This window comes from Streptomyces sp. NPDC001231 (genome assembly GCF_042896885.1).
Taxonomy (GTDB): Bacteria; Actinomycetota; Actinomycetes; order Streptomycetales; family Streptomycetaceae; genus Streptomyces.
Window position 1 is genome coordinate 59,276 of the sequence record NZ_JBIAXS010000021.1, and the last position, 57,099, is coordinate 116,374.

A 57,099-nucleotide genomic window follows, 5' to 3' on the forward strand; every position below is an offset into this window, starting at 1 on the left:
GCGGCTGGAGAACCGCCACACCCGTGTCTGGCGCGCCGCCGAAGGCCGACCGCACCTGAAGCTGCGTGCGCCTGACCACCAGCCGCCGCGCGGGGAGCGCAGCCGACGGCCGGCGCACCCCTGCGAGGTGCGCCGCTCAGAACCCGCTGCACCTGTATTGGGTGCGCTGCCGGCCACCGGCCGCACGTGTGCAGGGGGTAAGCGCTGCGAGCAGCCGGCCCTGTGCGGGGCGCGCCGCCGACAACCAGCCGCACTGCTGCGAGGGCGCAGTCGACCATCAGCCGCACCTGTGTGAGCGGCGGTACGCGCAGAGCACCGGCCGCACCCGTGCGAGGCGCGCCGCCGGCCACCAGTCGCGGACCTGTGAGGTGTGCCGTCGGGTGTCAGCCGTCGCCGCTCGTTCGGGTGAGTAGCGGAAGCCGGGTGCGTGGCGTGCGGAGAGACTCGGGGTATGGATGTCTTCCCCCGTGCTCCGCGGCCGGTCGTTCTGCTGGCCGCCCTCGTCGGCTGCGTCGCGGTGCTGTCCGGGTGCCACGGTGTGGCCGACCCGCAGGCGACGGCCAGCGCGTCCAAGGACCCCGTCGGCGCCCGCCGACCCACCGCGGCCTCGGTGAACGACCTGCAGAACGACTACATGCGGGTGATCAAGGCGGTACTGCCGTCAGTCGTGCAGATCCAGTCCGGCAACCAGCTGGGGTCCGGGGTCGTGTTCGACGACAAGGGGCACATCGTCACCAACGCGCACGTCGTCGGAACCGGGAAGACGTTCCTCGTGACCACGGCGAACAGCGAGGCGTCGCTCACCGCCACCCTGGTCTCCTCGTACCCGGACGAGGACCTCGCCGTCGTCAAGCTGGACAAGGTGCCGCACGGGCTGAAGGCGGCCACCTTCGGCGAGTCGGGGAAGGTCGAGGTCGGCCAGATCGTCCTGGCCATGGGTTCGCCGCTGGGGCTGTCGTCGAGCGTGACCCAGGGGATCGTGTCGGCGACCGGGCGCACCGTCAGCGAGGGGAGCGACGGCGGCACGGGGGCCACGATCGCCGGCATGGTGCAGACCTCGGCCGCGATCAACCCGGGCAACAGCGGGGGCGCGCTGGTGAACCTGAACGGTCAGGTCATCGGCATCCCGACACTCGCCGCCGCCGACCCGCAACTCGGGGGCAGCGCGGCGCCCGGCATCGGCTTCGCGATCCCGGCGTCGACGGCGAAGACGATCGCCGGCCAGATCGTGCGGTACGGCAAGGTCGTCAACTCCGGCCGGGCCGCGCTCAACATCACCGGACGCACCGTCGTCGACACGAACTACGAGCCCGCCGGGGTCGCGGTGGTGGACGTGAAGGCCGGCGGGGCCGCGGATCGGGCGGGGATCCGGTCCGGGGACATCATCACCAAGGTCGGCAACCAGGACATCACCACCATCACCTCGCTGTCGGAGGCCCTCGCCACCGACCGGCCGCGCCAGCGGACCACGGTGACGTTCTCGCGCAACGGCAGCCAGAAGACGGTGGACGTGACGCTGGGCGAGCAGTGAGCGGGGGCGGCCGGCCACCGGCGGCCGCCCGGCCCGCCTACGCCGAGGCCTCGTCCGCGTGCAGGCTCATCGGGCCGTAGATCTCCTTGGCGTCCTCGAACAGCCACACCTGGTCGGCGCCGCCGTCGAGCAGGGCCTTCCAGTTCTCCCCGATCCAGGACTCGGCGTCGCCCTGCGTGGTGAACTCCTCGGGCTGCACCGCGGGCTGGACCTCCGTCCCGTCGGCCGTCTCGAACCGCCACGTCCATGCCGCCATGTACGCCTCCCTGGTGTGAGCACACTGCACAGCGCGGGCCGGACCCGGTCCGGCCCGCTGCCCGCAGCCTAGGGCCTCTCGTGAGCTTCCCGCCCGAGCGGTGGATCATGCCCGCCGTACACCGGCATCGGGCACGAGCGCCCGGGCCGACGGCGAGCGCCGCGCCCCCCGTCGGCCCGATCCGCCGTACAGGCCCCGGCCGGATGCGCGGGACCCGCGGCGGCAGGCGAAAATCGGGTCCGTGGACGTGACTCTGCTCGGCACCGGTGCCCCCGCGGGACTGCCCCGCCCCGACTGTCCCTGCGCGGCCTGCGCGACCGCGCTCGGCGCGGACGCGCGGGCGGCGACCGCGCTGCTCGTGGACGGGGCGCTGCTGCTGGACCTGACCCCCGGCGCGGCGTTCGCGGCGGCGCGGGCGGGGCATTCGCTGGGCGGCGTGGCGCAGGTGCTGCTCTCGCACCCGCACGACGGCCCGGCGGTCGAGGTGCCGGCCGGTCTGCCGCAGCCGGAGCGGGTGCCGGACGGGCGGGAGCTGACGCTGCTGACAGGGCATCGGGTGCGGGCGGTGGCGCTGGACGCCCCCGGCACCGGGTACGCGGTGACCGGCCCGGACGGGCGGCGGCTGCTGTACCTGCCGCCGGGCGGCGCGCCGGCCGGTCTGGAGGAGGGCTCCGCGGAGACGTACGACATGGTCCTGTCGGACGTGGTGGGGCGCCCCGACGCGCTGGCCAAGCTGCGGGCGGTCGGGGCGGTGGGGCCGACCACGGACGTCGTCGCGGTCCACCTGGACCACGACGTGCCGCCGGGTCCGGAGCTGCGCCGGCGGCTCGCGGCGGCGGGGGCGCGGGCCGTGCCGGACGGTACGACACTGACGGTCGGCGCATACGTGAAGGAACCAGACGTACCGGATGCACCCCGGCGCACGCTCGTGCTCGGCGGGGCGCGGTCGGGCAAGTCGGTGGAGGCCGAGCGGCGGCTGGAGACCTTTCCCGGCGTGCTGTACGTGGCCACCGGCGGCACCCGCGGCGGGGACACCGAGTGGGCGTCCCGGGTGGCCGCGCACCGGGAGCGGCGCCCTGGCTCGTGGCGCACGACCGAGACGTGCGACCTGGTGCCGCTGCTGGCGCAGGACGGCCCCCCGCTCCTCGTCGACTGCCTGTCGCTGTGGCTGACGGACGCGATGGACTCCGTCCGCGCCTGGGACGACGCCGAGTGGGCGGGCGGCGGCGAACGCGCCCTGCGCGAACGGGTGACCGCCCTGACCGGCGCCCTGCGCGCCACTCGGCGGACCGTGGTGGCGGTCTCCAACGAGGTCGGCTCGGGCATCGTCCCCGCCACCGCCTCCGGCCGCCGCTACCGCGACGAACTCGGCCGCCTGAACGCCGCGTTCGCCGCGGAGTGCGAACACGTCCTGCTGGTGGTGGCCGGTCAGGCGCTGGTGCTGCGCGGCTGACCCGGTTTCAGGCGGCGGGCCGGGGGGAGGGCCGGTCAGGGCAGGGGGCGGCGGGCGACGACGCGGTAGGTGTTGGAGAGGCCGGGGGCGCGGCGCAGGAGGGGCGAGAGGAGGAGGTCCAGGATCGCCACCGCGTCCACCAGGGGGCCGGCGAGGGCGGCCAGGGCGGTGCGCAGGGTGTGCTGGAGGCCGGTGGGCGGGTTGTCGCGCCAGGGGGCGTCGGCGGCGGGCAGCACGTGGGCGAGGAGCAGGGCGACGGCTGCCGACAGGTCGTTGGGTCTGTGCGGGGTGCGGCGGTCGGTGGCGAGGATGGTGCAGCCCTGGGACTCCAGTTCCGCGCGGAGGTTGTCCAGCGGCAGCAGGTGGAGATGGCGCGGCTGGCCGTGCGGCAGCCACCACCTGCCCAGCAGCCGGGCGGGCACGCAGTGCGGGTCGGGCAGTTCGATCAGCAGGTGCCCGCCGGGGCGCAGCGCGGTGAGGGCGCCCCGCAACTCCGCGCGGGGGTCCGGTACATGGGCCAGGTGGTGGAAGACGCTGACCACGTCGTAGCGCCCGCGCAGCCGCTCCGCGATGTGCGGGTCGGCCAGGTGCCCGACGTGGGCCTCCTCGACCCACCCCTGCTCGCGGGCCCGCTCCACGCGCTGGGTGGGGTCAAGGCCGTCGAAGGCGGTGTACGGGAACACCTCCCGCGCCGCCCCGGGGAAGTGGCCGTGGCCCGTGCCGACGTCCAGCCAGCTCTCCGGCTCCCCCACGGTGCTCATCAGGCGCGCGTCGGACCGGTGCCGCCGGCGGCCGCGGCGGGCCGCGAGCACCGGGGCCGCGAGTCCCTCCGGGCCCTCCTCGTCGAAGTCCCGGTGGTAGAAGGCCAGTCCGGCCGCCGTGAGCCGGGGGTTCTGGAAGGCGTGGCCGCACTCCCGGCACTCGTCGACGGTGAACGTGCCCGGCTTGTGCTGGAGCAGGTCCGGCGCGCGCAGCCGGGTGCGCAGCCGACCGGAGCCGCACCACGGGCAGTCCGCACGGGGCGGTTCCTGGAAACGGCCGGTGCCCTGGGCGAGTTCGGCGGCGTAGGCAAGGCGGCGCGGGTCGTAGAACCCCGGGGCGTACGGCAGGGGCGGCATGGGCGGCTCCCGGTGGGTCACTGCGGAACAAGTCACTGCAAAGGGAACGTATGGGATCCGGATCTTGGCCGGAAAGACGCCGTACGGGTGTGGTGGCGATGTGGCGCCGCCCGGTTGGATCAGGGCCGGTACTGTTCGGCGAATGAGCTCGCTGAATCTCGACGACTTCACCGATCTGATCGAGCGCCCGGACGGCGGCCTGCGCCGTGACGCCGAGGCGCGCCGGGAGCGTCAGATCGTGCCGCCCGGGGCGCTGGGCCGGCTGGACGACCTGGGTGAATGGCTGGCCTCGGCGCAGTCCGCCGTACCGGTGCGGCCGGTCGAACGGCCGAAGGCGGTGCTGTTCGCCGGCGACCACGGGGTCGCGGAACTGGGTGTGTCGGTGCGCCCCGCGGGCGGTGCCGAGCAGCTGGTACGGGCGGTACTGGAGGGCGGCCGGCCGGTGTCCGTGCTGGCCCGGCGGTTCGGCGTGCCGGTGCGGGTGGTCGACATGGCGCTGGACTGCGCGCCCGAGTCGCTGCCCGAGGACGTCGTACGGCACCGGGTGCGACGCGGCAGCGGGCGCGTCGACATCGAGGACGCGCTGACCCTCGAGGAGGCGGAGGCCGCCTTCCGGGCCGGTGTCGCGGTGGCCGACGAGGAGGCCGACTCCGGTACGGACCTGGTGGTACTGGGCGACATCAGCGTCGGCGGGACCACGCCGGCCGCCGTGCTGATCGCCGCGCTGTGCGGGACGGACGCCTCGGTGGTGACCGGCCGCGGCGGCGAGCCGATCGACGACCTGACGTGGATGCGCAAGTGCGCGGCGATCAGGGACGCGCTGCGGCGGGCCCGGCCCGTCCTCGGGGACCAGTTGCAGTTGCTGGCCTCGGTGGGCGGCGCCGACCTCGCCGCGATGACGGGTTTCCTGTTGCAGTGCGCGGTGCGGAAGCTGCCGGTGATCCTGGACGGCGTGGTGTCGGCGGCGTGCGCGCTGGTGGGGCAGCGGGTGGCGTTCCGGGCGCCTGACTGGTGGCTGGCCGGTCACGACAGCGGCGAGCCGGGCCAGGCCAAGGCGCTGGACCGGATGGCGCTGGAGCCGCTCGTGGACCACGGCGTACGGGTCGGCGAGGGGGCGGGGGCGCTGCTGGCGCTGCCCCTGGTGCAGAGCGCCGCCGCGCTGGCCGCGGAGCTGCCCGAGCGCGCGGAGGACACGGAGGACACGGACGCCAAGGCGACCGAGGACGAAGCGCCCGAGGAGAAGGCCGCCGAGGACGGGAAGGCCGAGGAGAAGACAGCCGAGGAGTAGCCGCACGACGGGCACCCCTCGACGGAACCCGCCCCGGCCGGACACCGGCCGCCACTCAGGCGGCACGGGCATGGCCCGGCGGAGCCGCGACCTCTACGCCACCGAACCACGCCCCCGCCGGCCGCGGCCGCAGCGAAGGGACGCCCACCTGGGGCGGCACCCACCGGCACCGTCCGGCCGGGCGTCCTCGCCGCCCGCGCGCCGCGGCGCAACGTCGCCCCCCGGATCCGTGCGGGAACACGGCGATCAGCCGTGAAGGACCGGACGGCCACCCCCGCGCGGCGGGCCCCGGCACCCACCGACGGCGGGCCGCGTCGCGCACGGACGGCGGGCGAAAAGGGACGTTCGTCGACGCGGCGCCCATATGATCGCTGTTCATGGGAGATGCCCGAATTGCCGTGCGTGAGGAGCAGGCCCCGGTTCGTGCGGCCGAGGCGGGACGGCCGGGCGGCGGGGCCTCGCGGCGGGCGGCCGCGTTCGCCGTCTGGTACCTGCGGGCGGTCGCGTTCGTCAACTTCCTCAGCGCGGCGTGGGTCTCCCTGGGGCAGGACGTGCGGCGGCACAACCAGGAGGACCTCTTCACGCCGTACCTGCTGACCGCCGGCTTCGCCTCCGGCGTGCTCGCCGCCTTCCTGGCCATCACCATGCGGCGGCGCAAGCGGGCCGCCTGGATCCTGAACCTGGCGCTGTCCGGGCCGTTCCTCGCGCTGTTCGCGTTCACCATGACGTTCCCGGAGATCCGCCGCTCGGCGCAGAACTGGATCTCCCTGGCCCTCACCGCCGCCTTCGTCGCCGCGTTGCTGCTCGGCCGCCGCGAGTTCTACGCCAAGGGCGACCGTGCCAACCCGCGGCTCGCCGCCGCCGTCGGCCTCGGCGGGCTGCTGGTCTCCTCGCTGCTCGCCGCGCTGCTGGTGACGGTCACCAACCACGCCCCGGACGCGGCCCGTTCGACGTACCTCCAGCGCTGGCACTACGGCACGCTGCGGCTGGTCTCGGTCGCCGCCTCCGAGGCCCGCTTCCCCGACATCCACACCCCGAACTGGGTGAACGTGTCGATCAACGTACTGTCCACGGCCCTCGTCCTCGCCGTCCTGTACGCCGCCTTCCGCTCCCGCCGGGCCGTCGACCCGCTCACCGCCGACGACGAGAGACGGCTGCGGGAACTGCTGGAGCGGCACGGCGAGCGCGACTCGCTCGGCTACTTCGCGCTGCGCCGGGACAAGAGCGTGATCTGGTCGCCGACCGGCAAGGCCGCCGTCGCCTACCGCGTCCTCGGCGGGGTGTCCCTGGCCTCCGGGGACCCGCTCGGCGACCCGGAGGCCTGGCCCGGCGCCATCGAGGAGTGGCTGGCCGAGGCACGGGTGCACGGCTGGAGCCCGGCCGTGATGGGCGCGAGCGAGGAGGCCGGCACGGTGTACGCGCGGCACGGTCTCGACGCCCTGGAACTGGGCGACGAGGCCGTGGTCGAGGTCGACGGCTTCACCCTGGACGGGCGGGCCATGCGGACCGTGCGGCAGGCCTACAACCGGGTCGCACGGGCGGGGTACTCGGTGCGCGTCCGGCGGCACCAGGACATCCCCGCGGACGAGATGGCGTACCTGATCGACCGGGCGGACGACTGGCGGGACGGGCCCACCGAACGCGGCTTCAGCATGGCGCTGGGCCGGCTCGGCGACCCGCGGGACGGGCAGTGCGTGATGCTGGAGTGCCATGACTCCGGCGGCGAGTTGAGGGCCCTGTTGTCCTTCGTGCCGTGGGGGCCGCACGGGCTGTCCCTGGACGTGATGCGGCGCGACCGGCACGCCGGCAACGGGCTCATGGAGTTCATGGTGCTCGACCTGCTGCGCCGCGCCCGGGAAATCGGGATCATCCAGGTCTCGCTCAACTTCGCCGTGTTCCGCTCGGTCTTCGAACGGGGGGCACGCCTCGGCGCCGGACCGGTGCTGAGGCTGTGGCGCTCGCTGCTCGGACTGTTCTCCCGCTGGTGGCAGATCGAGTCGCTGTACCGGGCGAACGCCAAGTACCGGCCCATCTGGGAGCCGCGGTTCCTGCTCTTCGAGAAGAGCGCGGACCTGCTGCGCATCGGCCTCGCCGCGGCGCGCGCCGAGGGGTTCCTGGAGCCGCCGGAACCGCCGAAGTGGCTGCACCGAGGGCACCTGGAGACGCACGGATGACCGCACTGGCCCGCTGGGCGCGCGCCGAATGGGGGCTGCTGTACGCCACCGTGCGCGAGTCGCTGCAGAAGCGGCGCCTGCGGGCCGTTCCGATGACCGCCGGAGCGGTGAGCCTGACGGCGGTGCTCCATCTGGTGCAGAACCAGTCCTGGGGCTACGGCCTGGTGCAGCACCTCGGGGCCGTACGGGCGGAGGAGCCGCTGTGGCTCGCGCTGCTGCGCACTCCCCTGTCGCTGTTCGTGCCCGCGCTGGACCTGCCGGTGTGGGGCGCGCTGGCGCAGGTCCTGTGCGTGTTCGGCATCGCCGAGATCTGCCTGGGCCGGCCTCGGACCCTCGTCGTCGCCTACTCAGCCACCCTCTCCGGAACCCTGTACGCGCGCCTGGGCATCGCCCTCGGCCCGCACCGCCCGTTCGGCCTGCCCAGCACGGACGCGCAGGTGGTGGACACCGGCCCGTCGGCGGCCGTGGTCGGCCTCGCGGTCTACGTCGGCTGGCGCTACGGGGCGTACGTCACGGCGGGCGCGGTGACCGCGGCCATGGCGCTGGAGGTCGGACTGAAGCAGAACCTGGCCGGCAAGGAGCATCTGGCGGCGATCGCGGGGGCGCTGCTGCTGTGCGCGCTGTCGGCGGCCCGGCACCGGGTGCCGCGCGCCCCGGCGTCATCTGCGCCCGGGCAGGCGGGCCGGCTGCTGGTCCGGTTTGCCGCCGATCCAGTCCTGAAACGCGCGGCGGGGGCCGGACCAGCGGCGGTCGTGCCGGTCGGCGCGCCGGCCGGCGCGGGCCAGGGCGCGCGGGCGGTTGCGGTAGAAGCGCCGGGCCCAGTAGGAGTCGGGGCGGGCCAGACGCATCGCGCCGAACAGCGCGACGAACGGAATGATCACGCCGAACAGGGCGATGCGGCCCTTGCCCTTGCTCAGGGCGACCAGGGAGAAGACGAAGTTCACGACCACGCTCGTGATGACCGCCCCGCGGTCCTGCAACTCGGCCTGGGACAGGTTGTTGACGCCGAACGGCGAGAACCCTGCGAGCACCAGGGCGACCAGCGCCGCGGTGAGCACCACGACCTCGACGCTCTTGCGGCCCGACTCGGTCCAGTAGACGTCGTCCAGGTGCAGGATCAGCGCGAACTCGTCCAGCACGAGGCCCGCGCCGACGCCGAAGACGACGGCGAAGACCGCCGTGGCGGCCTCGTGCCGGCCGCTGCTGGCGACCACTCCGAAACCGCCGAGGACGGTGAGGACGACGCCGGGCACGGCGTGGTGGATGTGCAGCCCGCCCGCCTTGACGTTGCCGAAGGGGCCCTTCCCGGCGCGGATCAGCCGGGTGATCACCCGGGTGACCACGAAGGTGAGGACGAAGGCGGCCAGCGCCAGAAGCAGGGGCAGCTTGCCGGGTTCGACGATGTTCCGCTCCAGCCAGTGCCCCATGTATGCAGTGTGCCGCCTTCCCCTGTCGCCCGCCCGCCCGCCGGGGGGCCGCCGCAGGTCCCGTAGTCTGCCCGCGTGTTCAGGATCCCCTCGCCGCACGGGCCGCGGTTCGCCTTCGGCACCCTCACCGTCCTTCCGGTCAGGGTGAGCCGCTGGGACCGCGAGGCGGCGCGCGGCGGGATGCTCTGCGCGCCGCTCGCCGGACTCGTCGTCGGGGTGGCGGCGGCGGCCGTGGGACTGCTGCTGCTCCTCGCCGGCGCCGACGCGCCGCTCGCCGCCGTCGCCACCGTCGCCGTGCCCGCCGCGCTGACCCGCGGACTGCATCTGGACGGGCTCGCCGACACCGCGGACGGGCTCGGCAGCGGCAAGCCCGCCGAGGACGCGCTGCGGATCATGAAGCAGTCGGACATCGGCCCCTTCGGGGTGATCACCCTCGTGTTCGTGCTGCTCGCCCAGGTGGCCGCGCTGACCCGGGCCTACGACGGATCCTGGGCCCGCGGCGCGCTCGCCGCCGTCGTCTCGGCGACGGTCGCCCGGCTGGCCCTGACGCTGGCCGCCCGCACCGGGGTGCCGGCCGCCCGGCCGGAGGGACTGGGCGCCACGGTCGCCGGGGTGGTCCCGGTGCCGGGCGCGTTCGGCGCGGCCCTCGTGGTCGCGGCGGCCGCCGCGGCGGCGGGTGCCTTCCTCGGCTCCCACGCCTGGGTGCTCACGGCGCTGGCGGTGGTCGCCGCCCTGGCCGCCGCCGAACTCCTCCTGCGCCACTGCACGCGCCGCTTCGGCGGCGTGACGGGCGACGTCTTCGGCGCGCTCGCCGAGACGGCCGCCACCACGGTGCTGGTCGTCCTGGCCCTGCGCTGAGCCGGGCGGTTCAGCAGGTCCGGCGCCACGCCCCCAGTTCGTACTTCTTCAGCAGCGAGCTGAGCCTCAGCCGCCGGGACTGCGCGCAGAAGCGGCTCGTCGGCAGCTCGTACTCGGCGTGGAACACCGCCTTGCCCGCCGCGACGAAGGGCTCCAGCTCGGCGCATTCGCCGTACTGGGCGCACTGTTCGTTGACCGCGAAGTCGAAGTCCGCCACCAGTCGCGGGATCTGGTCCAGATCGTTCTTCAGGCCCACCGCCATGCCCCTGTCGTGGGCCAGCTTCGCCACCAGGCGGTTGTAGCGGAGCTGGTCGGCGGCCGTCAGCGGAAAGCCTGTGCGGTTCCTGTAGCCGTCCATGTTGTCGGGCTCCACCGCGTCGAAGCCCTTCTCGCGGCACATGTCGAGGCGGGCCGCCATCAGGGGTTCGAGGACGTCGGTACGGCGGATGTCGAGCCAGCGCTCGCCCTCCCAGCCGTTGCCCCGGCCGAGGACGGAGGCCGGGAACCTCCCCGCGTCCGGGCGGAACTCCTCCCAGGCGCCGGTCGAGAGGTAGCAGATCACCCTGCGGCCCTCGCGGTGCAGCCGGGCGACCGTGGCCGCCGAGTGGTCGAAGCCGTCGATGTCGTAGACCTCGGCCGGTACGGAGGTGTCGAGACGGCCGCTGAGCTGCCACTGCCAGCTCGTTCCCGGACGCGGCTGCCAGCGCCCGGCGGCCGGGCGGGCGGCACCGTCGCCGCGGCCGTCGCCGCGACCGGCACCGTCCTGGTGGGCGGCGCAGCCCGCGAGCAGCAGGAGTGCCACAGTCGGCGCGAGAACGCGGGGGATCAGTGCTCTCAACGGGCGGGCTCCTGGGTGCCGTGACGGACGTACGTCCGACGATCATCGCCGATTCCATTGCCGTAGAGGGAAGTTGCCCGCCCGGTCGGCGGTCCGGGCCTCCCGCCACCGCCGTCGCCGCTGTCATGTTTCGGTTCCGGCCACCGGTGCCGGAACCGAAACATGACGGCGGCGCCTCTCCCGGGTGAACACCCGCGGGAGTATTCGGCGCCGTGACGCGCGTAGGCTCGTGACGGGTGTTTGCCTGCCCGGGTGAAGACCGCACCGTACGAAGGACTTATGGTCGGGCCCGGTCGACCCACCCGAATTCGGCCAACCACCTTTCACAGGGAAGCGAGATTTCACCACCGTGACTGCTCTCACTCTCAGCACCACCGCGGCGCCCGGCCTGCGGGCCGACGCGATCGTGGTCGGTGTCGCCAAGGACTCCGGATCGAAGTCTGGGGACCTGGTCGTAGCACCGGGCGCCGAGGCCGTCGACGAGGCGTACGACGGCAAGCTCGCCGGCGTCCTGGGGACCCTCGGCGCCTCCGGTGCCGAGGGCGAAGTGACCAAGCTGCCCGCGCCGTCCGGCTTCAAGGCCCCGCTCGTGCTCGCGGTGGGCCTCGGCCCGCGGCCCGAGAAGGACTCCGGCTACGACGCCGAGGCTCTGCGCCGGGCCGCCGGCGCGGCCGCCCGTGCCCTCGCCGGGTCGAAGAAGGCCGGCTTCGCGCTGCCCGTCGCGGACGCCGCCGACGCCGCCGCGGTCGGCGAGGGCGCGCTGCTCGGCGCGTACTCCTTCGACAGCTACAAGGAGAACGGCAAGGACGCCGAGTCCCGCAACGGCAAGGCGCCGCTCGGCGAGGCCGTGCTGCTCGGCGGCAAGGGCCGCGACAAGGCGTACAAGGCGGCCGTCGAGCGCGTCACCGCCGTGTCCGAGGAGCTCAACCGCGCCCGCGACCTGATCAACACCCCGCCGAACGACCTGAACCCGGCCGCCTTCGCCGCCGCCGCGCAGGAGGCGGCCAAGGAGCACGGCCTGAAGGTGCAGGTGCTCGACGAGAAGGCGCTCGCCAAGGGCGGCTACGGCGGCATCCTGGGCGTCGGCTCCGGCTCGGCGTCGGCGCCGCGGCTGGTCAAGCTGTCGTACACGAACCCCAAGGCGAAGAAGCACCTGGCCCTGGTCGGCAAGGGCATCACCTACGACTCGGGCGGCATCTCGCTCAAGCCGGCCGGCCACAACGAGACGATGAAGTGCGACATGAGCGGTGCCGCCGCCGTGTTCTCCGCCGTCGTCGCCGCCGCGCGGCTCGGCCTCGAGGTCAACGTGACCGGCTGGCTGGCGCTGGCCGAGAACATGCCCTCCGGCTCCGCCACCCGCCCCGGTGACGTGCTGCGCATGTACAGCGGCAAGACGGTGGAGGTGCTCAACACCGACGCCGAGGGCCGGCTCGTCCTCGCGGACGCGCTGTGGGCCGCCTCGCAGGAGAAGCCGGACGCGATCGTGGACGTGGCCACGCTGACCGGCGCGATGGTGCTGGCGCTGGGCAGCCGGACCTTCGGGATCATGGCGAACGACGACGCGTTCCGCTCCGCCATCCACGAGGCCGCGGAGGAGGTCGGCGAGGAGGCGTGGCCCATGCCCCTGCCGGAGCACCTGCGCAAGGGCATGGACTCCCCCACCGCCGACCTGGCCAACATGGGCGAGCGCATGGGCGGCGGGCTGGTCGCCGGCCTGTTCCTGCGCGAGTTCGTCGGCGAGGGCATCACGTGGGCGCACCTCGACATCGCGGGCCCGGCCTTCAACGAGGGCGGTCCGTTCGGCTACACGCCGAAGGGCGGCACCGGTTCGGCGGTCCGCACGCTCGTGCGTCTCGCCGAACTCGCCGCCGCCGGCGACCTCGGCTGATTCGGCCCACGGCCGTCGTCCGGTCCGCCGGACGACGGCCGTGCCGCGAGGGCGCCGGTGGCGCCCACGCGACGTGGGGTGTATCACACTCCAGCCCCGCGTCTCGTTCACTCCCGACAAGTGCGAAGATGGGCGTCGGCAGGACAGGGCCCCCACCGAAGGGCCGAAACTCAAGCGGCCGGACACCAGCCGCCTGCCGGTCACCGACGACCGGCGTACGGCGCACATGCATGGAGGACGTGACGTGGCGAACGACGCCAGCACCGTTTTCGACCTAGTGATCCTCGGCGGTGGCAGCGGTGGTTACGCCGCGGCCCTGCGCGGGGCGCAGCTGGGCCTGGACGTCGCCCTGATCGAGAAGGACAAGGTCGGCGGTACCTGCCTGCACCGGGGTTGCATCCCCACCAAGGCCCTGCTGCACGCGGGCGAGATCGCCGACCAGGCCCGCGAGAGCGAGCAGTTCGGTGTGAAGGCCAGCTTCGAGGGCATCGACGTGCCCGCCGTCCACAAGTACAAGGACGACGTCATCTCGGGCCTGTACAAGGGCCTTCAGGGACTCATCGCGTCCCGCAAGGTGACCTACATCGAGGGTGAGGGCCGGCTGTCCTCCCCCACCTCCGTCGACGTCAACGGGCAGCGGATCCAGGGCCGCCACGTCCTCCTGGCGACCGGTTCCGTGCCGAAGTCCCTGCCGGGCCTGCAGATCGACGGCAACCGCATCATCTCCTCCGACCACGCCCTCGTCCTCGACCGCGTGCCCAAGTCCGCGATCATCCTGGGCGGCGGTGTCATCGGCGTCGAGTTCGCGTCCGCGTGGAAGTCCTTCGGCACCGACGTCACGATCGTCGAGGGCCTGAAGCACCTCGTCCCGGTCGAGGACGAGAACTCCTCGAAGCTGCTGGAGCGCGCCTTCCGCAAGCGCGGGATCAAGTTCAACCTGGGCACCTTCTTCCAGAAGGCCGAGTACACCCAGGACGGGGTCAAGGTCACCCTGGCCGACGGCAAGGAGTTCGAGGCCGAGGTCCTGCTCGTCGCCATCGGCCGCGGCCCGGTCTCCCAGGGCCTGGGCTACGAGGAGGCCGGGGTCGCCATGGACCGCGGCTACGTCCTCGTCGACGAGTACATGCGCACCAACGTCCCGACCATCTCCGCCGTCGGTGACCTGGTCCCGACCCTCCAGCTGGCGCACGTCGGCTTCGCCGAGGGCATCCTGGTGGCGGAGCGTCTGGCCGGTCTGAAGGCCGTTCCGATCGACTACGACGGTGTTCCGCGGGTGACGTACTGCCACCCGGAGGTCGCCTCCGTCGGCATCACCGAGGCCAAGGCCAAGGAGATCTACGGCGCGGACAAGGTCGTCGCCCTGAAGTACAACCTGGCCGGCAACGGCAAGAGCAAGATCCTCAAGACCGCGGGCGAGATCAAGCTCGTCCAGGTCAAGGACGGTGCCGTCGTCGGCGTCCACATGGTCGGCGACCGCATGGGCGAGCAGGTCGGCGAGGCCCAGCTGATCTACAACTGGGAGGCGCTGCCGGCCGAGGTGGCCCAGCTCATCCACGCCCACCCGACCCAGAACGAGGCGCTCGGCGAGGCCCACCTGGCCCTGGCCGGCAAGCCGCTGCACTCCCACGACTGACGCTTCACGTCATCGGGCGCGACGACACAGACTTCCGTAATTCGTTAGGAGCAACCGAAACCATGGCGGTTTCCGTAACCCTTCCGGCGCTCGGCGAGAGCGTCACCGAGGGCACTGTCACCCGTTGGCTGAAGGCCGAGGGCGAGCGCGTCGAGGCCGACGAGCCGCTGCTCGAGGTCTCGACCGACAAGGTCGACACCGAGATCCCCTCGCCCGCCGCCGGTGTGCTGGCCTCCATCAAGGTCGCCGAGGACGAGACCGTCGAGGTCGGCGCCGAGCTGGCCGTCATCGACGACGGCTCCGGCGCCCCCGTCGCGGCCCCGGCCCCGGCCGCCGCCGAGGCTCCGGCCCCGGTCGCCGAGCCGGCCCCGGTCGCCGAGGCCCCGGCCGCCCCGGCTCCCGCTGCCGCCCCCGCGGCTCCGGCGGCCCCCGCCGGCGCCACCGGCACGGACGTGGTCCTGCCCGCGCTCGGCGAGTCCGTCACCGAGGGCACCGTCACCCGCTGGCTGAAGTCGGTCGGCGACTCCGTCGAGGCCGACGAGCCGCTGCTCGAGGTCTCCACGGACAAGGTCGACACCGAGATCCCGGCGCCCACCTCCGGTGTGCTGCTGGAGATCGTCGTCGGTGAGGACGAGACCGCCGAGGTCGGCGCCAAGCTCGCCGTCATCGGCGCCCCCGGTGCCGCTCCGGCCGCCGCCCCGGCCCCGGCCGCCCCGGCTCCGGCCGCCGCCCCGGCTCCGGCCCCGGCAGCCCCCGCGGCCCCGGCCGCTCCGGCTCCCGCGGCTCCCGCAGCTCCGGCTCCGGCTCCGGTCCAGCCCGCGGCCCCGGCTCCCGCGCCGGCCGCGCCCGCCCCGGTCACCCCGGCCCCGGCTGCGGCTCCGGCCGCCGCCCAGCCGACCGACGAGGGCGCGTACGTGACCCCGCTGGTGCGCAAGCTCGCCGCCGAGAACGGCGTCGACCTGTCCACCGTCAAGGGCACCGGCGTCGGCGGCCGTATCCGCAAGCAGGACGTGCTCGCCGCGGCCGAGGCCGCGAAGGCCGCCGCCCCGGCCGCGGCCGCTCCGGCCGCCCCGGCGAAGAAGGCCCCCGTCCTGGAGGCCTCCCCGCTGCGCGGCCAGACCGTGAAGATGCCGAGGATCCGCAAGGTCATCGGCGACAACATGGTCAAGGCGCTGCACGAGCAGGCCCAGCTGTCCTCGGTGGTCGAGGTCGACGTGACCCGCCTGATGCGCCTGCGCGCCCAGGCCAAGGACTCGTTCGCGGCGCGCGAGGGCGTCAAGCTCTCCCCCATGCCGTTCTTCGTCAAGGCCGCCGCCCAGGCGCTGAAGGCCCACCCGGTCATCAACGCCAAGATCAACGAGGCCGAGGGGACCATCACCTACTTCGACACCGAGAACGTCGGTATCGCGGTGGACTCCGAGAAGGGCCTGATGACCCCGGTCATCAAGAACGCCGGTGACCTCAACATCGCCGGTATCTCCAAGGCCACCGCCGACCTGGCGGGCAAGGTCCGGGCCAGCAAGATCACCCCGGACGAGCTGTCCGGCGCGACCTTCACCATCAGCAACACCGGTTCGCGCGGCGCGCTGTTCGACACGATCATCGTGCCGCCGGGTCAGGTCGCGATCCTCGGCATCGGCGCCACCGTCAAGCGCCCGGCCGTCATCGAGACCGAGGAGGGCACGGTCATCGGCGTCCGCGACATGACCTACCTGACCCTCTCCTACGACCACCGCCTGGTGGACGGCGCCGACGCGGCCCGTTACCTGACGGCGGTCAAGGCGATCCTGGAGGCGGGCGAGTTCGAGGTCGAGCTCGGCCTCTGATCCCGTCACCCGGGACCCAGCAGTACGGCGCCCCCGTCCGGAACCTTCCGGGCGGGGGCGCCGCGTTTGCCGTTTCTTGGCCATGACGGCGTGTAAGTCTCGTCTCACCTGCACGAAAGCGCCCGTATGCGCCCTTCCGCCGGGCGCTGACAGCCGTATTGTCTAAACGTCGAACGCCCCCCGGGGGCCCGTGGGTCCCCCCTTGAAGGAGCCCTCCATGACCGCGCCCGTCGTCCACTCGCTGCGCGAACAGATCCGCGAGCACATCGTGGAGGGGATCGTCAGCGGGCGCTGGAAGCCGGGCGAGCGGATCGTGGAGCGGCGGATCGCCACCGAGCTGGAGGTCAGCCAGACGCCCGTGCGGGAGGCGCTGCGCGAGCTGGAGTCGCTGCGGCTGATCGAGTCGGCGCCGAACAAGGGCGTGCGGGTGCGCAACCTGACCGCCGCCGACCTGGAGGAGAGCTACCCGGTCCGGGCCGGCCTGGAGGCCATCGCGGCGGAGCTGGCGGCCGAGCGGCTGGCGGACGACTGCTCGGCCCTGGAGCCGCATGTGGCGGCGCTGTACGAGGCCGACCGCAGGTCCGACGGCACCGGCCAGGTGCGGCACACGGTGGCCTTCCACCGCGAGCTGGTCCGCGCGGCCGGGAACTCGGTGCTGCTGCACACCTGGGAGGGCCTGGGCATCGAGGTGTTCACCGCGCTGTCGATCCGCTGGCTGGGGACGGTCCAGCAGTCCTACGCGGAGGAGCACGAGGAGCTGGTGCAGGCGTTCAAGCGGCGGGATCCGCGGATCGCCGAACTGGTCAAGTCGCACGTTCTCGGCTGCGCGCCGCGAGCCTGAGGCAGTCGAGCACCTGTACGCTCACCTGCGGAAACCCTTTGAGAAAGCGGCACCGCGTGCCCGTTTCCAAGGCACGGGGTGCCGACTTTCTCGAAATCGAAGGGTTTTACACTTGAACCCTTTGATCGATCATCGATCAGGGAGTTAGAGTCTCCGCTGGGCTTCCACCAGAGCCTCACGCCCTGTCCTGCCAAAGACCTAGGGCACCCCCTGAACCCTTGCCGATGAGGGAACCCCCTTCGACTGAGGAAGGCGGCGACATGACCGACTCCAACGCCATCCAGCCGAGCGAGCTCGACCAGCTCCCGGACCGCGACCCCGAGGAGACCGCCGAATGGCAGGCCTCCCTGGATGCCGTCGCCAAGGCGGCCGGGACGCACCGTGCCGCGTATCTGATGCGCCGTACGCTGGAGCGCGCCGAGGACGCCGGCGTTGTCCTGCCCAAGCTCCTCGAGACCGACTACGTCAACTCCATCCCGACCTCCGCCGAGCCGGCCACCCCCGGTGACGAGGCCATGGAGGCCCGCATCACCGCGTGGAACCGCTGGAACGCGGCGGCGATGGTGACCCGCGGCAGCAAGTACGGCGTCGGCGGCCACATCGCCACCTTCGCCTCCGCGGCGTGGCTGTACGAGACCGGCTTCAACCACTTCTTCCGCGGGAAGGAGGGCGACGGCTCCGGCGACCAGCTGTACATCCAGGGCCACGCCTCCCCGGGCATCTACGCCCGTGCCTTCCTCGACGGCCGGCTGTCCGAGCAGCACCTGGACAACTTCCGCCAGGAGGCCGGCGGCAACGGCCTGCCGTCCTACCCGCACCCGCGCCGCCTGCCCTGGCTGTGGGAGTTCCCGACGGTGTCGATGGGCCTCGGCCCGATCTCCGCCATCTACCAGGCCCGGTTCAACCGCTACCTGACCAGCCGCGGCATCAAGGACGTCTCCGACTCCCACGTCTGGGCGTTCCTCGGCGACGGCGAGATGGACGAGCCGGAGTCCACCACCGCGCTGACGCTCGCCTCCCGCGAGGGCCTGGACAACCTCACCTTCGTCATCAACTGCAACCTGCAGCGCCTGGACGGCCCGGTCCGTGCCAACTTCAAGATCGTGCAGGAGCTGGAGGCCCTCTTCCGCGGCGCCGGCTGGCACGTGATCAAGACGCTGTGGGGTTCCGCCTGGGACGAGCTGTTCGCCCTGGACACCACGGGCGCGCTGGTACGCCGGCTGCGCCAGGTACCGGACGCGCAGATCCAGACGTACCAGACCCGCGACGCCGCCTACATCCGCCAGGACTTCTTCGGCGCCGACCCGGCGCTGGCCGAGATGGCGAAGCTGCTGAGCGACGACAAGATCATCGAGTGCTTCCACTTCTCGCGCGGTGGTCACGAGGCGCGCAAGGTCTTCGCCGCCTACAAGGCCGCCCTGGAGCACAAGGGCGCCCCGACGGTGATCCTGGCCCAGACGGTCAAGGGCCACACCCTCGGTACGGGCTTCGCGTCGAAGAACGCCAACCACCAGATGAAGAAGCTGTCGACGGACGAGTTCAAGCAGATGCGCGATCTGCTGGACCTGCCCATCCCGGACAGCGCCTTCGCCGACGGCCAGGTCCCCTACGGCCACCCCGGCGCCGACTCCCCCGAGGTCCGCTACCTCCAGGAGCGCCGCGCGGCGCTCGGCGGCCCTGCCCCGGCCCGCCGCGTCCACCCGGTCGCGCCGCTGCCCGCCCCCGCCGACAAGGCGTTCGCCGCCTTCGACAAGGGCTCCGGCTCGCAGAGCGTGGCCACCACCATGGCGTTCGTCCGCCTGGTCAAGGACCTGGTCCGCGACAAGGAGACCGGCAAGCGCTGGGTGCCGATCGTCCCCGACGAGGCGCGCACCTTCGGCATGGAGTCGCTGTTCCCCTCGCTCGGCATCTACTCGCCCAAGGGCCAGACGTACGAGCCGGTCGACCGCGACCAGCTGATGTACTACAAGGAGGCCAAGAACGGCCAGATCCTCAACGAGGGGATCACCGAGGCCGGTTCGATGGCCGACTTCATCGCCGCTTCGTCGTCGTACTCGACGCACGGCGAGGCGATGATCCCCTTCTACATCTTCTACTCGATGTTCGGCTGGCAGCGCACGGCCGACCAGATGTGGCAGCTCGGCGACCAGCTCGGCCGCGGCTTCCTGGTCGGCGCCACCGCGGGCCGCACCACGCTGACGGGTGAGGGTCTGCAGCACGCCGACGGCCACTCGCCGGTCATCGCGGCGACCAACCCGGCCGCGCTGACCTACGACCCGGCGTTCGCCTACGAGGTCGCGGCCATCGTCAAGGACGGTCTGCGCCGCATGTACGGCCAGGCCGAGCCCGGCGAGGACCAGGACGTCTTCTACTACCTGACGGTCTACAACGAGCCGCTGCCGCAGCCCGCCAAGCCGTCCGCCCCCGGCGTCGACGAGGGCATCGTCAAGGGCCTGTACCGCTTCAACACGGCGGAGTCGGCGGGCCTGACGGTCCCGGCGAACGCGCCGCGGATCCAGCTGCTCGGCTCCGGCACGGCGATCCACTGGGCGCTGGACGCCCAGCGGATGCTCGCGGAGGAGTGGGGCGTGGCCGCCGACGTGTGGTCCGCGACCTCCTGGGGCGAGCTGCGCCGGGACGCCATGGAGGCCGACGCGGCGCTGCTGCGCGGCGAGGAGCGGGTGCCGTACGTCCGCCGGGCGCTCCAGGGCGCCGAGGGCCCGGTCCTCGCGGTCTCCGACTACATGCGCCAGGTCCCGGACCAGATCGCGCAGTGGATCGAGCAGGACTACACCTCGCTGGGCGCCGACGGCTTCGGTCTGTCGGACACCCGTGACGCCGCCCGCCGCCACTTCGGCGTCGACGCCCAGTCGATCGTCGCCGCCGCCCTGGCCCAGCTCGCCCGGCGCGGCGAGGTGAAGGCCTCGGCGGTCAAGGAGGCCCGGGAGAAGTACGGCCTGTGAGGCACACCGCATGACGACGAAGGGGTACGGCCGCGGCCGTGCCCCTTCGTCGTCGGTGGCCCCGGCATGATGGCCGTATGCGTGCCGCCCGTCTGATCAAAATGGTGCTGCTGCTCCAGTCGCGGCCCGCCATGACCGCCGCCGAGCTGGCCCGGGAACTGGAGGTGTCGGAGCGGACCGTCACACGGGACGCGCAGGCGCTGTCGGAGGCGGGCGTGCCGGTGTACGCGGACCGGGGGCGGGCCGGGGGCTACCGGCTGGTCGGCGGCTACCGCACCCGGCTGACCGGGCTCGACCGCGGTGAGGCGGAGGCGCTCTTCCTCAGCGGTGTTCCGGGGGCGCTGCGGGAGATGGGGCTTCAGGACGCCGCCTCGGCCGCCCGGCTGAAGGTGTCCGCGGCCCTGCTCCCCTCCTTGCGCGACGCCTCCCGTACGGCGGCGCAGCGCTTCCACCTGGACGCGCCGGACTGGTTCCGCGAGCCGAGGACGCCCGAGCTGCTGCCTGCGGTCGCGGAGGCGGTGTGGGACGACCGGCGGATCACCGCGCGCTACCGGCGCGGCGAGGAGGAGGTGGCGCGGGAACTGGAGCCGTACGGTCTCGTGCTCAAGGCGGGCGCGTGGTACCTGTGCGCCCGGGTCGTGGGGCCCGGCTCCTTCCGGGTCTACCGCGTGGACCGTTTCGCGGCCGTGGACGCCGACGCGGGGAAGCGCTTCGAACGGGACGGGGACTTCGACCTGCCCGCCTTCTGGGAGGAGCGGGCCGCGCAGTTCGCGCGGTCCGTCCTGCGGGCCGAGGTGGTGGTGCGGCTGTCCGAGGAGGGCCTGCGGCGGCTGCCGCACGCCGTGGGGCCGGTGCCGGCCCGGGCGGCGCTGGAGGCCGTCGCGGCCGCGGCCGGCCGCGACGGGAGCGGGTGGGTGACGGTGACCCTGCCGGTGGAGTCCGAAGAGGTCGCCCACACCCAGCTCACGGCGCTCGGGCCGGAGGTCGAGGTACTGGCCCCCGAGGCGCTGCGGGCGCGTTTCGCGCGCGACGCCGAACGGCTGGCCGCGCTGTACCGCCCCTGACGGCCCGCCGCATTCCGCGTGCGCCCCCCGGCGCGAGGGCCGATGCTTGAGCCGTGATGGACGAGACGGAGTTCTGGGAGCTGATCGACGGCAGCCGCGAGGCCGCCGAGGGGGATCCGGAGGAGCAGGCCGACCTGCTCGTCGCGCGGCTGCTGGGCTGCGATCCCGAGGTGGTCCTGGACTTCGCCCGTCACTTCGAGGCCCGGTACAACCGGGCCTACCACTGGGATCTGTGGGGCGCCGCCTGGGTGCTCCTGGACGGGGCCAGCGACGACGCCTTCGACTTCTTCCGGTGCTGGCTGATCGGCCAGGGCCGGGAGGTCTTCGAGGGCGCCCTGCACGATCCGGACTCGCTCGCCGACCTGCTGGACGACTTCGACGAGGAGGTCGACGGCGACGGCGAGGAACTCGGCTACGCGGCCGACGAGGCCTATGAGCAGCTCACCGGCACGGTCGCCCCCGACCTCGGCATCCCGCCCGCCCCGGCGGAACCGGAGGGCACCCCGGTCGACTTCGAGGACGACCGGGCGCTCGCCCAGCGCTATCCGAAGCTGTGGTACCGGTTCCGTGAGTAGCACCTCCGGACGACTCCCGGCACCCACGGACCCACTGTGACGGCCCCCGCGGGAACGTCGTGGGGGGTGGTGCGGGGAGTCCGGGAGGGACAGGAGGCCCCGGAGACCCCGGAGGGCGGGGAAGGTCTGGAGGGCTCAGGTTCGGCCCTGGAGGTGGGCTGCGGCTTCGCGGATCGCCGGGAGGCGTACGGTCGGCGCGGCGCCCGGGCAGTTGGTCCTGAAGCCGTCCCTGTGGCCGGCCGGGGCGGGGAGCAGGACGGTGGCGCCGGACGCGTAGCGGCTCTGGCTGTTGCTGGAGACGAGGCTGACGCTGCCGCGCGGGTCGACTCCGGCCAGGCCCGGTTTCCAGGCGGTCGGCGCGGCGACCGCGTCGGTCATGGCGCGCGGTACGGGCGTCCCGGCCGTGAAGGTGCCGATGGCGGCGATGCCCGCCGTGCGGTGGTTGAAGCCCTGGTTGTGGGCGCCGGTGACGGCGCGGTCGACTCCGCCGGCGCGGCCCTCGTAGATCGTGCCGCAGCGGTCGACGAGGAAGTTGTAGCCGATGTCGTCCCACGCGCGGGCGCCGGTCTGCCCGGCGTACAGGCGGCGGATGACGCTCGGGGTGTCGGCGCAGGCGTAGCCGTTGGGCGAGTCGGTGTGGTGCACGAAGACGGCGACGACCTTGTCGTCGTAGCGCGGGGGCGGCTGGGCCTGCCGCACGGTGACGTCCAGCCAGACCGAGCGGGGCACGATCCGCGGCCGGGGCGCGTCGTGCGCCGGGGCCGCCGGACGGGGCACGGCGGCGGGCACGGACACGGACGTCGACCGTCCGGAGCCGGACACGTACAGCAGCGGCGCGCAGGCGACGACGCCCGGCAGGCAGCACAGGAGCGCCACGAGAGCACGGCGCGGTCGCTCCGGACTCGGGCCGCGCGCCCGCCCCGCAACACGCATGAGCCCACTCTCGGGCGGTTCCGGTCCGTCCGCGATGTGCGCTCTGCCACCTGGTGGAACCAACGTCCTGGTCCAGGACGTTTACGGGGGTACACGTACACGTGGCCGGTCCCCGGATCCACGTGTACGTGGCTGATCACCGGACCCGTCCCGCGCGTATGTGTGGATCCGAGGAGAAAGGCGGCGTGAGTGAACCTGCTCGACCTGCTGTTGGTGCTGGTGATCCTCGTCTACGCCGCGTCCGGCTACCGGCGGGGACTGGTGGCCGGCTGTGTCTCGCTGGCCGGTTTCGTCGGCGGTGCCGTCGTCGGCGTGTGGATCCTGCCGTGGGTGATGGACTTCGTCACGCGCGGGACGACCACGGCGACGGTCACCGCCGTGCTCACGGTGCTGGTGCCGGCCGTGGTGGGGCACGAACTGGCGGGCCGTCTGGCGCTGCGGCTGCGCCGCGAGCTGGACCGCGGGCCGCTGCGGGTGGCCGACGGCATCGGCGGGGCCGCCGCCAACACGGTGGCGGTGCTGATCGTGGCCTGGGTGGCGGCGAGCGTCCTGGCCGCCTCGTCCTCCCCCGTGGTGACGTCGGCGATACGCGACTCCAGGCTTCTGGGCGCCGTGCAGAACACGATGCCGGACACCACCCCGGCCTGGTTCTCGCGCGCCACCTCCGCGCTGACCGAGGCGGGCTTCCCGCAGGTCTTCAACCCCTTCGAGAGCGAGCCTGCGGCGGGCGTCGCCCGGCCCTCCGGGGACAGCGTGACGGAGAACGCGACGAACGCCGCCAGGTTCAGCACGGTCAAGATCGAGGGCGCCGCGGGCAACCAGGGCCGCGAGGGCAGCGGGTTCGTGTACGCGCGGGAGCATGTGATGACCAACGCGCACGTGGTGGCGGGCATCGACGACCCGGCCGTACGAATCGGCGGCGTCGGGCGGTCGTACGAGGCACGGGTGGTGCTGTTCGACCCGCACCGGGACGTGGCCGTGCTCTACGTCCCCGGACTGGACGCCCCCGTGCTGCGGTTCGACGACACCGCCGTGCGCGGCGACTCGGCGGTGGTCGCGGGCTATCCGCAGGACGGCGACCTGAACCTCCAGGCGGCGACGGTCGCGAACCGGATCCGGGCGACGGGCCAGAACATCTACAACAACGGCACGGTCACCCGGGAGATCTACTCGATCCGCTCCACGGTCCTCCCCGGCAACTCCGGCGGTCCGCTGCTCACCACGGACGGCCGGGTCTTCGGCGTCGTCTTCGCCCGCTCCACCTCCGACAACGAGACGGGATACGTCCTGACGGCGGCCGAGGTCGCCCCGGACGCGCAGCGGGCGGCGCACGCGACCGTGCCGGTGGACACGGGCGGGCTGGTGACCTCGTGACTCAGGGCCCCGCGTCGGGCCCCGCGGCTCACAGGAAGCGGCCCATGAGGACGTCGTCGACGTAGGCGCCGTCCAGGTGGAACTCCTCCGGCTGGACGCCCTCCACCACGAACCCCTCGGACTCGTACAGCTTGCGGGCGGGGGTGTTGTGGCCCAGCACCCGCAGGGTGATCCGGCGGGCGCCCTGGCGGCGGGCCTCGTCGACGGCGGCGCGCAGCAGGGCGCGGCCCACGCCGCTGCCGCGGGCCTCCTCGGCCACGGCGAGTCCGCGGATCTGCCGGACGTGCGCGTTCGACGCCAGTTCGGTGGGGAAGCCGAGGCGGATGTATCCGACCAGCCGGCCGCCGAGCTCGGCGACCAGGTGGTCGCGCGGTCCCGACCGGTGCGTGAAGAAGGGCTCGTAGGGCTGCCGCGGGGGCGGGGCGACCGCGTGCACCGTGGACCAGGTCTCACGGTCGAGCCGGCCGAGACCGTCCTCGTCGTCGAATGTGGCGTGGCGTATGGAGGGAACCGGCATGACGGTCACTCTACGGGGCGGACCGGACCGGCCCACCGGGATTTCCGCGGCCCGGCGGGCAGGATGAGCGCATGGAACGTTCGCGAATCGCGGTGGCCGGCGCGTCCGGTCTGATCGGCAGTGCCCTGGTGCGGTCCCTGGTCGCGGACGGGCACGAGGTGGTGCGCCTGGTGCGCCGTTCGGCCCGCGGCGAGGACGAGGTCTGCTGGGATCCCGTCGGCCGGTACGTGGACGCGGCGGGGCTCGCCGGGTGCGACGCGGTGGTCAACCTGGCGGGCGCGGGTGTGGGCGACCACCGGTGGACGCGGGAGTACAAGAAGGCGATCCGGGACAGCCGGGTGCTCGGCACGACGGCGCTCGCCGAGGCCGTCGCCTCCCTGGACGCGCCTCCGCGGGTGTTCGTCAGCGGCAGCGCGATCGGCTACTACGGCGACACCGGCGAGCGCGCCGTCGACGAGGACGCGCCGCCCGGGGACGGTTTTCTGCCGGCGCTGTGCGTCGAGTGGGAGCAGGCCGCGGCTCCCGCGCGGGAGGCGGGCGTCCGGACGGTGTTCGCCCGCACCGGGCTGGTGGTGGCCCGTGAGGGCGGGGCGTGGGGACGGTTGTTCCCGCTGTTCAAGGCCGGGTTGGGCGGGCGGCTGGGAGACGGGCGGCAGTTCTGGTCGTTCATCGCGCTGCACGACGAGGTGGCCGCGCTGCGCCATCTGCTGGACACCGGGAGCCTGTCCGGGCCGGTCAACCTCACCGCGCCGCAGCCGCTGACGAACGGTGAGATCACCGCGGCCATGGGCCGGGTGCTGCAACGGCCGACCCTGTTCTCCGTGCCGGCGCCGGTCCTGCGCGCGGTGCTCGGGGAGATGGCGGGCGATGTGCTGGGCAGCGCGCGGGTGGTGCCGAAGCGGCTGCTGGAGTCGGGGTTCTCATTCGCCTTTCCGGGAATCGAGGACGCCGTCCGTGCGGCGCTGTGACGCCTGTGGCCGCTCACCGTGCCACCTTGCGATCGCGCGCGGAACTCCTTGCGACCGTGTGCGACCGCCGTGCGACCGTGCCCTGTTGATGCGCGACTGTCCCTGACCGGGCGCGGCCCTAATCTCGACGCGAACTCGGGTATTCCTGACGCCGGTCGCGGGCATCACCGTCCCACCGGCCGCGCAACCTCGAGGAGGGGCACGTGCTTGAGCCCGCGTATCAGGCGGACGTCGTCGTCGTGGGAGCCGGGGTCGCCGGGCTCGCGGCAGCGCATCGACTGGCCAGCGCAGGAGTGACGACCGCAGTCCTGGAGGCCGCCCCTTACGTGGGCGGCCGCATGTCGACGGAGAAGGTCGACGGGTTCCGGCTCGACCGGATCGGACAGCTGCTGAACACGTCGTATCCCCAACTGGCCCTGAGCCCGGGGCTCGACGCGCTCGTGCTGCGTCCCTTCGCGCCGGGGGTCCTGCTGCACAGCGACGGACGGCACCTCCGCGCGGGCGCTCCGGCGCACGGAGGGAGCGCGAGGAGCGCACTTCACGTAGTGCGCGCCCTGGCGAGCGCCCCCCGCCCGCCGGTCCCCCGGCCGTCGTCCCTGGCCCGTGCGTCCCTCTCGCGGCCGTCCGTTCCCCGGTCGTCCGCCGCGCCGTTCCTCGACGGTCCGCCGCCCGGACGCCGCGGGATCGGCGCGCCACTGCGGCTGCGCGCCGCACTAGGCCGGATCGCCGACACACCGGTCGAACGCCTGTTGTCACGCCCCGAGTTGACGGCCCAGCAGGCGCTGGCCGCCCGCGGCCTGCCCGCCCGCACGGTCGACGGCTTCCTGCGCCCGCTGCTCGCCGCCCTGTTGTGCGACCCGGACCTCACCACGTCCAGCCGCTGCGCGGACCTCGCCCTGCACTCCTTCGCCGGCGGCCGGCTGTGCCTGCCGGAGGGCGGCGCCGAGGTCCTGCCGGAGCTGCTCGCGCGCACGCTGCCGCCCGGCACCGTGCACACCGGCGTCCGGGCCACCTCGGTCTCCACCACCTCGGTGACCACCGCCGAGCACGGTGAGATCCGCTGCCGGGCCGTGCTGGTCGCCACCGACGCGCGTGCCGCCGCCGAGCTGCTGCCCGGGCTGCGCGTACCGGACTTCCACCCGGTGACGGTGGTCCACCACACGACCGACGAGCCCCCGGAGACGGGCGGGTACCTGCTGCTCGACGCGGAGCGCGGCGGCCCGGTGGCGCACACGGCGGTGGTCAGCCGCGTCGACCCCTCCCGCGCGCCCGCCGGCCGCGCTCTGGTGTCGTCGACGGTCCTGGGCGTGCCCCCGGCCGACGTCGACACGGCCGTACGCCGCCATCTGTCCCGCCTCTACGGCACCTCCACCGCCCGCTGGGAGACGCTCGCCGTGCACCACACCCCCGAGGCCGTCCCCGCGATGCGGCCCCCGCACGACCCGCGGCGCCCGGTGCGGCTGCTGGCGGGCCTGTACGTGTGCGGCGACCACCGGGACACCAGCACCGTCCAGGGGGCGCTGCACTCGGCCCACCGGGCCGCCGCGGCGATCCTGGGCGACCTGGGAGCCGACCGCCCGATGCACCGGGCGGACCCGACATCGACGGAACCGAAAGCCGCCGCCTGAGCCGCCTCGACCCCGTCCCGGGACTTGCCCCAGCACCGCCGCCTTCGCCCCGGGACTCGGCCCCGCCCCCAGGGCTCAACCCAAAGCCGCCACCTCGCCCTGGGGACCCGGCCCGGCACAGCCGCCCTTGCCCCGGGACTCAGCCCGGCACCGCCACCCCGCCCCAGGACTCAACCCAAAGCCGCCACCTTGTCCCAGGATCTCGGCCCGGCGCCGCCACCCTTGTCCCGAGGACTCGACCCGGCACGCACCCCGTCCCGGGACTCATCCCGACGCCGCCGCCCCGCCCCCAGGACTCAGCCCGGCGCCGCCACCGAGTCCCAAGGGCTCAACCCAGCGCCGCCACCTTGTCCCGGTAGCCGCGTACGGGTGTCGCGTCCTTGTACGGTTCCAGGCGGCGTTCGAAGTCCTTGACGTACTCCACCGCCCGGACCGAGCGCATGTCCGCGGCCTGGGCCGCCGCCTCGGCGGCCAGGCGGCAGGCCTGGTCCAGGTCGCCGAGGCCGAGGCGGGCGGTGGCCAGGACCACCCGGCAGAACAGCCGGCTGCGGGCGTGCGCCGGGGCGCGCAGCCGCAGGGCGCGTTCGGCGTGCTGCGCGGCGGCCCGGTACTGCTGGAGGTCCCGGTGGCAGTGCCCGGACTCGTCGGCAAGCTGCGCCTCGTCGAAGCGCGCCCAGGAGGGCACCTCGTCCCCGGGCCGGGCCGCCTCCAGGGAGCGCTCGGCACGCACCAGGGACGCGGTGCAGGCGCGCACGTCACCCAGCACGCCGTGCCCGCGCGCCTCGGCGGCGTGCAGCAGCGACTGCACGGCGGGCGGGGCGGAGCCGCCGAGCCCCTGCTGGGCCACCCGTGCGAGCTGCACGGCCTCCCGACCGTGTCCGAGGTAGACGGCCTGCCGGCTCATGGTGACCAGCACATAGGCGCCGTAGGGCCGGTCCCCGGCGGCCTGGGCGAGCCGCAGCGCCTGCACGAAGTAGCGCTGGGCGAGCCCGTGCGCGGCGATGTCGTACGACGTCCAGCCGGCGAGCCGGGTCAGGTCGGCGGCGGCTCCGAAGAGCCGGCGGCCGGTCTGCTCGCCGTAGGTGCCGCGCAGCATCGGCTCGCACTCGTGCTCCAGGTAGCGCACGAGGGCCTGGCGGGCATGGCCGCCGCCGTACAGGTCGTCGAGGGTGCGGAACAGCTCGCCGACCGAGCGCAGGGCGGCGATGTCGCCGGCGCTGACCTTCCGGCCCGCCTCCCGTCCGGCCGGACCCCGTTCGGCCCGGCCGCGCTGCCGGGGCACGCCGGGCACCGAGGGATCGGGCACGACGAGGGCGGGCCGGTCCGGGTGCCCCTGGACGGGGACCCGGGTGGCCGGTGCCTCCGCGCGGGCGACCCGGTCGTCGGCCCGGCCGATCAGCCAGTCCCGGCTGGGCACGACGAGGCCCGCCGGGGTGAAGGCGATCCTGCGCAGTTCGGTGTGGCTGCCGCAGTCCTTGCGCCACAGCCCGCCGACGATGTCGACGGCCTCCTCCGGGGTGGCGGCGAACTCCAGCCCCGCGTACACCGGGGCGCAGGCGTCCAGGCCGAGGTCCTGGGCGGTCAGACGGCGGCCCAGGCGCCGGGTGAAGACCTCCGCGATGAGGGCGGGCGTGGTGCCCCGCGGCTGCTGGCCGCGCAGCCAGCGGGTGACCGACGTCTTGTCGTATCTCAGGTCCAGCCCGTGTTCGAGACCGAGCTGGTCGACGCGACGGGCCAGACCCGCGTTGGAGAACCCCGCTTCTGCGATGAGCGCGGCGAGCTGGCGGTTGGGGGTGCGCTGCGCGGGTCGTTCCGTCATCTGCGGTGCGGTCTCCTGCCTCTCGGGCAGCCACGCGGCCGCGTGGTGCCCGGATTGCCTGTGAGCAGCCCTTACGGCCTCATGAACGGCGCGAATGTAGCGGAGAGTGAGCAACTGACCGCAGAGTTCGACCACCATTCATCCGATCGTGTGAGGATTGCCCGCGAGGCTGACGCGTGTCGGCCGGACGTACAGTGACGTGGGCACGTTTCGTGCCTTACGACCTTCCGGGGAGGCGTTTGCCGTGAGTGAGCTGCGGTTCGTCCGCATGGGATTCGGTGCCGAGGCCGTGGACTACGTCCAGGCCTGGGACGAGCAGCGCCGGGTGCACGCCGCCCGGTTCGTGGACGAGGTCCCCGACACCGTTCTGCTCCTGGAGCACCCCCCGGTCTACACGGCCGGCCGGCGGACCGAGGACAGCGAGCGCCCGCTCGACGGCACGCCCGTCATCGACGTGGACCGCGGCGGCAAGATCACCTGGCACGGCCCCGGCCAGTTGGTCGGCTACCCGATCCAGAAGCTGCCCCGCCCGGTGGACGTGGTGGCCCACGTGCGCCGCCTGGAGGAGGCGCTGATCCGCGCCTGCGCGGACTTCGGCCTGGAGACCACCCGTGTCGAGGGCCGCAGCGGAGTGTGGGTGCTCGGCGACCCGGTCGAGCAGCGGCCCGCCCTGGGCGGGCTGTCCCTGGACTTCGACCCGCGCCTGGCCGACGAGGAGTTCGACCCCCGGCTGAACGGCCCGGAGTACGCCCCCTCCAACGCCGGCCAGCGCCGCGAGGACCGCAAGATCGCGGCGATCGGGATACGCGTCGCCAAGGGCGTCACGATGCACGGCTTCGCACTCAACGTGAACCCGGACAACAAGTGGTTCGACAAGATCATCCCGTGCGGGATCCGGGACGCCGGCGTCGCCTCGCTGGCGGCCGAGCTCGGCCGGGACGTCACGATCGAGGAGGTGCTGCCGGTCGTCGAACGGCACCTGCGGGACGTCCTGGAGCACGCGGACCTGAAGCCGCGGGAGATCGAGAGGGCCACCGCCTGACCGGGACCCGCCCGGGGGAATGATCCCCCAGGCCCGCAGGTTGGCCTCACCGACGGGGCGCAACAAGCACGGGCGTACCCTGGTGTACGCCGAAGAATCGAAGCTACAGGGAGCCGGTCGTGTCCGCAGTCGCACCCGACGGACGCAAGATGCTGCGCCTGGAGGTCCGCAACAGCCAGACCCCCATCGAGCGCAAGCCCGAGTGGATCAAGACCCGGGCGAAAATGGGTCCCGAGTACACCAAGATGCAGAACCTCGTGAAGAGCGAGGGCCTGCACACGGTCTGCCAGGAAGCCGGCTGCCCGAACATCTACGAGTGCTGGGAGGACCGCGAGGCGACCTTCCTCATCGGCGGCGACCAGTGCACCCGGCGCTGCGACTTCTGCCAGATCGACACCGGCAAGCCCGAGGCCCTGGACCGCGACGAGCCGCGCCGCGTGGGCGAGTCCGTGGTCACCATGGACCTGAACTACGCCACCATCACCGGCGTCGCCCGCGACGACCTGGAGGACGGCGGCGCCTGGCTGTACGCCGAGACCGTGCGCCAGATCCACCAGCAGACGGCGGACCGCGAGGACGGCCGCACGAAGGTCGAACTGCTGGCCCCCGACTTCAACGCGGTCCCCGAGCAGCTGGCCGAGGTCTTCGCCTCGCGCCCCGAGGTCTTCGCGCACAACGTCGAGACGGTGCCGCGGATCTTCAAGCGGATCCGCCCCGGCTTCCGCTACGAGCGCTCCCTGAAGGTCATCACCGAGGCCCGCGACTTCGGCCTGGTGACCAAGTCCAACCTCATCCTCGGCATGGGCGAGACCCGCGAGGAGGTCGTCGAGGCGCTCAAGCAGCTGCACGACGCGGGCTGCGAGCTGGTCACCATCACCCAGTACCTGCGTCCCTCGGTGCGCCACCACCCGGTGGAGCGGTGGGTCAAGCCGCAGGAGTTCGTCGAGCTGAAGGAGGAAGCCGAGCAGATCGGCTTCTCGGGCGTGATGTCGGGTCCGCTGGTACGGTCCTCCTACCGCGCCGGGCGGCTGTACCGGATGGCCGTCGAGAAGCGGGGCACCTACATCGCCGCCCAGGCGGTCTGACGACGGCTGACCGTCCGTCACCATCCCTGTCCCGCAAGTGGGCGGACGAGTGTGTGAAATCGGGCACAAGAACCTACTGCCCGGTAGTGGCCGATACGACGCGGTCCCGACCGTCGCCGCAGATGAGCGGCCCGGTCAGGGCCGCGTCAGCCTTTCGGCCCGCGGCCGCGAGGCTTCATCGGTGTTTGACCGACCGGTCACGCCCTGGTAACACCAAGCAGTGACCCTGGACTCACAGCCCGTACACCAAGAGCCGTCATGAGGGGGACCTCCCATGCAGGCCGCGCACGTTCGCGCCACCGCGATTCCGTCCGTCACCGACGCACTGCGTGCGGTCGAGTCCCTGCTCATGAGCAGCGGCCAGCGCACCGCCCGCCGCAACGCCTGGAACTCCGTCCTCGAGGACCGGCGCCGGGCCAAGGACCGCGTCGAGGCACAGCGCGTCCTCGACCAGTTCCCCGCCGTCGGCCCCTGACCGCTGCTCTCCCACCCCTTCCCGCCCGCCGCCCCGGGCTCGTACGGGCACTGCCGTCGTGGGCCGCTCCGGGGGCCACGTAGACTTCGTGGCATGGCGAGGAAGGACAACGCAGCCGAGGCTGCCAACCCCGGGCGACTGAAGCAGATCGCCCTGACCTACAAGATGACCCGCAAGGCCGACAACAAGATCGGTCTGGTACTCGCGGGTGTCTTCATCATCACCTTCGGTGTCCTTCTCGGGATCGGCTTCGCGATCGGCCACCCGTACTACGCCGGCGTCCTGGGCCTGCTGCTCGCCTTCCTCGCGACGGCGATCATCTTCGGACGCCGGGCCGAGCGCGCCGCGTTCGGGCAGATGGAGGGCCAGCCGGGCGCCGCCGCGGCGGTCCTGGACAACGTGGGCCGCGGCTGGACCACCACCCCGGCGGTGGCCATGAACCGCAGCCAGGACGTGGTGCACCGCGCGGTCGGCAAGGCCGGCATCGTGCTGGTCGCCGAGGGCAACCCGAACCGGGTGAAGTCCCTGCTCGCCGCCGAGAAGAAGAAGATGAACCGGATCGTCGCGGACGTCCCGGTGCACGACGTGATCGTCGGCAACGGCGACGGCCAGGTCCCGCTGAAGAAGCTGCGCACGACCATGCTGAAGTTCCCGCGCGTGCTGACCGGCCCGCAGGTCACCACCACCAACGACCGGCTGCGCGCCCTCGGCGACCTGATGAGCAACATGCCGCTGCCGAAGGGTCCGATGCCGAAGGGCATGCGGATGCCGAAGGGCGGCCCTAAGGCCCGCTGATCCCGCGCAGACACCCTCTACGACGACGGGGGCGCCCGGAGACCACTCCGGGCGCCCCCGTCGTTTTGGGGACGTCTCGCGCGCGTACGAACACTGGAAGCGCGACCGGCTCACGCAGCCGAGATCCTGCGGCGTGCTTCCGCGACCGGATCCTGCGGCGGCCTCCGACGGCCGGCACCCGTCACCGGATCCCGCGTCACCGGATCCCGCGGCCGGATCCCGCGGTCAGATCCGCACCTCCACCGTGCCCGCCAGCCGGTCGTGCAGGCCGCGGCCGTCGCGGTCCCAGATCAGAGCGGGAACGGCCAGGCACAGCAGGACCGTGCGCAGCAGGGCGCGCAGCGGCTGCACCCGGCCGGTGGCGAGGGCGACGACACGCAGGCCGAACAGGCGCTTGCCGGGCGTGAAGCCGATCGTGCCGACGGTGAGGATGTCCAGCGCCAGGAAGATGAGCAGCGCCCAGTTGCTCGTGGCCTGGTAGTAGCCGTGCGTGATCAGGCCGTAGGCGATCCACAGGCACAGCGCCCAGTCGACGGCCAGAGCGCCGAGCCGCCGTCCCGGACCGGCGATCGAGCCGGGCCCCTCCTCCGGCAGCCCCAGCTGCTGGCCCCGGTAGCCGAAGTCCGCGCCGGCGTCCTCCAGGGCCGCGCGCGGCCCGGACAGCCATGATCCCATTGCTTGCCTGTTGTCCACCCGACCACCGTACTGCGACGCTGGAATCAGGGGGGTCGGCGGGGTGTCCGCGACCGTGACCGCCACCCCAGCCGGTTAACTTCTGCGAAACAAATGGGTCACGCCCGGGAAATCACCCGTCCCTAGGGTCGAGCCCAGCGTGTGCCACCGCACCGGCCGCACAACGATCTACCACCCCGGCGGGACGGTCGGGAGTAGGAGGAGCTGGATGTTCCAGAACGCCGACGAGGCCAAGAAGTACATCGCGGACGAGGACGTCAAGTTCATCGATGTCCGCTTCTGCGACCTGCCGGGCGTCATGCAGCACTTCACGTTGCCCGCCGAGGCGTTCGACCCCGACGAGGAGCAGGCGTTCGACGGGTCCTCGATCCGTGGCTTCCAGGCCATCCACGAGTCCGACATGTCCCTGCGGGCCGACCTGTCCACCGCGCGTGTGGACCCGTTCCGCCGGGACAAGACCGTCAACATCAACTTCTTCATCCACGACCCGATCACCGGCGAGCAGTACTCCCGTGACCCGCGCAACGTGGCGAGGAAGGCCGAGGCGTACCTCGCGTCCACCGGGATCGCCGACACCGCGTTCTTCGGTCCCGAGGCGGAGTTCTACGTCTTCGACAACGTCCGCTTCCGGACCGCCGAGAACGAGTCCTTCTACCACATCGACTCCGAGGCGGGCGCCTGGAACACCGGCGCGCTGGAGGACAACCGCGGCTACAAGGTCCGCTACAAGGGCGGCTACTTCCCGGTCCCGCCGGTCGACCACTTCGCCGACCTGCGCGCGGAGATCTCCCTGGAGCTGGCGAAGAACGGTCTGAAGGTGGAGCGCCAGCACCACGAGGTGGGCACCGCCGGCCAGGCCGAGATCAACTACAAGTTCAACACGCTGCTCGCCGCCGCCGACGACCTCCAGCTCTTCAAGTACATCGTGAAGAACGTCGCCTGGCGCAACGGCAAGACGGCCACCTTCATGCCGAAGCCGATCTTCGGTGACAACGGCTCCGGCATGCACGTGCACCAGTCGCTGTGGAGCAACGGCGAGCCGCTCTTCTACGACGAGGCCGGCTACGCGGGCCTGTCGGACACCGCCCGTTACTACATCGGCGGCATCCTCAGGCACGCCCCGGCGCTGCTCGCCTTCACCAACCCGACGGTGAACTCGTACCACCGTCTGGTGCCGGGCTTCGAGGCCCCGGTGAACCTGGTGTACTCGCAGCGCAACCGCTCCGCCGCGATGCGCATCCCGATCACCGGCTCCAACCCGAAGGCCAAGCGCGTGGAGTTCCGCGCGCCGGACTCCTCGGGCAACCCGTACCTGGCCTTCTCGGCGCTGCTGCTCGCGGGCCTGGACGGCATCAAGAACAAGATCGAGCCGGCCGAGCCGATCGACAAGGACCTGTACGAGCTGGCCCCCGAGGAGCACGCCAACGTCGCCCAGGTCCCGACCTCGCTGGAGGCCGTCCTTCAGGCCCTGGAGGACGACCACGAGTTCCTGCTCCAGGGCGACGTCTTCACGTCCGACCTGATCGAGACGTGGGTCGACTTCAAGCGCACGAACGAGATCGCCCCGCTCCAGCTGCGCCCGCACCCGCACGAGTTCGAGCTGTACTTCGACGTGTGATCGGCGTCTGCGGCGTCTGATCGGCAGGGCGTCATGGTGAGGGCCGCCCCCCGGGAACCGGGGGGCGGCCCTTGGCCGTGTTGCCCGTCAGCGGACCACGACCACCACCGTGCCGCCGCCGAAGCCGTACCCGTAGCCGCCGAAGCCGTAGCCGCCGTAGCCCCCGAAGCCGCCGTAGCCGGGGCCGAAGAAGCCGCCGCGGCCGTAACCGCCGCACCAGCGGGACCACCAGCCGCAACCGCCACCGTGGTTGACGCTGGTGGAGACGGTGGAGAGATGGGCCGGAGTCGTGGCCGGGGTCGCTGCCGAGGCCGTGCCCGCCGCGCCGAGGGCGGTGCCGGCCGCCATCAGAACGCCGACTGCGGACATTGTGAGGAGACGCCTTGCACGCTGTGCTTTCATGGAAATACCTTCCTTTCCACCCCCTCGTGCGTTTTCGGGCACGAGAAGAAGGGCCGCGGCCGCAGCCGGAAAGGGTTCGGCGGCGCGGTCGTAGGAGTTGGCGCGAGTACAGGCGGGGGGCTCGCGCGGTCGCGCTGTCAGCCCCGTGAGCAGGGTCTTCGGCCGACGCCGGGCCTGTTCCCGGACCGCCGCCCTCACCCATAGAGGCTAGCTTCCCGGCGAGCACACAGCATCTCGAGCGATCGCCTCACAGTGACGATCGCTTCACAGCACTCCCGCAGTCAGGGGATGATTCCTCGTCGGCATCAAGGACGGATAAGGACCAGAGAGGTAACGGGGATGACCGAGCACGACGACCTTGAGCGGGAGTTCGATCATCGGTGGGCGCGCGCCGCCGAGCACAAGGAGCCGTCCGCCCGTGCCCGTATGCTCGCCGCGCGGTGGAAGCACAGTCCGCCGGGGCCGGTCCCGTTCCGCGCCGACCCGGACCCGGTCGCACCGCGCCGCTCCTCGTGGATATCCACGGTCGTGGTCCTCGGCTGCGTCGCCGCGGTGATCGTGCTGCTCGGGTACGCGCAGACGCACGGCCGCCTCTGAGTCCTCCAAGGTCTTCTGAGGGGCCTCCGATTCTTCCGAGGCCGGGGAGGCCGCTCGCGCTCACCCCGCGCGCACGCGGACTCACAGGCGGCTTTTGCCCCTCCTGGAGCCGATCAAGACCGCTTCATGGGCATCCGCAGGTGCACACTGGATGGCGGGACGAGTGCCTTGACTGCGGGGTGATGCAAGATGCAGAGCCGCTTCCGGAGCGACCGACGGCTGACCGTGCGCATGGGGGTCACGCTGTTCCTGCTCGGGCTGCTGTACGTGGCGTTCGTGGCCGTACTGATCGTGCTGCTGAAGTCCTGGGTGCTGGTCGTGGTGATCGCGGCCGGCGCGCTCGCCGCCCAGTACTGGTTCTCCGACCGGATCGCCCTGTTCGCCATGCACGGCCGGGTGGTGGAGCGGGAGGAGTATCCCGAGCTGCACGCGGTGGTCGACCGGCTGTGCGCCATGGCGGACATGCCCAAGCCGACCGTCGCCGTGTCCACCATGGACATGCCGAACGCGTTCGCGACCGGGCGGAACCCGGACAACGCCGTGGTCTGCGTGACCACGGGGCTGCTGCGGCGGCTGGAACCGGCCGAGCTGGAGGGCGTGCTCGCGCACGAGCTGTCGCACGTGGCGCACAAGGACGTCGCAGTGATCACGGTGGCCTCGTTCCTCGGGGTGGTCGCGGGCCTGGTCGTACGCTTCGCCTTCTACTCGGAGCTGTTCGGCGGGCGCGGGCGCAAGGACCAGAACACCCTCGCCCTGTTCGCCATGGTGATGGGCGTCTCGGCGGCCGTGTACGCGATCAGCTTCCTGCTGATCCGGGCGCTGTCGCGGTACCGGGAGCTGGCCGCGGACCGCGCGGCGGCGCTGCTGACCGGACGGCCCTCGGCGCTGGCCGCCGCGCTCACCAAGGTGACCGGTGACATCGGGCGGATCCCGTCCGAGGACCTGCGCACCGCACAGGCCTTCAACGCCTTCTACTTCACGCCGGCGCTGGGCTCCGAGCCCGGCATCTCCCGGCTGTTCTCCACCCACCCGAGCCTGGAGCGGCGGCTGGAGCAGCTGGCGCAGATCTCCACCGAGCTGGGCGAGGCCGCGACACCGGGGAAGGCGGGCTGAGGATGGGGCTCCTGGACATTCTGCTCGGCCGTACCAAACCCGCCCTGCCCGACCTGGACCAGCTGTTCGCGCTGCCGTCGGCGGCCATCACCCTTCAGGCGGCGGCCGGCCTCACCCCGACCGGGCAGGGTGCGGTGTGCTTCGCCACGGTCGAGGGCGCCGCCTTCGAGCAGACGCACCGCGAGGTCCAGGCCCTGCTGGACGCCGACGCCGACCGCGGGGGGCCGCCCGTGGAGCTGTCCCAGGACTCCTACGGCTACTCCTGGCTGGTCTCCCGCCGCACCCCCGACCAGCTGCCGGAGCTGGTCAACGACCTGCACGCGGTGAACAGCGCGATGGAGGTCAACGGCTTCGGCCCGCAACTCCTGTGCTCCCTGGCCGGCTTCCACGACGACGCCGACCGGCGGCTGGCGCTGGTGTACCTGTACAAGCGGGGCACCTTCTACCCGTTCGCCCCACTGGCCGGCCAGGCGCAGCGGCGCGACAACCCGCTGGAACTCCGGGTGAAGGCGGCCCTGGCCGACGATCTGCGCATCGAGCCGGACCTGAGCCGCTGGTTCCCGGTGTGGGGCGCCCCCGGCCTGTGAGCGAGGTCTGTGAGCGACCCCGCGGGGCCCCTTGGGCCCCCGCGGACCTCCTCAGCACGGGGGCCCGGTGTCAGTGGTGTCGGGCAGGATGCCGTCAGGCACTACTACGGGCGGAGGTCTCATGGGCGGAGAGCCCCGGTACATCGACGTGGCGGAGCGGCGGGCCAGGCTGGCCCTGCGGCACCGGCTGGCCGCCGGGACGCGGGCGGGGACGCCGGAGGAGGTGGCTCGGGCGCTGGTGGCACTGCACGGAACGGACCCGGCGACGGTGTACCTGGGCGTGGGCGCCCGCCTGGCGGAACCCGCCGGGACGGTGCCGCAGACCGAGCGCGCGCTGTACGAGGACCGCACGCTGGTGCGGATGCACGGCATGCGGCACACCGTCTTCGTCTTCCCGGCGGAGCTGACCGCCGTCGTCCACGCCTCGACCGGCATCGCCGTCGCCGCCCGCGCCCGTGCCGCCCTGATCAAGGACATGGCGAAGGCGGGCGCGCCGGACGCGGCCTGGCTGAAGGAGGTCGAGGAGTCGGCCCTGGCCGCGCTGGCCCGCCGGGGGCAGGCCACGGCCACCGAGCTCGCCCAGGACGAGCCGCGGCTGCGGGAGCAGTTCGCGTACGCGGCCGGGAAGAGCTACGAGGGCGTGCACACGGTCTCCTCACGGCTGCTGCGCGTCCTGGGCGTGGAGGGCAAGGTGGTCCGGGGTCGGCCGCTCGGCTCCTGGACGTCCACGCAGTTCCGCTGGGCCCTCGCACCCGAGCATCCCGAGCTGGACGTCGCCGGCGCCCAGCGCGACCTGCTGCCCCGCTGGCTCGCGGCCTGCGGCCCGGCGACCGAGGCCGACCTGAAGTGGTGGACGGGATGGCGGGTGACGGACGTGCGGCGGGCGCTGGCCGCGGCGGGGGCACGCGAGGTGAGGGTGGACGAGGGCACGGCGTACGTCACCGAGGACGACGTCGCCCCGGTGGCCGGCCCGGCCGAACCGTGGGCGGCCCTGCTGCCGGGCCTCGACCCCACGGCGATGGGCTGGCAGCAGCGGGACTGGTACCTCGCGCCCGGCCTGCGGCCGGCCCTGTTCGACGGCAGCGGAAACGTCGGCCCGACGGTGTGGTGGAACGGCCGGGTCGTCGGAGCCTGGGCCCAGCGCCCCGACGGCGAGATCGTCTGGCGGATCCTGGACCGGGAAGGGGTGGGCGCGGACGCGGAGGCGGCGATCGCCCGGCAGGCGCGGGAGCTGGGGAGCCGGCTCGGCCCGACACGGGTCACACCGCGCTTCCGCACACCGCTGGAGAAGGAACTGGCGGCGTAGGCGGTGACGTGGGCGGGGCCGGGCACCCCGCGGGCGCGGGGTGCCCGGCGTCACGGGGTCAGCGCGAGTACCGCATCAGCGCCCGCACCATGTGACACGTCGTGTTCGACGGCGGGTGCACTCCGATGAGTTCGGCGATGGAGCGGATCGTCTCGTCGCGGGCCTGGTGCGGCATGTGGACGCCCGAGTCGAGCAGGGCGATGGCGAGCCGCATCGCCTTCAGACGGCGGTTGTGGATGACGTACCACTCACGCGGACGCCCCGGCGGCAACGGCCGCTTCGCCACGGGTTCGTAGGGAAGGTCGAGCAGGACGGGACGCTTCGCGGTGGACTGGGTCGGCAACGGCTTCGGCTTCAGTGCGGCAGCGGCCACAGGCATCCTCCTGTCGCGGTGGGAGCGCCGCGACGGAACCCCGGCGACGCTCTCGAACACTGCTTCAATTCTACTGCCCGGCACTGACAAAACCCCCTGGCCACAAGGGCTTTCGGGGCTGGAGTGACGCAGGCGGGAGACAGGTATCCACGGGTTTTCCGCGGCGGTTTCCCACGGTGGTTCCCGCATCCGTTTCCCGCGGGTCCCCGGGTCCTGGAGTCCATAGGGCCTTGGGCCCTTCGCGTACCGTGGCCGCATGGAGATCTGGATCAATCCGGCCTGCTCGAAGTGCCGCAGTGCCGTCGGGCTGCTCGATGCCGAGGGTGCCGAGTACACCGTGCGCCGCTATCTGGAGGACGTACCGACCGCGGAGGAGATCCGGGACGTGCTCGGGCGGCTGGGGCTCGAACCGTGGGACATCACGCGGACGCAGGAGGCCGTGGCGAAGGAGCTCGGGCTGAAGGACTGGCCGCGGGACGCCGGGGCGCGCGAGCGCTGGATCGCGGCGCTGGCCGAGCACCCGAAGCTGATCCAGCGTCCGATCATCACGGCCGACGACGGCACGGCGGTCGTGGCCCGGACCGAGGAAGCGGTGCGGGACGCGCTCGGACGCGGGTAGTGCCGCGTGGCCCCGCGCACGGCGCCGCCAACTCCCGCGTGACACAGGTCACTTCAACTGGCACCGCAACCGCTGAGTAACCTCGTTCGGCATCTCGTACCTAGCGGCGTACGCTCCCCCACCCCTTCAGGAGGCGCGCATGTCGCGTAGGCGCACTGTCAGCACGAAGAAGAAGGTCGCGCTGCTGGTCACGGCCGCGGCGGTGGCGGGCGGCGGGGCCTTCGCCCTGGCCGCCACGTCCAACGCCGCGCAGCCGGAGGCCCCGCGCACCCTGTCCGCCGCGGACTCGACGGTCTGTCAGGGGCTCGCCACCGCCCTCGGCAACAACCAGAAGTTCATCGACGGCCAGCGGGCCGCCCCGGACGCGCTGTCCGAGGCGCGGATCGCCAACCGCGAGGCGGTCATCGAGGAGATCAAGCGCAAGCAGGCCGCGTCCGGGTGCACGGTGGGGGAGTCGGCTCAGGACTCCCAGGCCGGGCAGCAGGGTCAGAACGGCCAGCAGGCGGGCCGGCAGAACGGCCAGGAAGCCGGTCAGCAGAACGGGCAGCAGGCCGGGCAGCAGGACGGTGCGGCCGGGAACGCCGGCGGCGACGTCTCGGCGTCCGGCCAGCAGGTGTGCCAGGGCTCCACCGTGACGCTCTCCGGCGAGGGCGGCGCACCGGCCGCGTCCAGCAACCAGTTCCCGGCGGGCACCACGTTGAAGGTCACCAACCTGGACAACAACAAGTCCACCACGGTGAAGGTCACGTCCGTCTCCGGCAGTTGCGTCCTGCTCAACGACGCGGCCTTCGAGGAGGTCCGGGAGCCGGGCAAGTTCCTGATCCGGCGCGCGGTGATCGAGAAGGTGGGCTGACACCCACCTCCACGGGTGAGGGCCTGCTCGCTCCCGGCCGGGAGCGAGCAGGCCCTCACCCGTACCGCGTGAACCGCGCCACAACGGCGCCGGGTAACACGGGGTTCACATTCGGGCAATGGCCGGGAAACCGCCCGTTGACAGGCTGCTGAACAGCCGCCGCGGCGCACCGTGCCGCGGCGCCGCGCCGCCCGTGGGCGCGCGCGAGTGAGACCCCGGAGGATAAGGCCCGTGACCTTCAAGGCTGAGTACATCTGGATCGACGGCACCGAGCCGACGGCCAAGCTGCGTTCCAAGACGAAGATCCTCGGCGACGACGTCAAGGGCGCCGAACTGCCGCTCTGGGGCTTCGACGGGTCCTCCACCAACCAGGCCGAGGGACGCACCTCCGACTGCGTCCTGAGGCCGGTCTTCTCCTGCCCGGACCCGATCCGCGGCGGCGACGACATCCTCGTGCTGTGCGAGGTCCTCGACATCACGCTCGCCCCGCACCCGTCCAACACGCGGACCGCGCTGGCCGAGGCCGCGGAGCGGTTCGCCGCGCAGGAGCCGGTCTTCGGCATCGAGCAGGAGTACACCTTCTTCGACGGCTCCCGCCCGCTCGGCTTCCCCGAGGGCGGCTTCCCGGCCCCGCAGGGCGGCTACTACTGCGGTGTCGGCGCCGACGAGATCTTCGGCCGGGAGATCGTCGAGGAGCACCTGGACAACTGCCTGACGGCGGGGCTCGGCATCTCGGGCATCAACGCCGAGGTCATGCCGGGCCAGTGGGAGTTCCAGGTCGGCCCGCTGTCCCCGCTCGAGGTCGCCGACCAGCTGTGGGTGGCCCGCTGGCTGCTCTACCGCACCGCCGAGGGCCACGGCATCTCCGCCACCCTCGACCCCAAGCCGGTCAAGGGCGACTGGAACGGCGCCGGCGCCCACACCAACTTCTCGACCAGGGCGATGCGCGAAGGTCCGGAGGGCTACGCCGCGATCATCACCGCGTGCGAGTCGCTCGGCGAGGGCTCCAGGCCGATGGACCACGTCAAGAACTACGGGGCCGGGATCGACGACCGCCTCACCGGCCTGCACGAGACCGCCCCGTGGGACGCGTACTCCTACGGCGTCGGCGACCGCGGTGCCTCGGTCCGCATCCCGTGGCAGGTCGAGCGGGACGGCAAGGGCTACATCGAGGACCGCCGGCCGAACGCCAACGTCGACCCGTACGTCGTCACGCGCCTGCTGATCGACACCTGCTGCACCGCCCTGGAGAAGGCCGGGCAGGTCTGATCCGAACGGGTGGCGCGGCCGCGGGGCGCCGGCTTCCCACCGGGGAGGTGTCCGCGCAGTGAGAAGGGGCGAGCAGAGGGTCCTGTCCGGACACGGTGTCTGCTTCAATGGGGGCATGGTCGGCTTCCGGAAGTGCGTCGCGACGAGTCGCGACGACCTGGAGCCGTTCTGGCCCTCCCGTCAGCACCACGACTTCGACCGGCTCTGTTGCCGCGCGCCGAGCGCGCGGGCCCGGTGAAGCCGTAACCCCGGCCTCCGGCCAGCGCGGAACGACGTACGTCCCCGACGCGCCCGACCACGAACTCGCGGCCGTCGGTCCCCCGACGAACCTCTCCCGCGAAAGAGCTGACCTGCCATGGCGACCACCCGTTCCCTGACCGACACCGCCCTTCCCACCCCCGTCCCCTCCCGCTCCCCCTCTTCCTCCCGCTCCCCCGCTTCCGTACGGCACCGGCTGCGGGCCGTGGACCGGGACGAGGTCGTGGAGATCGCCGATCTCCTGCCGCCCGGCGCCACCTGGCTGCCGGCTCCGCAGCACGCCCTGCCCAGGCTGCCGGGCCGGCCCCCGATGGTCGGCTACCTGGTGCTCGTACCCGCCGACCAGCAGCCGCCGTACCTGCCGGTGGCGGTGCCGGACCACCCGGAGGCCGGGACGGCCGGCGACACCGAGCCCGGTGCCGGCGACGCGTTCGTCCGCATCGACTCCGTACGGCGGATCGCGGAGGTGGACGGGCGCGAACTCGACCTCACCTACCTGGAGTTCGAGCTGCTCTCCCATCTCGTGGCCCACCCGCACCGGGTGCACACCCGCGACCAGTTGGTCACCACGGTGTGGGGCTACGGCCACGTGGGCGACGGCCGCACCGTCGACGTCCACATCGCCCGGCTGCGCCGCAAACTGGGCACCGAGCACCGCCGGACGATCCAGACCGTACGCCGCGTAGGCTACAAGTACGCTCCGCCGACCGGGCGTTGATCTCTGCCGAGGGCAGAATCCCGTTCCCTGCCACGGCCCTGACGGGCACAGTCACCGGTATGAGACTTCTGGTGCTGGGTGGTACGGAGTTCGCGGGGCGGGCCGTCGCCGAGGCGGCGGCCGGGCGCGGCTGGGATGTGACGGTCCTGAACCGGGGGCGGCACGCGCCCGTTCCCGGGGTGCGGTCGCTGCACGGCGACCGCACCGCGCCCGACGGGCTCGCGGCCCTGACGGACGGCGCGTGGGACGCGGTCGTCGACACCTGGTCGGCCGCGCCCCGCGCGGTCCGGGACGCGGCGCGGCTGCTGCGGGACCGCGCCGGCCGGTACGTGTACGTGTCGACCTGCTCGGTGTACGCCTGGGCCCCGCCCGCCGGCTACACCGAGGCGGCGCCGCTGGTCGAGGGCGCCGAGGCCGGCGCCGAGCAGACGGACTACCCGCACGACAAGCGGGGCGCCGAACTGGCCGCGGTGGAGGCCTTCGGAGCCGACCGCTCGGTGCTCGTACGGGCCGGGCTGATCCTCGGGCCGCACGAGAACATCGGGCGGCTGCCGTGGTGGCTGAACCGGATCGCGCGGGGCGGCCCCGTGCTGGCGCCCGGTCCGCGGGACCTGCCCCTTCAGTACATCGACGTCCGCGATCTCGCCGCGTGGATCCTCGGCGCGGTGGAGCGGGAGCTGAGCGGGCCGTACAACATGATCAGCCCGCGGGGGCACGCGACGATGGGCGAGCTGCTGGAGGCCTGCGTGCGGGCCACCGGCGCCGACGCCGAGCTGCGCTGGACCGATCCGGAGACGATTCTCGCCGCGGGCATCGAACCCTGGACGCAGCTGCCGGTGTGGACGCCACCGGGCAGCGAGGGCCACGACGCGCTGCACGGCGCCGATGTCGGCCGGGCCCTCGCGACCGGTCTGCGCTGCCGTCCCGTGGACGAGACGGTCGCGGACACCTGGACCTGGCTCCAGGGCCTGGGCGGTACGGCGCCCCGGCGGCCGGACCGACCTCCGGTCGGTGTGGACCCGGCCCTGGAGGCGAAGGTGCTCGGACTGTAGGCGGTCCACGGGCCGAAGAGGCCCGGGTCTCAGCCGGTGTTGTCGCAACTGCCGGTGGAAAAGCGGCAGTTGCGACCCGATCGACCCACGGATCGCGAATGAATTCGTGGGTCGGCTGAACACCTCCGGGACCGTGTCCGTATCCATGGGAGCCGCTTCACTCCTGTCGGGCGCCTCGATGCTGCCCCGCAAGGAAGTCAGAGGAGTTCCATGGGACGCAACACACGCAAACGCCGAATGCCGCTGGCCACCAAGGCCATAGCCGGGGCGGCGGCCCTAGCGCTCGGTGGGGGCGGGCTTGTCTGGGCGAACTACTACGCATCCGCGCACGAGTCGAAGAACGACGCGTGGGGAGGCAACCGGACGAAGGCCGTCAACGCGCAGGTCGTGACGATCAAGTGCCCTGACGTCGGCCAGCAGCTCACCGCCGTGCCGGAGCAGGCCCGTGGAGAGGTGGACGGCGAACTCGCCACACTCGACCAGCAGATCACCGAGGCCTACCAGCGGCTGGCCACCACGCGCGACGCGCAGACCAGGGACGCGAGCTTCGTCCAGAACGCCATCCTTGGCCCGCTGAAGGACCGGCGGAAGGTGATCCTCGACCGGATCAAGCTGGAGATCAACCGGGCCGGCGGCCAGGCCCCCGGCAACCTGGACGACATGGCGCCCTGCACCGGCACCCCCGTCGAGCAGAACCAGACGGACGCGGGCGGCGCCGAGGGCGGTCAGGACAACGGGCAGAACGACGGCCAGGACGACGGGCAGCAGGGCGACAACGGCGGCCAGAACGACGGCGGTCAGGACAACGGCGGCCAGAACGACGGCGGCCAGAACGACGGCGGTCAGCAGGGCGGCGACGACGGGCAGCAGGGCATCGGCGGTCAGGCCGGAAACGGCCCGGTCGCCGCGGACTTCGTGGACATCACCACCGTCCAGCCCAACGTCAAGGCCAAGCCGCGCAAGAGCCGCAACGCCTCGAACGGCACCTTCACCACGCGCTGCGGTGTGAACGCCAACGGCAACCACAACACCGACAACGTGATCGTGGCCCCGGGTGTGGCCAACGGCGCCCACCACCTGCACGACTACGTCGGCAACCAGAAGATCGACGCGTTCGCGAGCAACGACACGTTCCTCCAGGGCGGCACGAGCTGCCAGAACAAGAACGACCTGTCGTCGTACTACTGGCCGGTGGTCCGGGTCCAGGACGGCTCGCAGGACTTCGACCAGGACGCGGACGGCGGTGGCAAGGAGGGCAACGTCGGCCGGATCCTGAAGCCCCTCCAGGCGCAGATCAAGTACGTCGGCAGCCCGACCGGCAAGGTCGTCGCCATGCCGCAGTTCCTGCGCATCATCACCGGTGACGCCAAGACCACGACCAACGGTCTGGCCAACGCCAACGCGCACTGGAGCTGCACCGGCTTCGAGAACAAGGTCCAGCTGACGGAGCAGTACCCGATCTGCCCGCAGGGCAGCAAGATGGTCCGCACGTTCGCCTTCCAGAGCTGCTGGGACGGGCAGAACACCGACAGCGCCAACCACCGTACGCACATCGCCTTCGCCGACGAGCGCGGCAACTGCCCCAGCGGCTTCAAGGCCATCCCGCAGCTGACGATGCGCCTGGTCTACGACGTGCCGCGGCCGACCGTCGAGAACGGCGTGGTGAAGAACGCCTACGCGGTCGACGGCTTCCCGGAGCAGCTGCACAAGGCGGCCACCGACCACGACGACTTCATCAACATCACGACCGGCGGCCTGGCGAACAAGATCGCCAACTGCCTCAACTCGGGCCGGAACTGCAAGTGACGCCCTGATCCGGTGACACTGGACCGGTGACCTCTTGAAGAAGGCCGGCGGCGGGAGATCCCGCCGCCGGCCTTCGCCGTGTGTGCCCGTGAGTGGGGGCCGCTCAGCCGCTGTGCGCGCCGTGGGCGCCGTGGGCGCTGTGGGCGCTGTGGGCGCTGTGGTCCTTGCCCGTCTCCACGTCACCGCCGAGGGTGGCGCGCAGATTGGTGACCACGCCGCTGTCGCCGACGGCGACCCACTTGCGGCCTACGAGGTAGGAGCCGCCGTAGTCCTTCGCGTCGTCGATCCACTCCCGCTGGCCGCGGTCGGTGGCGAAAGTGGCGAGGACGAACTTGCCGGTGGAGTTGGTGCAGATCGCCTGCCGGATGGTGTCGGCGTCGGTCTGCATGTCCGGCTCGCACTTCACCTCGGCGGCCAGGCTCTCCAGGCTGCCGGTCGCCGTCGGCGGCACCTTCGCCGCCGCACCGTCACCGGAGCCGCACCCCGTCAGCGCCAGTGCCGCCGCGGCACCGGCCACCGCGAGCATCGGTCGGGTCACCCTCATCTGTTCCTCCGGTCGCTTCCGGCACTCCGTTCCCGGCGGCACGAGCCACAAGCATGCCGCACCGGGCCCCGGCGGGGGCCGCCCTTCGATACGGCTCCGGCGCGCAGAGCGCTCAATCGGGTGGACGCCACCTGCACGCGCGTGCGAGCGTGAGCCGGTGAACCAGGACTGGGAAGACCGCGTGGCCGCCGCCTGGGCCCGCTTCGACGACTACTCCGAGGACGAGGCACCCGCGTTCCGGGCGCGGATCGACGCGCTCGTCGCCGAACTGCCGGACGGCAGCCCGCTCGGCCCGTTCGAGCAGGCCTGTGCCTGGGACTCCACCGGCCACTCGGACCGGGCGGTGCCGCTCTACCGGGAGGCACTGGCGCGCGGACTGAGCGGCTACCGGGGCCGCCGGACCAGGATCCAACTGGCAAGCTCACTGCGGAACATCGGTCATCCGGAAGAGGGCGTCAAGCTGCTTACGCCCGAACTGGACGCGCCCTCGGACGAGTTGGACGACGCCATCCGGGCGTGTCTGGCGCTGTGCCTGTCCAGTCTCGGCCGTGACCGCGAGGGTCTGTCCCTCGTCCTCGGAGCCCTCGCGCCCCATCTGCCCCGCTACCAGCGCTCGATGGCGAACTACGCCCGGCTGCTGGTCGAGCCGGAGGGCTGAGACCGCCGGGCGGCGGTGTGACCAAGGACCGGCTCGCTCGTTTGCCTGGACGTGCAGTCACAGGATGTCGCCCCGCGCCACAAGTCCTCCCCCGGGCCGGTCGTCGATGCCGAGCGGGCCGAGGCCGCGCTCGTCGAGCACTATCCGCGTCTGGTCCGGCTCGCCTATCTGGTGCTGCCGCCCGGGCTCGGGCGGGGCCGCCGCGTGCTGACCGCGCACGCGCTGGCACAGCGGGCGCTGCCGCGGGGGCGGTCCTCGGCATCCGTGATCCCGGCCCAGTCGGCCGGCCGCGAGTCCGACCCGGGCTATGCCTTCGTCCGTCTGCAGGTGATCCGCACGGCGCTGGGAGCGGGCCGCCCGCTCAGGCGCCGGATCCGGCCCGGACGCACCCAACTGCGGCCGCTGATGCCCCTGGTGTGGGGCCTGCGCCTGTTCCCGCACACCGGCGGCGCCGAGGAACTCGCCCTGGACCAGAAGCTGGCGACCCTGTCCGGGCCGGCCCGTGCGGCCTACGTCCTGCGCGGCCTGGAAAGGCTCCCGGACCCCGCCGTTCGGGAGGTGCTGAAGGCCGCGGGCGTGGCCGACCCCGTCGCAGCGCTGCGTCAGGCCGACCGCCTGCCCGCCCAGTACGCTCTCCTGGACTCCCCCGAGTTCGACCCCTGCTCGTTGCAGGCCCGGCCCACCGACCTGAAGCGGCGCAGGCAGCACACCAGGGCCGCGCTCGCCGCGGCGGCGGCCCTCGCCGTGTGCGGGGCGCTGGTCGCCCTGCCGGGCGGCGGCTGGGGCCCCGACGGCGCCGCCGCGCCCGCCTACGCGCAGAACCCCTCCGCCGAGGCCGCCCTGGACCCGGGCAGGCTGACCAGGGTCGCCCCCACCGCCTGGCGGACCTCCGCGCGGCTGGACCTCTCCGTGTGGCCGGCCCGCGGCGACCGGGCGCGCGACACGGCCCTGCTGCGCCGCGCCCTCGCCGTCTGGGCCCGCCCCGGCGGGTCCGTACGGGTCTCGGCCACCCCCGGCACCGCCTCGGGCGCCCCCGCCGGACCACCGCAACTGCTCTACGCCGGCGACGTCGACAACGCGCGCGTGGTGCTCTTCCACGACGGCCTGCGCATCGCCCGCTACGCCGAGCCGAAGGACTCCGCGGCCGGGGCCGCCCTCGACTTCGCCCGGGTCGACGGCGCCGCCGGCGCGGAGGCGAGCGCGGTGGTACTGGGCCGCTCCGACGGCAACGTCCGCTATCTGACGGCGCCCTGGGTGAAGGCGGCGGCCGAACGGGACCTGCTCAAGCCGGACGCCGGGGCGATGGACCTCGGCATCACGGACGGGGTCACCGGGCCGCTGGCCAGCCCGGTCCAGCGGACCGGCGCCTGCACCTCGTGGAACGTGCTCCAGCTGACCGGCGAACCCGGCACGCATGTCCTGGCCGACCTCGGCGAGCTGGCCCCCGCCCGCCTCACCACGGGCCGCCCGGACGCCCCGCAGGAGGCGTCGGGTGCGGCGGGGCTGCGCGCCTGGGCACCGCTGGCCTGCTCACTGGCTTCCGTGCGCGCACAGGGCGTCCGGTCGGTCAATGCCTGGCAGTACGCCGAGCAGCCCCTGCCCGACGCGACCGGCACGGCCGCGTGGGTGTGCACCCGGGCCGAGACCTGGCGGGGCGACGGGCCCCGGGTGCTGGCCCAGTTCCGCACCCCCGGCGGGAAGTACGCGGCGGTCGCGGCCAAGGCCGAGAACGTGCCCGCGTGCGGCACCCGCGATCCGCACGTGCTGGCCGGGGTGCTGTGGAAGTCGGAGACGGGCACCTGGTACCTGCTCGCCGCCGGCGGCCGCGACACCGCCTCGATCAGCGCCACGGGCGGGGTCAGCGCCTCCGCCCAGGGCCACTTGCTCGCCGCACGGACCCGGCAGGGCGCCCAGGCCGACCTGAAGGGGACGCTGGACGACGGCAGGTCCGTCGACGTGCTGCGCCAGAAGTGACCGGCGGGCGTGGAAGGGTGTGACGCCCCGAGGTCGAACATCGCGGTCGATCCTCTCCGGTCCGTTCGGGGCTGGAATCGATCGGTAAGGTGTTCGTATGACTACCGGGGTTCGCCGCAGGATGGGAGTCGAGGAACGACGGCAGCAGTTGATCGGCGTCGCCCTCGAACTGTTCAGCCGCCGCTCGCCCGACGAGGTCTCCATCGACGAGATAGCGTCGGCGGCGGGCATCTCACGCCCGCTGGTCTACCACTACTTCCCGGGCAAACTCAGCCTGTACGAGGCCGCGTTGAAGCGCGCCTCGGACGATCTGGCGGGCCGGTTCGCGGAACCGCACGAGGGCCCGCTGGGGGCTCGGCTGCTGCGGGTGATGCGCCGGTTCTTCGACTTCGTGGACGAGCACGGACCCGGTTTCTCGGCGTTGATGCGCGGCGGTCCCGCTGTTGGATCGTCGACGACGAACGCGCTCATCGACTCCGTCCGGCAGGCCGCGTATGACCAGATCCTTTCGCATCTCGGGGTCGAGGAGCCGCCCGCCCGGCTGGAGCTGGTCGTCCGCTCGTGGATCTCGCTCGCGGAGTCGACGGCGCTGATCTGGCTGGACGGCCGGCGCATCCCGCGCGCCGAGCTGGAGGTCCAGCTCGTGCACGACTTCGGCGCGCTGGTCGCCGTCAGCGCCGCCCACGACGAGGAGATGGGCGCGCTCATGCGCCAGGTCTTCAAGGACGAGCCGGCCGACGGCCCCTTCCTGGACCTGGTCGGCCGGCTCGTCGCTCTCGCCTCCTAGCGCCGCTTCCCGGCAGCGCTCGCTAGGCGTCGAACTTCCGGTACGAGGCGTCGAGGTCGCGCACCTCGGCCGACGCGTGCAGCGCCAGGCCGTCGACCGGCTTCACATGCTGCCGCAGTGCCTCCAGGACCGCCTCCGTCAGGCGTGCCTTGGTCTCGTCGGTGCGGCCGGCCAGCAGGCCGATGGTGACGTGCACGATCGCGTGCCCCTCGGTGTCCGGACCGACGACGGTGTCCTCGGTCCGGCGGAACTGCGTCTTGCACGCCGGGGGCTTGGCGGCCGCGATCTCGACCGTGCGGGTGTGCAGCTCCCGCGCGAAGGCACGCCGGTCGAAGGCGTCGGCCAGCCGCTCGGAGTAGTCGACGGTGATCTGCGGCATGAGCACTCCTGTTCCGGGTCGACCGGGGACCCGCGCTAGTTCCTGAACACCGCGACCGTACGCGCCGGGACCGTGAACGTCCCGGTCGCCCTCTCGTACGACGAGGCCTTCACGACCGGATCGGCGCCCGCCGTCTGCACCGGGTGCAGCCGGTAGCCGGTCCCCGCGAGCTCCGCGACGCGCTGCCGCTGCCGTTCGGGCGTGGCGTTGAACACCACGACGAGGTCACCGAGCCTCATGGTGATCACACCGGGCGTCTCGTCGCCGCCCGACAGCGGGAAGGACAGCTTCCGCTGCACCTGCGCGGCCGTGGCCAGGGAGAAGGCCTGCTCCGTGGTGCGGATGCGCAGCAGGTCCCGGTACGCGGCCGAGGCCCCCTGGATCTGCGGGCAGCCCACCGCGACGGAGGTGAGCAGCGGCTTGGCGTACGGCCACTTGTCCTGGTTGTCGGCCGCCACGGGCAGCCCGCGGGCGAAGCCGTTGCCGTCGGCGCAGTTCCAGTGGATGGCGTTGAACCAGTCGCCGCTGTCGTAGGAGTTGCGGTCGAGGGACTTCGAGCGCAGCAGGTCGGTCCCGGCCTGGGACAGCGCCGGTCCCTGGGACAGCGCGGCCGTCGCCATCGCCAGGACCTGCATCCGGGCCCGGTCGTCCGCGCTCGTGGCGGACGGCAGTTTGTAGGCGAGGGCGTCGAACAGCGACTCGTTGTCGTGCGCGTCGGCGTAGGCGAGGGCGTCGCCGGGGGCACCCGCGTATCCGGCGGGCGCGCCGTTGTAGTCGACCTCGGCGCCGGTGACCTCCTTGCCGCTGGTGTCGGTGAAGCGGTACGCGGCGAGGTTGCCGCTCAGGCCGACCTTGATCAGGTCCTGGTAGTGCAGCAGGCGGTCCTTCTGCTCGGCCCTGCTGCCGTTGCTCGCAGAGGAGTTGGGGTCGGTGTAGAGGCCGGAGGCGAAGCCCTGGACGCCCGGGTCGTCGTCGAAGGGGCCGCCGCCGCGGACCGCGTCACGGGCCCGGTCGGAGAAGGTCGCGATGCCCGTGCCCGCCATGTTCCGCTGCGTGGCCTGGACGAACCGCGCGTCGTCGGCGACCTCGCCGAAGTTCCAGCCCTCTCCGTACAGGATGATGTTCTTGCCGTCCACGCCGTCCTTCTTCAGCGTGAGCGCGTCGAGCGCCTCGCGGACGGCGAGCATGTTGGCCTTGGGGTGGTGGCCCATGAGGTCGAAGCGGAAGCCGTCGACCTTGTACTGCCTGGCCCAGGTGACGACCGAGTCCACGACCAGCTTGCCCATCATGGCGTTCTCGGGCGCGGTGTTCGCGCAGCAGGTGCTGTTGGCCACCGAGCCGTCGGCGAGGAGCCGCTGGTAGTAGCCGGGCACGATCCTGTCGAGCACGGAGGTGTCCGCCTGGCCGGCGGCGGCCGTGTGGTTGTAGACGACGTCCATGACGACGCGCAGCCCGTCCTGGTTGAGCGCCTTGACCATCTGCCGGAACTCGACGGTACGGGCCGTGCCGTCCGGGTCGGTGGCGTAGGAGCCCTCGGGGACCGTGTAGTGGTAAGGGTCGTAGCCCCAGTTGTAGGCGTCCTGTGCGGCGGTCGCCGCCACGCACGCCTGCTGCCGCTCGGAGTCGGCCGGGTAGGAGGGCAGGTCGCAGTCCGGGGTCGCCTGGTCGGCCTTCTTCTCCGGAATGGTGGCGATGTCGAAGGCGGGCAGCAGGTGCACGTACGACGTGCCGGCCTTCGCCAGCTCCCGCAGGTGCCGGGAGCCGTCGCTGTTCTTGTCGGTGAAGGCCCGGTAGGTGCCCTGGTCCCGGGCCGGGACCGTCCGGTCCGCGACGGAGAAGTCCCGGATGTGCAGCTCCTGGATCTGGGCGTCCCTGAGCGGTACGGCCTTGGGCTTGGCCAGGCCCGACCAGCCGCTCGGGGCCAGCGCCCGGTCGTCGAGGTCGACGACGAGGCTGCGCTCGGAGTTCGCGGTGAGGGCGACCGAGTAGGGGTCGGTGACCTTGTTGGTGACCACCTTGCGGACGGTGGGCGCCCATACCGTCACGACGTACCGGTAGGGCTTGTTCCTCCACGACGCCGGGCCGGTGACGGACCAGACGCCGGTCGTGTCGTCGCGGTGCATGGCGACCGCCTTGCCGTCCAGCTCCAGGGCGACGCTCCGCGCGGTCGGCGCCCACACGCTCAGCGTGGGCCTGCCCTGGTGGAAGACGGGGCCGAGCCGGGCCGTGGCGGCCGAGGTGCCGTACACGTCGTCGAGCACGCCCGCGAGCTGGACGCCCGTCGCCGTGAGTACGGCGCCGTTCGCGGCCCGCTGGGAGGCGACGACCTGGCCGCGCAGGGCCTCGCGGACGCGGGCGCGGTCGCGCGGGTCGACGGACCAGGCCGTGTAGTCCTTCAGGTGCGGGAACCTCGCCTTCTGGGCGTCGGAGAGCGTGGTCCTCGCCAGCCGCAGCCACCGCTCGTCGTCGCTGGTCAGCGTCCCGTCCTGAACGGTGATCGAGCCGTCGTGGGAGTAGACGAGCTGGGTGGAGGCGGCGCCTTCCACGCCCTTGAGGGCCACCGTGTCCCGGTCGATCCAGACCGCCTTCGAGGTGGTGAGGTCGAGGGCGCCCGCGCCGCCGGTGGGCTGCGGCAGCAGGGGCTTGTCCTGGCCGCTCATCAGCCACACCTCGTGGCCGTCGGCCGCCTTGAGGTCCAGGGACTGGTCGGCGGGCAGGTCCTTCTCGTCGCCCTTGTGGATGATGTAGCCGAGGCTGGTGGCACCGTCGGTGAGCGGTACCTCGAAGACCGCGCCATAGGAGTCAGTCTTGACCGGCTGGAGGGGTTTCGACCAGTCGGTGGGGTCGGCGGCGCCGGTCCACACGTGCAGGCCCCAGCCGTCGTAGTTCCCGTCGGCGCGGTGGTAGTGGATGACGGCCTTGGCCGGGTCCTGCGCCGGATACTCGGGGCGCGCGGTCCGCACGTCGTCCTTGCCCTGCTCGATCCAGACCTCGCCCGTCCTGGTGACGTCGATGGACCGGTCGGCGGAGACGTCCTTGTTGCCGTCCTTGTCGATGACCAGGAAGCCGACGTCGGAGGCGCCGGGGTTCAGCCTGACGTAGGCGAAGGCTCCGTAGGCGTCCCGGCCGGTGAAGGGATGGCTGTTCGGCCAGGTGGTCGACTCGCCGTCGGCGAGGTCGCCCCAGGCGTACAGGCCCCAGTTCGCGTAGTCGCCGTCGGTGCGCTTGTAGTGGACGACCGCGTAGTCGCGGGAGGAGGCGGTGGGGACCTCCGGGACCGGAGGGGTGCCGGTGGTGGAGTCCGCGGTCGCGCTCGCCGTGCGGCCCGCGGAGTCGACGACGACCGCCTTGTAGCGCAGGGCGGTGCCGGCCAGGACGGTCCGGGCCAGGGTCTGGGTGACCTTGTAGGGGGCGTGGTCGGCGGAGCCGAGCACCTTCCAGGGGCCGTTCCCGGTCTGCGCGGCGAAGACGACCCGGTTGAGCTGCCCGCCGGTGACGTCGGCGCTCAGCTCGACGGTGCCGGTGGCGCCGGCGGCGGGGGGCGTGAGGGTGACGGCCGGCTTGGCGGCGGGCCGGTCGAGGGTGCCCGCGGCCTTGAGGACGACGGCGGATCCGGACGGGACGGTGACGGTGACCCTGCGGTCCGCGTCGGAGGTCACGGCCGCCTCGGTGCCGTGGATCCCGCGGTACGTCATCCGCGCCGAGCCGGTGGCGAACGTGGCCGTCCTCGCCTCGCCCGCGTTGTTGAAGGCGACGACGTACTCGGCCCCGGTCCGGGCGTCGGTGCGGGTGAAGGCGTAGACACCGGGCCCGTCCGCCGCGTAGCGCTCGGTCTGGACGCCGTCCGTGAGGGCCGGGTTGTCCTTGCGGAGCTTCGCCAGGCCGGCGATCTGCCGGTAGAGCGGCGCGGTGGTGTCGTAGGCGTCGCTCGCGTGGCCGCGGTCGGTGCCGATCCGGTCGTCGTCGAGGTAGTCGGCGACCCGGGAGGCGAACATGGTCTGGCGGGCGTCCTTGTCGCCGCCGGAGCCGGTGAAGCCCTGCTCGTCGCCGTAGTAGACGACGGGGTTGCCGCGGCTGAGGAACATCAGCTCGTTGGCGAACTCGTCCTTGCGCAGGATCTCGGCGTCGGTCGCCTTCGGGTCGTCCTGCTCCAGGAAGTAGCCGATGCGGCCCATGTCGTGGTTGCCGAGGAAGGTGACCTGCTCGTAGGCGTTGGCCTTGTCGGTCGTGTACCTGTAGTCGTCGCCGAAGACGCCCGCGAGCCTCTTCGCGCTGCCGCCCTGGGAGACGTAGGAGCGGGCCGCGTCCTGGAACGGGAAGTCGAGCGTGGCGTCGAGGCGGCCCTCGGTGACGTACGGGGCGTTGACGGAGGTGTCGGCGGAGTAGACCTCGCCGAACATGAAGAAGTCCTTACGGCCGTGGGCTGCGGCGTAGGTGTCGAGCGCGGTGGCCCACTGGGTCCAGAACTCCATGTTGACGTGCTTGACGGTGTCGATGCGGAAGCCGTCGACACCGAAGTCCTTCACCCAGCGCTGGTAGATCTTCTCCATGCCGCTGACGACCTCGGGGCGTTCGGTCCACAGGTCGTCGAGGCCGGAGAAGTCGCCGTAGGTGGAGTTCTCGCCGGTGTAGGTGGAGTCGCCGCGGTTGTGGTACATCGCCGGGTCGTTGAGCCACGACGGGACCTTGGCGTTCTTCTTGCCGGCCGGGACGACCGGTGTGCGCGGGAAGGACGAGGCGTCCACGGCGGGGAACTTCTTCGTGCCGTCCGCGTAGTCGGCGTCGTCGAAGGGCCGGCCGTCCTTGGTCAGGTAGGGGAAGGCACCCTTGGACAGGTACTCGTGGGAGCCGTCCTCGTAGTCGATGACGTCGGCGGTGTGGTTGGTGATGACGTCGAAGAAGACCTTCATGCCCTTGGCGTGTGCCTTGGAGACGAGGGTCGCGAGGTCCTTGTTGGTACCGAAATGCGGGTCGACCTGGGTGAAGTCGGTGATCCAGTAGCCGTGGTAGCCGGCCGAAACGTCCTTGCCGGTCCCCTGCACGGGCTGGTTCTTGAAGATCGGCGCCAGCCAGATGGCCGTGGTGCCCAGGCCCTTGATGTAGTCGAGCCGGTTCGTCAGGCCCTTGAGGTCGCCGCCCTGGTAGAAGCCCTTGTCGGTGGGGTCGTAGCCGGTGGCGAGCCGTGAACCGGTCAGCCCGCCCCGGTCGTTGGAGGTGTCCCCGTTGGCGAAACGGTCCGGCAGGACGAAGTAGAACTGCTCCCGGGTCGCGTCGTGCCGGGCCGGCTCGGCGGCGAGCCTCGCGTCCGAGGGCGGCGCGGGCGGTTTTTCGGCCGCCTGCGCCGTGAGTGGTGGGACGAGCGCTGCGGCGAGCGCGGCCGCGGTGACGGCGGCGACGCGTCTGCCTGACGGGGTGCGGCGCCGCGAGGGCGCCGGCCATCTCGGTATCACGGGGTGAACTCCTTGGCGGTACGGCTCACTTGATTGCGGCCCCTCGCCCCGGCATCGACGACGCCGCCGGGCGTGGGCGCGACCGTATCGCCTGCGCAAGGCTTACAGCAAGACCCTTGAAACTCGCAGCAAATCTTTTCACCAGCTACCCGCCCCACGCCCCGGCAGGGGCCGGCGCCCCACTCCCGAAGCGCCGGCCCCGCCGTCAGGGAAAGCGGTAGAGGAGCTGCGGCCGCCCCCACTCGACGAACCGTTCGACGGGTACGGCGCCCAGGGCTTCGAGCAGCCGCCGCGAACGCGTGTTGGCCGCCTGGGTCACCGCGACCAGCTCCTCGCCCTCCGCCGCCCCGCCGACCACGGCGGCCAGCGCCTCGCGTGCGTAGCCGAACCCCCAGTGCTCGGGCAGCAACTGGTAGGAGACCTCGGTCCGTCCGGCCCGCGCGCCGGGCTCCACCAGCACCGAGCCGAGGACGGCACCGTCCTCCTTGTTCACGATGGTGAGAAGCCCCGGGGCGCCCACGCAGCCCCGCTCGCGGACGGCGACCGTCTCCGGGGGGACCGGCCCGCCGAGGTGGCGGCGCACCAGCGGGTCGGTCCACAGGCGGCGGTGAGCCGGTACGTCGTCCGGCTCGACCGGCCGCAGGAGCAGGCGCCGGGTCGTCAGCAACTCGACTTTCCGGCGTAGATGGCGAGGGCTGTGTTCGGGGCGACCGATGCCTGGAACCAGCCGTTGGCGTCCACCGTGACGGTCCTGTTGCCCTGCACATCGCAGTAGGTGCCCGCGGGCAGCGAGGTCTGGTACGAGCGATTGGCCGTCGTGTTCTCGTGGTTGATCACCACATAGCCCTTGTTGCCGCGGCCGAAGACGATGAGGTTGTTGCCGTTGTCCCACCAGTTGGTGACCGCCTGGCCGCGGGTGGCGTTGCGGAAGGCGACCATGGACTTGATCTCCGGCCAGGCGTGCTGGCACTTCCAGCCGTCCTGCCAACAGGCGTTGACCTTGCCGCCGTTGGGGGGACCCGCGTCCGCGTCGGACCATTCGTAGGCGGAGTTGATGTCGGGGGCGCCGTAGGGCCAGGCCAGCATGAAGACGTTGGCCAGCGTGTAGTTCGCGCCGTTCTTGTAGTTGAGGGTCGAGCCGTTGCGCTCGGTGTCGTGGTTGTCGACGAAGACGCCGGCCACCGAGCTGTTCATGTAGCCCCAGCCCTCGCCGTAGTTCTTCAGGTAGGCGAGCTTCTCGTTGGTGAAGACCCGCTTGAGGTCGTAGGCGTAGCGGAACTCCTGGACGTCGCCGGTGCCGGTGTACTCGGTCGGCTGGATCGGCTCGCCCGCGCCGTGGATGACCTCCTGCTTCCAGTAGGCGGCAGGGTTCTTCAGGCGCGACTTGATGTTGGCGAGGTCGGCGGCCGGGATGTGCTTGGCCGCGTCGACACGGAAGCCGTCGACGCCCAGGGAGAGCAGGTCGTTCATGTAGCCCGCGATGGTCTGGCGGACGTAGTCCGACCCGGTCCTGAGGTCGGCGAGGCCCACCAGTTCGCAGTACTGGACGTTGTAGCGGTCCTGGTAGTTGGTGATGTCGGTCCTGCAGTCGTTGAAGTCGTTGTTCGAGTACAGGCCCGGGTAGCCGTACTTCGTGTACGACGAGCCGCCGGTACCGGTGCCGCTGCCCGCCGA

48 protein-coding genes (1 of these 48 running past the window's edge) are annotated in these 57,099 nt (G+C 72.5%); 33 read left to right on the forward strand and 15 right to left on the reverse strand.

Annotated elements, in window-relative coordinates:
- Window positions 1-451: 451 nt before the first annotated feature.
- Window positions 452-1,531, forward strand: a complete 1,080-nt coding sequence (locus ACFY3J_RS24715; protein WP_384187278.1) for a S1C family serine protease — start codon at window positions 452-454, stop codon at window positions 1,529-1,531.
- 37 nt (window positions 1,532-1,568) lie between these two features.
- Here the strand turns inward: ACFY3J_RS24715 and ACFY3J_RS24720 are convergent, their stop codons facing one another.
- Entirely contained in the window at window positions 1,569-1,787 is a 219-nt protein-coding gene (locus ACFY3J_RS24720; protein WP_141361578.1) for a hypothetical protein, read from the reverse strand.
- Window positions 1,788-2,028: 241 nt separating this feature from the next.
- On the opposite strand from ACFY3J_RS24720, the gene ACFY3J_RS24725 reads away from it, so the two are divergent.
- Entirely contained in the window at window positions 2,029-3,240 is a 1,212-nt protein-coding gene (locus ACFY3J_RS24725) for a bifunctional adenosylcobinamide kinase/adenosylcobinamide-phosphate guanylyltransferase (protein WP_384187280.1), read from the forward strand.
- Window positions 3,241-3,275: 35 nt separating this feature from the next.
- Here the strand turns inward: ACFY3J_RS24725 and ACFY3J_RS24730 are convergent, their stop codons facing one another.
- Entirely contained in the window at window positions 3,276-4,358 is a 1,083-nt protein-coding gene (locus ACFY3J_RS24730; protein WP_390841762.1) for a class I SAM-dependent methyltransferase, read from the reverse strand.
- A 142-nt stretch (window positions 4,359-4,500) separates the two neighbouring features.
- Between ACFY3J_RS24730 and cobT the strand changes: the two genes are divergently transcribed.
- The gene (gene cobT / locus ACFY3J_RS24735; protein ID WP_384187285.1) at window positions 4,501-5,646 is read left to right on the forward strand and encodes a nicotinate-nucleotide--dimethylbenzimidazole phosphoribosyltransferase; all 1,146 of its coding nucleotides are present in this window, start codon (window positions 4,501-4,503) and stop codon (window positions 5,644-5,646) included.
- Between the two features lie 377 nt (window positions 5,647-6,023).
- Entirely contained in the window at window positions 6,024-7,820 is a 1,797-nt protein-coding gene (locus tag ACFY3J_RS24740; RefSeq protein WP_384187288.1) for a phosphatidylglycerol lysyltransferase domain-containing protein, read from the forward strand.
- 659 nt (window positions 7,821-8,479) lie between these two features.
- Here ACFY3J_RS24740 and ACFY3J_RS24745 read toward each other — a convergent pair.
- On the reverse strand, window positions 8,480-9,247 hold the full coding sequence (locus ACFY3J_RS24745) for a hypothetical protein (RefSeq protein ID WP_384187291.1): 768 nt from the start codon (window positions 9,245-9,247) through the stop codon (window positions 8,480-8,482).
- Between the two features lie 75 nt (window positions 9,248-9,322).
- Between ACFY3J_RS24745 and ACFY3J_RS24750 the strand changes: the two genes are divergently transcribed.
- Window positions 9,323-10,105: an adenosylcobinamide-GDP ribazoletransferase gene (locus ACFY3J_RS24750; RefSeq protein ID WP_384187294.1), complete on the forward strand. Its 783-nt coding sequence runs from the start codon at window positions 9,323-9,325 to the stop codon at window positions 10,103-10,105.
- A gap of 10 nt (window positions 10,106-10,115) precedes the next feature.
- Here the strand turns inward: ACFY3J_RS24750 and ACFY3J_RS24755 are convergent, their stop codons facing one another.
- Complete coding sequence (locus ACFY3J_RS24755; RefSeq protein WP_384187297.1) at window positions 10,116-10,943, reverse strand: endo alpha-1,4 polygalactosaminidase; 828 nt, start codon at window positions 10,941-10,943, stop codon at window positions 10,116-10,118.
- Window positions 10,944-11,292: 349 nt separating this feature from the next.
- On the opposite strand from ACFY3J_RS24755, the gene ACFY3J_RS24760 reads away from it, so the two are divergent.
- The 7 genes from ACFY3J_RS24760 (at window position 11,293) to ACFY3J_RS24790 (ending at window position 21,733) form a co-directional block, all read left to right on the forward strand.
- A complete protein-coding gene (locus tag ACFY3J_RS24760) occupies window positions 11,293-12,831 on the forward strand; it encodes a leucyl aminopeptidase (protein ID WP_390841763.1) in 1,539 nt (512 codons plus the stop codon).
- A 244-nt stretch (window positions 12,832-13,075) separates the two neighbouring features.
- A complete protein-coding gene (gene lpdA, locus ACFY3J_RS24765) occupies window positions 13,076-14,464 on the forward strand; it encodes a dihydrolipoyl dehydrogenase (protein ID WP_384187302.1) in 1,389 nt (462 codons plus the stop codon).
- Between the two features lie 62 nt (window positions 14,465-14,526).
- Complete coding sequence (sucB, locus tag ACFY3J_RS24770) at window positions 14,527-16,290, forward strand: 2-oxoglutarate dehydrogenase, E2 component, dihydrolipoamide succinyltransferase (protein WP_390841764.1); 1,764 nt, start codon at window positions 14,527-14,529, stop codon at window positions 16,288-16,290.
- A 217-nt stretch (window positions 16,291-16,507) separates the two neighbouring features.
- Window positions 16,508-17,131 carry a GntR family transcriptional regulator gene (locus ACFY3J_RS24775; protein WP_225074357.1) on the forward strand — a complete coding sequence of 208 codons (624 nt, stop codon included), beginning with the start codon at window positions 16,508-16,510 and terminating at the stop codon, window positions 17,129-17,131.
- Between the two features lie 260 nt (window positions 17,132-17,391).
- Window positions 17,392-20,094 (forward strand): pyruvate dehydrogenase (acetyl-transferring), homodimeric type, encoded by a 2,703-nt coding sequence (aceE, locus tag ACFY3J_RS24780; protein WP_390841765.1) that lies wholly within the window; start codon window positions 17,392-17,394, stop codon window positions 20,092-20,094.
- Between the two features lie 77 nt (window positions 20,095-20,171).
- Complete coding sequence (locus ACFY3J_RS24785; protein WP_384187312.1) at window positions 20,172-21,158, forward strand: helix-turn-helix transcriptional regulator; 987 nt, start codon at window positions 20,172-20,174, stop codon at window positions 21,156-21,158.
- Window positions 21,159-21,214: 56 nt separating this feature from the next.
- Entirely contained in the window at window positions 21,215-21,733 is a 519-nt protein-coding gene (locus ACFY3J_RS24790) for a DUF4240 domain-containing protein (RefSeq protein ID WP_384187347.1), read from the forward strand.
- A 135-nt stretch (window positions 21,734-21,868) separates the two neighbouring features.
- On the opposite strand, the gene ACFY3J_RS24795 is transcribed toward ACFY3J_RS24790, so the two are convergent.
- Window positions 21,869-22,666: a peptidoglycan recognition protein gene (locus ACFY3J_RS24795; RefSeq protein WP_390841766.1), complete on the reverse strand. Its 798-nt coding sequence runs from the start codon at window positions 22,664-22,666 to the stop codon at window positions 21,869-21,871.
- Between the two features lie 189 nt (window positions 22,667-22,855).
- Here ACFY3J_RS24795 and ACFY3J_RS24800 point away from each other — a divergent pair, with 189 nt between their 5' ends.
- Window positions 22,856-24,040 carry a MarP family serine protease gene (locus ACFY3J_RS24800; RefSeq protein ID WP_384187318.1) on the forward strand — a complete coding sequence of 395 codons (1,185 nt, stop codon included), beginning with the start codon at window positions 22,856-22,858 and terminating at the stop codon, window positions 24,038-24,040.
- Between the two features lie 28 nt (window positions 24,041-24,068).
- Here the strand turns inward: ACFY3J_RS24800 and ACFY3J_RS24805 are convergent, their stop codons facing one another.
- Window positions 24,069-24,557: a GNAT family N-acetyltransferase gene (locus ACFY3J_RS24805; RefSeq protein ID WP_384187321.1), complete on the reverse strand. Its 489-nt coding sequence runs from the start codon at window positions 24,555-24,557 to the stop codon at window positions 24,069-24,071.
- Between the two features lie 71 nt (window positions 24,558-24,628).
- Here ACFY3J_RS24805 and ACFY3J_RS24810 point away from each other — a divergent pair, with 71 nt between their 5' ends.
- Together ACFY3J_RS24810 and ACFY3J_RS24815 are read left to right on the forward strand one after the other, a co-directional pair.
- The gene (locus ACFY3J_RS24810) at window positions 24,629-25,525 is read left to right on the forward strand and encodes a TIGR01777 family oxidoreductase (RefSeq protein WP_384187324.1); all 897 of its coding nucleotides are present in this window, start codon (window positions 24,629-24,631) and stop codon (window positions 25,523-25,525) included.
- Window positions 25,526-25,728: 203 nt separating this feature from the next.
- Entirely contained in the window at window positions 25,729-27,153 is a 1,425-nt protein-coding gene (locus ACFY3J_RS24815) for an NAD(P)/FAD-dependent oxidoreductase (protein ID WP_390841767.1), read from the forward strand.
- Window positions 27,154-27,481: 328 nt separating this feature from the next.
- Here ACFY3J_RS24815 and ACFY3J_RS24820 read toward each other — a convergent pair whose 3' ends face one another.
- Entirely contained in the window at window positions 27,482-28,972 is a 1,491-nt protein-coding gene (locus ACFY3J_RS24820; protein WP_390841768.1) for a regulator, read from the reverse strand.
- A gap of 244 nt (window positions 28,973-29,216) precedes the next feature.
- On the opposite strand from ACFY3J_RS24820, the gene lipB reads away from it, so the two are divergent.
- The 4 genes from lipB to ACFY3J_RS24840 all read left to right on the forward strand — a co-directional run bounded on the left by lipB (window position 29,217) and on the right by ACFY3J_RS24840 (window position 32,369).
- The gene (gene lipB, locus ACFY3J_RS24825) at window positions 29,217-30,014 is read left to right on the forward strand and encodes a lipoyl(octanoyl) transferase LipB (protein WP_384187333.1); all 798 of its coding nucleotides are present in this window, start codon (window positions 29,217-29,219) and stop codon (window positions 30,012-30,014) included.
- A gap of 119 nt (window positions 30,015-30,133) precedes the next feature.
- Window positions 30,134-31,099 (forward strand): lipoyl synthase, encoded by a 966-nt coding sequence (lipA, locus tag ACFY3J_RS24830; RefSeq protein WP_141361547.1) that lies wholly within the window; start codon window positions 30,134-30,136, stop codon window positions 31,097-31,099.
- Window positions 31,100-31,373: 274 nt separating this feature from the next.
- A complete protein-coding gene (locus ACFY3J_RS24835; RefSeq protein ID WP_141361545.1) occupies window positions 31,374-31,574 on the forward strand; it encodes a hypothetical protein in 201 nt (66 codons plus the stop codon).
- Between the two features lie 93 nt (window positions 31,575-31,667).
- The gene (locus ACFY3J_RS24840) at window positions 31,668-32,369 is read left to right on the forward strand and encodes a DUF4191 domain-containing protein (RefSeq protein WP_384187338.1); all 702 of its coding nucleotides are present in this window, start codon (window positions 31,668-31,670) and stop codon (window positions 32,367-32,369) included.
- A 225-nt stretch (window positions 32,370-32,594) separates the two neighbouring features.
- Here the strand turns inward: ACFY3J_RS24840 and ACFY3J_RS24845 are convergent, their stop codons facing one another.
- Window positions 32,595-33,062: an RDD family protein gene (locus ACFY3J_RS24845; RefSeq protein ID WP_390841769.1), complete on the reverse strand. Its 468-nt coding sequence runs from the start codon at window positions 33,060-33,062 to the stop codon at window positions 32,595-32,597.
- Between the two features lie 208 nt (window positions 33,063-33,270).
- Between ACFY3J_RS24845 and glnA the strand changes: the two genes are divergently transcribed.
- Entirely contained in the window at window positions 33,271-34,680 is a 1,410-nt protein-coding gene (glnA, locus tag ACFY3J_RS24850; RefSeq protein WP_384187344.1) for a type I glutamate--ammonia ligase, read from the forward strand.
- An 87-nt stretch (window positions 34,681-34,767) separates the two neighbouring features.
- Here the strand turns inward: glnA and ACFY3J_RS24855 are convergent, their stop codons facing one another.
- Complete coding sequence (locus ACFY3J_RS24855; protein ID WP_384174046.1) at window positions 34,768-35,049, reverse strand: hypothetical protein; 282 nt, start codon at window positions 35,047-35,049, stop codon at window positions 34,768-34,770.
- A 372-nt stretch (window positions 35,050-35,421) separates the two neighbouring features.
- On the opposite strand from ACFY3J_RS24855, the gene ACFY3J_RS24860 reads away from it, so the two are divergent.
- The 4 genes from ACFY3J_RS24860 (at window position 35,422) to ACFY3J_RS24875 (ending at window position 38,685) form a co-directional block, all read left to right on the forward strand.
- Complete coding sequence (locus ACFY3J_RS24860) at window positions 35,422-35,679, forward strand: hypothetical protein (protein ID WP_384174043.1); 258 nt, start codon at window positions 35,422-35,424, stop codon at window positions 35,677-35,679.
- Window positions 35,680-35,868: 189 nt separating this feature from the next.
- On the forward strand, window positions 35,869-36,792 hold the full coding sequence (gene htpX, locus ACFY3J_RS24865) for a zinc metalloprotease HtpX (RefSeq protein WP_384174040.1): 924 nt from the start codon (window positions 35,869-35,871) through the stop codon (window positions 36,790-36,792).
- A 2-nt stretch (window positions 36,793-36,794) separates the two neighbouring features.
- A complete protein-coding gene (locus ACFY3J_RS24870; protein WP_390841770.1) occupies window positions 36,795-37,379 on the forward strand; it encodes a hypothetical protein in 585 nt (194 codons plus the stop codon).
- Between the two features lie 121 nt (window positions 37,380-37,500).
- A complete protein-coding gene (locus tag ACFY3J_RS24875; RefSeq protein ID WP_390841771.1) occupies window positions 37,501-38,685 on the forward strand; it encodes a winged helix DNA-binding domain-containing protein in 1,185 nt (394 codons plus the stop codon).
- Window positions 38,686-38,743: 58 nt separating this feature from the next.
- On the opposite strand, the gene ACFY3J_RS24880 is transcribed toward ACFY3J_RS24875, so the two are convergent.
- On the reverse strand, window positions 38,744-39,058 hold the full coding sequence (locus ACFY3J_RS24880) for a hypothetical protein (protein ID WP_384174031.1): 315 nt from the start codon (window positions 39,056-39,058) through the stop codon (window positions 38,744-38,746).
- A 256-nt stretch (window positions 39,059-39,314) separates the two neighbouring features.
- Here ACFY3J_RS24880 and ACFY3J_RS24885 point away from each other — a divergent pair, with 256 nt between their 5' ends.
- The 6 genes from ACFY3J_RS24885 to ACFY3J_RS24910 all read left to right on the forward strand — a co-directional run bounded on the left by ACFY3J_RS24885 (window position 39,315) and on the right by ACFY3J_RS24910 (window position 45,633).
- Window positions 39,315-39,677: an arsenate reductase family protein gene (locus ACFY3J_RS24885; protein WP_384174028.1), complete on the forward strand. Its 363-nt coding sequence runs from the start codon at window positions 39,315-39,317 to the stop codon at window positions 39,675-39,677.
- 139 nt (window positions 39,678-39,816) lie between these two features.
- Window positions 39,817-40,530 carry a hypothetical protein gene (locus tag ACFY3J_RS24890; protein ID WP_384174025.1) on the forward strand — a complete coding sequence of 238 codons (714 nt, stop codon included), beginning with the start codon at window positions 39,817-39,819 and terminating at the stop codon, window positions 40,528-40,530.
- 231 nt (window positions 40,531-40,761) lie between these two features.
- Window positions 40,762-41,799, forward strand: coding sequence for a glutamine synthetase (gene glnII / locus ACFY3J_RS24895; RefSeq protein ID WP_384174022.1), 1,038 nt, complete (start codon window positions 40,762-40,764; stop codon window positions 41,797-41,799).
- Window positions 41,800-42,154: 355 nt separating this feature from the next.
- Entirely contained in the window at window positions 42,155-42,775 is a 621-nt protein-coding gene (locus tag ACFY3J_RS24900) for a winged helix-turn-helix domain-containing protein (protein ID WP_390841772.1), read from the forward strand.
- 59 nt (window positions 42,776-42,834) lie between these two features.
- Window positions 42,835-43,827 carry an NAD-dependent epimerase/dehydratase family protein gene (locus ACFY3J_RS24905; RefSeq protein ID WP_384174017.1) on the forward strand — a complete coding sequence of 331 codons (993 nt, stop codon included), beginning with the start codon at window positions 42,835-42,837 and terminating at the stop codon, window positions 43,825-43,827.
- Between the two features lie 210 nt (window positions 43,828-44,037).
- Window positions 44,038-45,633: a DUF1996 domain-containing protein gene (locus ACFY3J_RS24910; RefSeq protein WP_384174014.1), complete on the forward strand. Its 1,596-nt coding sequence runs from the start codon at window positions 44,038-44,040 to the stop codon at window positions 45,631-45,633.
- Window positions 45,634-45,736: 103 nt separating this feature from the next.
- On the opposite strand, the gene ACFY3J_RS24915 is transcribed toward ACFY3J_RS24910, so the two are convergent.
- A complete protein-coding gene (locus ACFY3J_RS24915; RefSeq protein ID WP_384174011.1) occupies window positions 45,737-46,177 on the reverse strand; it encodes a hypothetical protein in 441 nt (146 codons plus the stop codon).
- A gap of 157 nt (window positions 46,178-46,334) precedes the next feature.
- Between ACFY3J_RS24915 and ACFY3J_RS24920 the strand changes: the two genes are divergently transcribed.
- The 3 genes from ACFY3J_RS24920 to ACFY3J_RS24930 all read left to right on the forward strand — a co-directional run bounded on the left by ACFY3J_RS24920 (window position 46,335) and on the right by ACFY3J_RS24930 (window position 49,596).
- Entirely contained in the window at window positions 46,335-46,835 is a 501-nt protein-coding gene (locus ACFY3J_RS24920) for a tetratricopeptide repeat protein (RefSeq protein WP_384174008.1), read from the forward strand.
- Window positions 46,836-46,886: 51 nt separating this feature from the next.
- Window positions 46,887-48,809, forward strand: a complete 1,923-nt coding sequence (locus tag ACFY3J_RS24925; protein ID WP_390841773.1) for a hypothetical protein — start codon at window positions 46,887-46,889, stop codon at window positions 48,807-48,809.
- A gap of 97 nt (window positions 48,810-48,906) precedes the next feature.
- Window positions 48,907-49,596 carry a TetR/AcrR family transcriptional regulator gene (locus ACFY3J_RS24930; RefSeq protein WP_384174002.1) on the forward strand — a complete coding sequence of 230 codons (690 nt, stop codon included), beginning with the start codon at window positions 48,907-48,909 and terminating at the stop codon, window positions 49,594-49,596.
- A gap of 22 nt (window positions 49,597-49,618) precedes the next feature.
- Here the strand turns inward: ACFY3J_RS24930 and ACFY3J_RS24935 are convergent, their stop codons facing one another.
- The 4 genes from ACFY3J_RS24935 to ACFY3J_RS24950 form a co-directional block, all read right to left on the reverse strand.
- Complete coding sequence (locus ACFY3J_RS24935; protein WP_384173999.1) at window positions 49,619-49,975, reverse strand: 5-carboxymethyl-2-hydroxymuconate Delta-isomerase; 357 nt, start codon at window positions 49,973-49,975, stop codon at window positions 49,619-49,621.
- Between the two features lie 35 nt (window positions 49,976-50,010).
- Window positions 50,011-55,425 carry a pullulanase-type alpha-1,6-glucosidase gene (gene pulA / locus ACFY3J_RS24940; RefSeq protein WP_390841774.1) on the reverse strand — a complete coding sequence of 1,805 codons (5,415 nt, stop codon included), beginning with the start codon at window positions 55,423-55,425 and terminating at the stop codon, window positions 50,011-50,013.
- 205 nt (window positions 55,426-55,630) lie between these two features.
- Complete coding sequence (locus tag ACFY3J_RS24945) at window positions 55,631-56,092, reverse strand: GNAT family N-acetyltransferase (protein WP_384173993.1); 462 nt, start codon at window positions 56,090-56,092, stop codon at window positions 55,631-55,633.
- Window positions 56,086-57,099, reverse strand: the 3' portion of a protein-coding gene (locus ACFY3J_RS24950; RefSeq protein ID WP_384173990.1) for an alpha-amylase family protein. Its footprint extends 363 nt past the window's final position; 1,014 of the gene's 1,377 nt are visible here — the last part of the coding sequence; the start codon falls outside the window, past its right edge; it ends in the stop codon at window positions 56,086-56,088. The genes ACFY3J_RS24945 and ACFY3J_RS24950 overlap by 7 nt, the downstream gene beginning before the upstream one ends.

Bases quoted from the DNA above. Each gene is read 5' to 3' on its own strand.
- ACFY3J_RS24715 (WP_384187278.1), top strand. From the start codon at position 452: ATGGATGTCTTCCCCCGTGCTCCGCGGCCGGTCGTTCTGCTGGCCGCC.
- ACFY3J_RS24720 (WP_141361578.1), bottom strand. From the start codon at position 1,787: ATGGCGGCATGGACGTGGCGGTTCGAGACGGCCGACGGGACGGAGGTC.
- ACFY3J_RS24730 (WP_390841762.1), bottom strand. From the start codon at position 4,358: ATGCCGCCCCTGCCGTACGCCCCGGGGTTCTACGACCCGCGCCGCCTT.
- cobT (WP_384187285.1), top strand. From the start codon at position 4,501: ATGAGCTCGCTGAATCTCGACGACTTCACCGATCTGATCGAGCGCCCG.
- ACFY3J_RS24740 (WP_384187288.1), top strand. From the start codon at position 6,024: ATGGGAGATGCCCGAATTGCCGTGCGTGAGGAGCAGGCCCCGGTTCGT.
- ACFY3J_RS24745 (WP_384187291.1), bottom strand. From the start codon at position 9,247: ATGGGGCACTGGCTGGAGCGGAACATCGTCGAACCCGGCAAGCTGCCC.
- sucB (WP_390841764.1), top strand. From the start codon at position 14,527: ATGGCGGTTTCCGTAACCCTTCCGGCGCTCGGCGAGAGCGTCACCGAG.
- ACFY3J_RS24775 (WP_225074357.1), top strand. From the start codon at position 16,508: ATGACCGCGCCCGTCGTCCACTCGCTGCGCGAACAGATCCGCGAGCAC.
- aceE (WP_390841765.1), top strand. From the start codon at position 17,392: ATGACCGACTCCAACGCCATCCAGCCGAGCGAGCTCGACCAGCTCCCG.
- ACFY3J_RS24785 (WP_384187312.1), top strand. From the start codon at position 20,172: ATGCGTGCCGCCCGTCTGATCAAAATGGTGCTGCTGCTCCAGTCGCGG.
- ACFY3J_RS24790 (WP_384187347.1), top strand. From the start codon at position 21,215: ATGGACGAGACGGAGTTCTGGGAGCTGATCGACGGCAGCCGCGAGGCC.
- ACFY3J_RS24795 (WP_390841766.1), bottom strand. From the start codon at position 22,666: ATGCGTGTTGCGGGGCGGGCGCGCGGCCCGAGTCCGGAGCGACCGCGC.
- ACFY3J_RS24805 (WP_384187321.1), bottom strand. From the start codon at position 24,557: ATGCCGGTTCCCTCCATACGCCACGCCACATTCGACGACGAGGACGGT.
- ACFY3J_RS24810 (WP_384187324.1), top strand. From the start codon at position 24,629: ATGGAACGTTCGCGAATCGCGGTGGCCGGCGCGTCCGGTCTGATCGGC.
- ACFY3J_RS24820 (WP_390841768.1), bottom strand. From the start codon at position 28,972: ATGACGGAACGACCCGCGCAGCGCACCCCCAACCGCCAGCTCGCCGCG.
- ACFY3J_RS24835 (WP_141361545.1), top strand. From the start codon at position 31,374: ATGCAGGCCGCGCACGTTCGCGCCACCGCGATTCCGTCCGTCACCGAC.
- ACFY3J_RS24840 (WP_384187338.1), top strand. From the start codon at position 31,668: ATGGCGAGGAAGGACAACGCAGCCGAGGCTGCCAACCCCGGGCGACTG.
- glnA (WP_384187344.1), top strand. From the start codon at position 33,271: ATGTTCCAGAACGCCGACGAGGCCAAGAAGTACATCGCGGACGAGGAC.
- ACFY3J_RS24855 (WP_384174046.1), bottom strand. From the start codon at position 35,049: ATGTCCGCAGTCGGCGTTCTGATGGCGGCCGGCACCGCCCTCGGCGCG.
- ACFY3J_RS24860 (WP_384174043.1), top strand. From the start codon at position 35,422: ATGACCGAGCACGACGACCTTGAGCGGGAGTTCGATCATCGGTGGGCG.
- htpX (WP_384174040.1), top strand. From the start codon at position 35,869: ATGCAGAGCCGCTTCCGGAGCGACCGACGGCTGACCGTGCGCATGGGG.
- ACFY3J_RS24870 (WP_390841770.1), top strand. From the start codon at position 36,795: ATGGGGCTCCTGGACATTCTGCTCGGCCGTACCAAACCCGCCCTGCCC.
- ACFY3J_RS24875 (WP_390841771.1), top strand. From the start codon at position 37,501: ATGGGCGGAGAGCCCCGGTACATCGACGTGGCGGAGCGGCGGGCCAGG.
- ACFY3J_RS24885 (WP_384174028.1), top strand. From the start codon at position 39,315: ATGGAGATCTGGATCAATCCGGCCTGCTCGAAGTGCCGCAGTGCCGTC.
- ACFY3J_RS24890 (WP_384174025.1), top strand. From the start codon at position 39,817: ATGTCGCGTAGGCGCACTGTCAGCACGAAGAAGAAGGTCGCGCTGCTG.
- ACFY3J_RS24900 (WP_390841772.1), top strand. From the start codon at position 42,155: ATGGCGACCACCCGTTCCCTGACCGACACCGCCCTTCCCACCCCCGTC.
- ACFY3J_RS24905 (WP_384174017.1), top strand. From the start codon at position 42,835: ATGAGACTTCTGGTGCTGGGTGGTACGGAGTTCGCGGGGCGGGCCGTC.
- ACFY3J_RS24910 (WP_384174014.1), top strand. From the start codon at position 44,038: ATGGGACGCAACACACGCAAACGCCGAATGCCGCTGGCCACCAAGGCC.
- ACFY3J_RS24915 (WP_384174011.1), bottom strand. From the start codon at position 46,177: ATGAGGGTGACCCGACCGATGCTCGCGGTGGCCGGTGCCGCGGCGGCA.
- ACFY3J_RS24930 (WP_384174002.1), top strand. From the start codon at position 48,907: ATGACTACCGGGGTTCGCCGCAGGATGGGAGTCGAGGAACGACGGCAG.
- ACFY3J_RS24935 (WP_384173999.1), bottom strand. From the start codon at position 49,975: ATGCCGCAGATCACCGTCGACTACTCCGAGCGGCTGGCCGACGCCTTC.